We start from the raw sequence: 57125 nt of genomic DNA, 5'->3' as shown, positions 1-57125 counted from the left end.
GGCATCTCGAACAGGCGGGTGTCCGGATAGAACACGCGCGAATCCTCCAGGAAAGCTGCGACGTTCCAGACGTAGATCGATGCGTTCATGTCGAAGCAGCGCGGGCTGTCCTGGCGGCGCACGATCGGCGGATCGGCGATCTTCGACAAGCCGACCGTGCCGTCGCGGCGTTCCTCGACCAGGTTGAAATAGGGCGACCGACGGGCGGCGGCACCGGTGATGACGCTGCGTGCGCCGGACGAACGCAATAGCTCCACCGCTCCGACGATGTCGGAAGCCAGCCGCAGCGGCGAGGTGACGTCGAGATCGACGAAGATGTCGGGGGTCTGCCCGGTTCGCGCCATCGCCTGTTCGAGGCAGTGCCGGATCGCCGGGATTTTCGGCGCGGTGTCGCTCGCCATCTCGTCGGGGCGCTTGACCGCGAGGTCGGCGCCGGCATGCATCGCGGCGTCCAGGAGTGCGTCGGAATCGCTGCTGAAGGCGATTGTCGCGAACAGGCCGGTTTCGCGCGCCTGCGCAATGCTCCAGGCCAATAGCGGCTTGCCGAGAAGAACGCGGCCATTCTTGCCGGCGACGCCCTTCGAACCGCCACGCGCGCACATCGTGCAGAACAGGCTCATGCGAAAATCCAACTTTTCGAATGCAGGGCGCGCTCGCTCGCGTCGATCAAATCCATGACCGCAATGCCTTCGCCGAGCGAACAGACCGGGGCGCTGCCGCTCAGCGCGGCCTGATGCATCGCCCGATAACTCGCGTCGCGCTCGCTCGCGTAGGGCGTGGCGGTGCCATTGACGATCAGGGCGCCGCCGACGAGGTCGGCTTCGATCGTCTCGTCTGCGAGATTGATGCGGATCCGGCGAAGGCCGGCGCGGTCGAAATAGTCGAGATGAACCTGCACGACCTGCGCCCGCTCCATCTCCAACAGCAGCGCAAGGTGATCGTCGACCTCGATATCGCGCGCGCCGGACGCGCCGCCCAGCGCAGCCACGCGTTGCCACGGCCCGAACAGCCAGAGCAGATAATCGAGCTCATGGCTCAGGTCGCGCAGCACGCCGCCGCCGGCGGCAATCGTCGAGGAGGCGGTGTCGCGGTGGTCGCGGCCAGGCCGCCAATCCCTGATGTCCTGTCCGACATAGGCGGAGACCGTGATCGCGGAGCGTCCGTCGAGCCGACGGGCGAGCGCTGCCATCACCGGATGGAAGCGCAGATTGTAGGCGACGAACAGCTTTGTAAAGGGAAGGGCTGGCAGCGGCTCGGGCCTTGCGAGCAACGGCTTTTCGACCAGAACGGTCCCGCGAAAATCCGCCTCTGCAAGCTCGCGCAAGGCGTTGACGTGCCGTGCCGTCTCGGTGGCGATCACGACATAATCGACCTGGCCGCGCGAAAGTGCTTCGCCAATGCTGCGGTGATCGCCGCCGCCGCGGCGGCTGACCGTGGAGACCGCTAGGCCGAGTTCGGCGAGGATGCGCGCATGGCGTGTTCCGATCGAGCCCAGGCCTGCGACCACCGCGGTGCGTGCGCTCACTGGAAGACCTCGTGAAACTCGGCATGTGCCTGCTCGAAGTCCTCGACCCGGCCGATGTCGAGCCAGTACTCCCGGATCGGATACACCGCGACGCGGCCCTCGCTCGCGACCACACGTTCCAGGACCGTCGGCATGTCGATCTTGACGCCGCGGTCGACGAGCCGGAACACGGTGGGACCGATGACGTAGATTCCGGCGCTCACGAACCAGCTCTCGGTCGGCTTTTCGCGGATGACCTGGAGATATCCTTCGGCTGCAGTGACGACGCCATAGGGGACGTGAACCTTGTGCTCACGCACGGCCATCGTCGCATCGGCTGGCGTCGCATTGTGGAAGTCGACCAGCGCGCCGTAATTGATGGTCGTCAGGATATCGCCATTGGTCACGACGAGGGGCAGGTCGGGCGTCGAGGGCAACAATCCGAGCGCGCCTGCAGTGCCCAGGCGCTCGGCTTCATGGACGTAGCGGATCGCCGCGCCGAAGCTGGTGCCGTCGCCGAAATGGTTTTGGATCAGCTCGGCCTTGTAGTTCACCGAGATGAAGATGTTCCGGAATCCCTGCTGGACGAAGTTTCGTACGATGGTCTCGAGCAATGGCCGGCCACCGACATGAAGCATCGGCTTCGGCATTTCGCGCGTCAGTACGCCCAGGCGTTCACCGAGACCTCCCGCCATGATCAGCACGGGATTTTCGTATTGCGGCGCTTCGAGCAGCTCGTCGAAGGTCTCGACACCGATGACATGGCCGTTGGCATCGAGCAGCGGAAGCTGCTTGATCGATCTCTGCCGCATCAGGCGTAGGCGTGCGTCGCGGGGCAGCGCGACGGAAGCCGAGACCGGGTTGGCGTTCATCATGTCGGTTGCCCGGCCCGTCAGCGGGATACCGCGCAACAGTCCGCGCCTGATATCGCCGTCGGTGACGATCCCGGCGAGTTTGCCGTTGTCGAGGACCAGCGCGATCTGGATGCTGCCGCTCTCGATGGCGGCAATGGCCTCGCTCACCGTGGCTTCCGTTCCAACGATGGCTTTTTGCCAGGACTTCATGGTGATGGACCTCGCGGGCGGCTGCGCACTTGACGGCGCTCGCCCGATCAGAAAGCAGCTATATCGCGGCTGCGAAGGGGGACGTCAATCCCCGCGGCCGAGCCTGAGTTTCGTCTCCAGGGCCGCCAATTTCGCCTCGGCCTGCGCCAGCGCAGCCGTGAGGTTTCGGCCGAGGCGGCTGCCACGCGCGGCGGCCGGAACGAGTGCCGCGCCGAGGCTACCATCGGTTCCGACCGGCGCCCAGCGCGTGATCCGAATGAAGCTGTCGCCGGTCTTGACCAGGATGCCGCCACCGTCCCTGCCGATGACCTCGCCCGGTGCGCCGATATAGGATCGGGCCGCCGGGATCAGCTCGGCTGCGAGGATGGCATAGGACCCGTCCTTCCAGATCGTGCATGCGCCGGGGCCGGGCGGCACCAGGGCGCGAACGAAGCGCTCGAGCGCGGCACTGCTCCAGGTCCAGTCGATCTCCTCGTCGCCCTCCCTGCGGCGGCAGCAGTAAAGGCCGACGGGATCGATCGTCGACTGCGCGATGCGCTTGTCGCTGCCGTGATAGACGTCGGAGATCGCATCGATGAGCGTATCGGCACAAAGTCTCTCGGCCGTTTCGAGCAGCGTTGCATAGGTGTCGGTCGCGGAGATCGGCACCTTGATCTGGCGGACGATGTCGCCGGTATCGATGCCGAGATCGACCCAGTGCACCGTGATGCCGAACTCGGTTTCGCCATTGATCAGCGCCCAGGTCAGCGGATTCCGGCCGCGATAGAACGGCAGTGCGCCGGCGTGACAATTGAGCGTGCCGCGGGGCGGTAGCGCTAGAATGGTCTCGCGGAGAATCTGGTCATAGGACATCGAGACGTGAAGCTCGGCCGCAAATGCCGCAATCTCGGCAAGGCTCTCCGGTGCGTTGACCGCCGCAGGGCTCAGCACAGGAATACCCTTGGCCTCGGCGAGCGCGACAAGCTTCGTATCGGGCCGCGACGCACGCACGACGACGAAGGCGATGGTGTAGTGCGGGTCATCGATCAGTTGGGCGAAGGCGCGTTGTGCCCAGACTCCATCGCCGAAATAGCCGATCCTCATAGCGGGTCTTCCTCGTCATGAGGACGAGTGACCGTGGTGCCGATCAGCGACCAATATTCGATCGGCGGCCGGCCGGATCCCGGCCGCTTGCAGGTGAGATCCTCGGGCGCAAGCACGTCGCCGGGCTTTAGCGCACGCGCGGCTACGATGCTCTTGCGCGCGATGTCGATGTTCTTGATCTCGGAATTCCTTGGCGTCTTGATGCCGTCGCCACGCGCCTCCTCGATGCGGCGGATGGCGGAGACCATGCGCTTGAAATCGCCGGGCTCGAGAGATGCTGCGTGGTCTGGCCCCTCGGCATTGCGGTCGAGAGTGAGATGCTTCTCGATGATGGTGGCGCCCATCGCCACCGCGGCGAGCGAGATCTCGATGCCGTCGGTATGATCGGAATAGCCCACGGGAAGCTGGAAGGCGGTCCGCATCGTCAGCATCGCGGCGAGATTCACGTCCTCAGGCGGGCAGGGATATTCCGTCGTGCAGTGAAGCAGGCTGACCCGTTCACTTAATCGTCTGCGGGCTTCGCCGTCGCGCCATGCGGCGCGGAAGGCGGCAAGGCTCGGTGACGCGTTGTTGTGGCCATAGCCCTGCGCAAGCACGCCTAATGCCTCCTCGACCTCGACCAGCGTGGCCATGCCGGTCGACAGGATCAACGGCATGTCGGCGCGGGCAATCGCATGCAGCAGCGGCGCGTTGGTGAGGTCGCCCGAGCCGATCTTGATCCGCGGCAGACCCAACGTGAGCAGGAAGCTCAGCGACTGATGGTCAAACGGCGTCGACAGGAATTCGATGCCGCGCTCCCTGGCACGGGCGATCAGCGGCGGATGCGCCGAATGCGGCAATTCGAGCCGCTTCAGCATTGCGCGCTGACTCTCGGCCGCGTCCGTCGTGCGCTGCTGATAATCGGCCTTGCGCGCGCTCTTGCCCGCGAGCGAGTTGGCGTTGAAGGTCTGGAATTTGACGATGTCGGCGCCGGCATCGGCGGCCGCATCGACCAAGGCGAGGGCAGTCTCCAGACTTCCGGAATGATTGACGCCGGCTTCGGCGATGACGAGTGTGCGCGTCATGTCGCGGCCTCGCCGTCATAAAAGCCCTTCTTCAGCAGCGCGCCGAAGTCGGGGATCGAGGCGATCTTGTCGGCGACGCGGCGACTGGTCTCGCCGTCGCCGTAGGGGCTGACCGTCGGCTGCCGCCCACGCGCGAGCGCATCCGCGATCGCTTGCGAGATGGACGCGCGATCGGGCGCGGCGTGGAATACGGAAGCGGCGCGCTCGCGCCCCTTCTGACGGTCGCCGATGTCGACGGTCGGAACGTTGAGCGAGGGGGCTTCATAGATGCCGCTCGACGAATTGCCGACGACGACATCGGCCTGGTTCATCAGGCTGATGTAGCGAAGCTGGCCGAGCGAGGCGACCGCGATGGCGTTCGCCCGGCCGGCGACGAAGGTCTTGATCCGCTCGTTGAGTGCGCGGCCTTCCGCGTCGGCGTTCGCAAGCGTGAAGAACAGGTTGAACTCCGGATCGAGTGCGGCCAGCGATGCGAACAACTCATCCAGCGCGCCAACCGAGCGGTCCATCTCGACCGTGACAGGATGAAACGTGACCAGCACGTTGCGCTTGCCGAGCGTCATCCCGACCTCGCGGCCGATGGTCTCGCGATCCATAAGCTCGAGGCGCTTGATCGAATCGATGCCGGGCGAGCCGACGGTGAAGACGCGCGCCGGATCCTCGCCGAGCCGGGTCAGCCGCCGCGCCGAGTCGGCGTTGGTGGCAAAATGCAGATGCGACATCTTGGTGATGGCGTGGCGGATGGCTTCGTCGATCGCCCCTTCGGTCACGTCGCCGCCGAACAGATGCGCCATCGGCAGCCGCATGAACATCGCCGCCTGCGCCGCCGCAAACGTCTCATAACGGTCGCCGAGCACCACGACGAGATCCGGCTTCAGCCGCGCGAATGCGTCGGCAAATCCGATCACGCCCAACCCGACCGATTTTGCAACGCCGACGCCGGAATCGCTCGAGAGCAATGTCTCGACGCTCTCGTCGACGTCGAAACCTTCGGCGCGGATGTTGTCGATGGTGTAGCCGAACTCGGGCGACAGATGCATACCGGTGGCAATGAGCTGGAGACTCAAACCGGGCGTTTCGCGGATTGCCCGCATCGGCCAGATGATGAGGCCGAAATCGGCCCGGCTGCCCGTGACGAAGCAGATCTTGCGGCGTGGTTCACTCATCGCGGGCCCGGATGCTGGCGCTGGAAGGAAGGTTGATCAGGCGGCGCTCGATCGATTCGGCGGTAGCGAGATCGCCCCGCGGGCTTTGCGCGAACATCGGCAAACGGTGCATCAACGTCCAGGCCGGTCGCGCGCCGAAACCGGCGTCGTTCAGCGCGGTGAGCACCTCGTCGCGCCGGCCGGCATGGGCCTCGTCGAGCAAGATCGCGTTCAGCCAGTAGTTGCTCGTGGTGTCCTTCGGCTCCCGCGAGAAGCGCACCCCGGGAATGTGCGCGAAGGCGCGCTCATAGACGGCAGCGAGCTTGCGCTTGCTTGCCATGAACCCGTCGAGCTGCTCGAGCTGCGCGCAGCCGAGCGCCGCGTTCAAATTGGGCAGGCGGTAGTTGAAACCGATTTCGTCGTGGACGAAGGCCCATTTGTGCGGCAGCTTTGCCGTCGTCGTCAGATGCTTGGCGCGGCGGCCCAGCGCCTCGTCATTGGTGAGGATGGCGCCGCCGCCGCCTGTCGTGACGATCTTGTTGCCGTTGAAGCTGAGCGCGGCGAGGCGTGCCTGCGATCCGACCGCGTGGCCCTTGTAGGTCGATCCCAGTGATTCCGCGGCGTCTTCCACCAGCGCGATGTTCCATTCGTCCGCGAGGGCGGCGATCGCGTCGAGATCGACGGGATGCCCGAACGTGTGCATCGGAGCAATCGCCGCGATGCTGCGGCCGGTCTCGCGATTGATGGTGCCGGTCGCGGTCTTTTGCGCGACGGCCTCGAGGCGCACCGCGAGCGCACGGGCGTCCATGCCGAGCGTTTCGAACGAGCTGTCGACGAAGTGCGGCACAGCCCCGCAATAAGCGATCGCGTTGGTCGTCGCGATGAAGGTCAGCGCCGGCGAGATGACCTCGTCGCCGGGCTCGACGCCCGCGAGGCGGAAGCAGGCATGAAGTGCGGCCGTGCCATTGACGACGGCGACTGCGCGCTTCGCGCCGGTGACTTCTTCGAGCATGCGCTCGAACCGGTCGACGAACGGGCCGACGGAGGAGACGAAGGTGCTCTTGATGCACTCTTCGAGATAGGCGACCTCGTTGCCGGCAAACACCGGTTCGTGCAGTCCGAGCATTCCGTTCGGCGTTCCGACCGCACGGCGCACGGCATCGACGATCGCTTTTGGCTCGAAGTCCGATCTGGTCCCGGGACTGTTCACCACCACCTCAGACATTGTAGACGTCGGCCTTGTAGCGGCTGAGATTTACCGGATTGGTGAACCAGTTGACCGTCTTGACCATGCCGCGCCGCATGCCGTCGACGCCGCCGAATTCGGGGCTCCAGCCGAGCTGTTGGCGTGCTTTGGAATTGTCGGCCCAGAGCCGCTCGACCTCGCTGTTGGCGGGGCGCAGCCGCGCCTCGTCGGTCTCGATTTCGATCGACGTGCCCATGACATCGGCGATCATCTGCGCAGTTGCGCCGACCGAGATCTCAAAGCCGCTGCCGAGATTGATGGTCTGGCCGACGACTTGCTCCGCGGGCGCCGTGAGGCCCGCGATCAGGCCGCGCGCGGTATCGGTGACGAACGAGAAATCCCGCGTCGGGCTGACGGCGCCGAGGCGGATCCTCCGCTTGCCGGTCGCGATCTGGCTGATGATCGTCGGGATCACCGCGCGCGCCGATTGCCGCGGGCCGAAGGTGTTGAAGGGGCGGATCACCACGACAGGCATGTCGAACGAGGCCTGGAACGACAGTGCCATCTGGTCGGAGGCGATCTTCGAGGCCGAGTAGGGGGACTGTCCAACCAGTGGATGGCTCTCCCTGATCGGAACGGTTTGCGCCGTGCCGTAGACCTCGCTGGTGGAGGTCTGCACGAAGCGGCGCACGCCGGCCATGCGAGCGGCCTGAAGCACGTTCACGGTGCCGCGAACGTTGGTTTCGACATAGGAGTCCGGGGCCACATAGGAGAACGGGATCGCGATCAGCGCCGCCAGATGCAGCACGTCAGTGCAGCCGCTCGCAGCTTGGATCATGAAATGTGGATCGCGGATATCTCCGGCGACAACCTCGACCGACTTCATCACATCGGCCGAAACTGTGTCGAGCCAGCCCCAAGAGTTGAAGGAGTTGTAATAGACGACCGCCTTGACGCGGGCACCGGCCTTGACGAGTTCCTCGACGACATGCGAGCCGATGAAGCCATCGCTGCCGGTGACGAGGACGCGGGCGTCCTTCAGATCTTCCATATCGGACCCCAACGCGATTATCCCAGTCTTCGCAATAGGATGGCGCTATAGCACACTGGTCATCGGACGCAACTGAGCACCGTTCGGCATCAGCCAAATGCCCGGGGATGCAGCGCTTTTGGCCACTAGACGGCCTGGGTCGGTATCAGGCGTTGCTCCACGAATGCTTGCAGATTGCCGCCCGAAAACAGATGGCCGGCCACGCCGGCCGCCCGCGCCGCCTCCATGTCGCTACCCTTGTCGCCGATCACCATGCTGCGCGTCATGTCCACAGGAAAGCGCGTGACAAGATCGGTGATCATGCCGGGTGCCGGCTTGCGCCGGTCGCTCGTACGGCAATAGCGCGGGACGGTGCCATCGGGGTGATCGGGGCAGTATTCGAACGCATCGATATGGGCACCGATCAGCGCCATCTGATCCGCCATCCAGCGGTGCAGGGCGAGGACGTGATGCTCCTCGTAGTAGCCGCGCGCGACGCCGGACTGGTTGGTGATGACGAAGGCGAAGTAGCCGGCGTCGTTGACGGCCTTCACGGCCTCGCGGGCGCCTTCGATCCATTCGAGCTTGTGCGTCTCGAAGGTGTATCCTGAATCGTGGTTGAGCACGCCGTCGCGATCGAAGAATACGGCCGGCCGCCGCAGCTTGTCCCGCAATTCGCGATCAGCCCGGGCGAGATCGTCGGGGATGCCGATGTCGATGAAGTAACCGCGGTAGGCCGTGCCGCGCAGCGAACCGGATTTTGTAAGGCCGGGAAATACGTCCTGCTCGAGCGAAGCGGGGAGCTTAGCGATGTCGGCGACAATCGATTTATCGACGACGTAGATGCCGGCATTGACCGGTCCCGTAGCGCCCGCGCCCGGGGCGACGAAGTCGCGTACCATTTCGCCGTCGAGCACGACGCGGCCGTAGCGGTCCCCGACGACACCGTCGCGCAATGCCATGTGAACGCGCCCGCCTTGCGCCCGCGCGATCAGATCGAGCAGGTTGAAGTCGAACAGCGAGTCGCCGTTGAGGAGCAGGAAGCGGTCGTGCAGCAGGTCGCGGGCATGCACGAGCGCGCCGCCGGTGCCGAGCGGCTCGCGCTCGCGCGACACGACGATCTTTGCCCGTCCTCGGCAGGCCATGGCGTAGTGCGTCTCGACGATGTCCGCCTTGTGACCCGCGAGCAGGAGAATCTCGTCGAACACGCCGTAACGGACGAGTTCGTCGATCAGCGTGTCGAGAAAGGGACGCCCGCCGATGTCGAGCATTGGCTTGGGAACCAGCTTGGTGCGCTCACCGAGGCGCGTGCCAAGTCCCCCGACGAGGATGACCGCCTGTCTCAACATGAGTTGCAACTCGCTCGATTGTGGCCTTGGTAATCATGTTTGTCCGGATGATGCATGGTCCGGCTACCAAACGCTTCTTCCGCCATCCATCACCAGATTCTGCCCGGTCATGTAGCTCGAAGCGTCCGAGCAGAGGAATTGCACCGCCGCGCGGTATTCGTCGACCTCGGCCATGCGGCCCATCGGGATCAAACGCGTCAGCCGTTCGACGAAGGCGGGATCCTGGTTGTTGAAGACGCCGCCCGGCGAAATCGCGTTGACGCGCACGCCATGATCGGCCCAGTAGGTCGCCAGATATTTCGTCAATCCGATGAGACCGTGCTTGATCACGGAGTAGGTCACCGGCTTCACCGGCTGCTCTTCCTCCCGCGACACGTTTGGCTGCCGGTAGAGGCGCTGGTCCGGCGCGATCACACCGAGATCGGAGGCGATGTTCAGGATCACGCCGCGGCCTCGTTTGGCCATCTCGCCGCCGAACACTTGCGCGCACAGCATTGCGCCGGTCAAGCCGACGGCGATCTCGGTCTGCCATTGCGGCACGGGGAAAGCTTCGAAGCGCGACGAGTGCATCACGCCGGGCGCCGACGTCACCTTGGGATCGATTGCCGCATTGTTGACGAGGATGTCGACCGTGACGCCGCGGCCGGCAAGATGCTCTTGTGCCGTGCGGACCGAATCGAGTGAGGTGACGTTGATCTCGAGCGCCATCAGGTCGGATGAAAATTCGGCCTGTCTCAGCGATGCGACGGCGGTCTCGGCTTGCGCCAATCCCACATCGGTGACGACCACGCGCGCGCCTGCCTCGGCGAGCGCTGCCACATGCTGCCTGCCCAGAAGGCCGCCGGCGCCGGTCACGAGCGCGGTGCGTCCGGTCAGGTCGTAGCGGGAGAAGGGGTTCGCCATCGATAGCTCCTGTATCAGCTTCTGAGCTGGCCGCCGTCGGCCACCACGATGCTACCGGTGATGAAGGCGGCCCGCGGCGAAACCAGGAAGGCAACGACGTCGGCGATCTCCTCTGGCGTGCCGAGCCGGCGCAGCGCCACCTCGCGCTGGAGCATGTCGTCGACCGCGGCCTTGTTTTCGGCGATCTTGCGCGCCCAGGTGCCATCCGCGCTCAGGATGTTACCGGGGGCAACCGCGTTGATGCGGATGCTTTCAAGCGCCAGCGGGCGCGCCAATCCGCGCACGGTCGCGTTCACGGCCGCCTTTGCGCCGTAATAGGTCACGGGCGCGCCGAGAGCCGCCATGCCGGCGATCGAAGAGATGCAGACGATGGCGCGGTCGCCGCTGCCGCGCGCCATCAGCGGCCGGGCCGCGTCGATCATGTTGGTCGTGGCGAACAGATTGAGGTCGATCACCCGCGACCATTCCGCCGCGGTCTCCTTGCCCGGCGGCACCGAGGCGCCGCTGCCGACATTGCAGACCAGGATATCGAGCCGGCCCCACTGCCGTTCGACCTCGTGCACCAGCGCCGCAGCGGCGGCCGGATCGGTGACGTCGGCCACGTGCACCGACGCACTGCCGCCGACCGCGGCCCGCGCGGCGTTGAGCGCATCGGCACCGCGTGCGGCGAGCGCGATCTTTGCGCCCTCGGCGGCGAGCGTTGTCGCGATCGCAAGTCCGATCCCGCGGCTGGCGCCGGTGACGAGAGCGACGCGATCCTCGAGTTCGAGTTTCATCGGGCGGCGTCCTCGATCCAGCCGACCGTCATGTCGCGGTAGTTCGCCAGAGCGCCGGCGTGGTCACCGTCGGCGGCGCGCGCGGTCTGCAGGATGTATTGGCCCTTGTAGCCGGAGCGTTCGATCAGCCGGATCGTCTTGGCGAGATCGGCATTGCCGGTGCCGAGCGGCACGGTGGTGCCGCCACGGATGCGGTCCTTGATGTGGACGTTGAGAATACGCGCCGCGTAGGCGCCCATCTCCTCGTCGCTGTCGTAACCGAGCGAGGCGCTGTTGCCGCTGTCGTAGTTGATGCCGAAGATCTCGGCCGGAAACGACTCCATGAAACGGGCGAGCTCGCGCGGGGGCAGGTCGGATTCGAAGACGATCCTGACGTTTCGCCTGGCGAGCGTCTCCGAGCGCGCCAGCAGAACGCGCTTCAACGTGTCGCTCTCGCTTTCCCGCTCGATCTTGCCGTTGTCGACTAGCGGAACTACGATGAATTCGATGCCGATGCGGCTGCAGGCGGCGATCAGGAGGTCGAGATCGGCGACGAGCGCATCGCGCACGACGGCGTCGACCTTCCAGAACGGCGCCTGCATGAAGCAATCACCCGTCAGGCTCGGGATGCGCACGCCGTTCTCGCGCGACAGCGCCAGAATCTCCTGCTGTCCCTGTTCGGTCATGAGCGGATTCTCGCGCAGCCGTTCCTGGTCGATGGTCCATTCCATCCGTGTCAGGCCGAGATCCTTCGCGCGCGGGAACTCCTCCCGCCATGCCTCCCAAGGGAATGCCTGGATCTTGCCATCGACCAGGGCCGACAACCGCCCTTGCATGAACCCGATGCGTTGCAGCGTTGCGGTCACGATTTACTATCCGAGCTGATGGCGAGGCCCTTGGCGATCCAGCCGCCGTCGACGAAGATCTCCTGGCCGGTCACATAGGCGGATGCATCCGACGCCAGGAAAATCGCGGCTCCGACCATATCGCCGGGCTGTCCCCAGCGGCCGAGCATGGTATGGCGCCGTCGATCCTCGTGCATGACAGGATCGGCAAAACTCTTTGCGGTCATCTCGGTTGCGACATAGCCCGGCGCCAGCGCGTTGACGCGGATGCCATCGACCGCATAGTCGGCTGCGAGGGCGCGCGTCAGCCCGGCAAGGCCGGCCTTCGCCGCCACGTAGCCGGGATTGCCGGGAAAGCCGCGGACGGAATTGATGCTGGTGACGTTGACGATGGCAGCCGAGCCTGCGTTCTTGAGGAGCGGATGGGCTGCAAGGATCGCGGCATACGCGGCGGTGAGGTCGGTCGCGACCGTGGCACGGAAGCGTGTGAGCTCGCTTTCGGCACTCTGAGCCGGAAGACTGATGCCGGCGGCATTCACGAGCGCGTCGATGCGGCCGTCTTTTGCCGCGATGGTACGGAACGCGCTCTCGATCGCTGCATCGTCGGAGAGGTCGCAGGCAATGGCAGACGCGCCCTGCGGCGCGGTTCCGGAGCGGCTGAGGCCGAACACCGTCGCTCCCGCATCCAGCAATCCGGCCGCGATCGCAGCCCCAATGCCGCGCGAGGCGCCGGTGACGACGGCGATCTTGCCGGCGAGGGAGAAGATGCTGGGATCAGGCATAGCCGTAACTGCGCATGATGGCGGCACAAAGCTTGACGTCTTCGGGCCGGTCGATCTGGAACATCTTGTGGCGTTCCATCACGTGGAAGCCGATCTTGCCGCCGAGACGATTGTTCTGCTCGCGCAGGAGAGACGGGATCAGGACGTAGAACGAGCCGTTCTCGAGATAACGCTTTTCGATCTGCTGTCGCATGCGGCGATTGCGGAAGTCGTAATTGATCGGCTCCGGTCCGTTCGCGCCGATCCGCCAGTTGAAATAATCCTCGACTTCGCAAACCGAGAGCAGGCTGTCGAGTTGTTCGCGGTCGAAGGTCGCAAGCGCGTTCTCGATATCCGCGGGCTCGCGGATCGGCGAGGTCGCCTGGAGCGCGACGATGCGCTCGAACCGGCCCATCCGCTCGTCGATCGCGGCGAGCGCATGCAACCAGGCGGATTCCGAGGAGGCGAGGTCACCCGAAATTTCGTCCGGGCGCCGCACGCCAATCGCACCAGCGGCCTCGGCCGCGGCGAGGATGTCGTCGCTGTCGGAAGAGACCGCCACCACGTCGACCCCGCGCGCGGCACGCGCCTGCTCGACCGTCCAGGCGATGAGGGGCTTGCCGCAGAGATCGAGCAGGTTCTTGTGGGGAATGCCCTTCGAACCCCCGCGTGCGGCGATCACGGCCAGCGTCTTGTGCGCCATCAGACATGTCCCTCAAGACGCTCGAGTGCGGTCCAGAAGCCCTCGCCCATGTTCTTGTGGCCCTGCCATATCTCCGGAATGAACGAGGCCGTCGGCGCATGCTTGCGCAGCACCCGGCCGACCTCGCCGAAGTCGATCTCGCCCTCACCAATCTGGACGCCTTCGCCATCGAGCCCCCTGGCATCGCCGAAATGCAGATGCGCAGTGTGGGGGCCGAGCTGGGCGAGGCCTTGGTAGAAGTCGAAGCCGAAATGATTGGCAGCGAGTTTCGTGTGCGAGATGTCGACGCACATGCGCAAATCATGCTTGGCGCAGAAGGCGGCCGACTCCTCCGGGAAGATGAAGATGTTCTGGTGCCGCTGGCCGCCAAAATGCCAGGGGAACGGTGCCATGGTCTGCGGCGTCAGCTCGACGCCGTCCATGTCGAGCTCCTTCAGGCTCTGCGCGAAGATGCGGTAACGCTCGGCCTTCTCCTCCGCCGACAGCGGCGCATCCATGGTGAAGCCGCCGATATTGGCGACGATCGGCGGCCGCTTGGTCTTGGGGAAGAATTTCTTCAGCCTGCGCGTGATGTTGATCACCGTCTGCGTCTGCTCGAGCGAATAGCGCCGCAGCGTCTCGTCGGGGGTCGCGAGGTCCATCAGCTTGGAGCCGGCAAACAGCTCCGGCGCATGCACGACGAAACCGAGATCGTATGTGCCGGAGAGATATGCGGCCGGATCGCGCTCCATGTCGCTGTAGCTGAGATGGAATTCGATGATGTCGGGCTCGCAAATCTCCAGGAAGCGCTCGATGTCGTAATAGCGCACCGGCACGCCCCAGGGACGGTCAAAACGATAGCGCCGCGCCGCTGCGATGCCTTCGTCGAGGTCGCTCTGGAAGAAATAGTCGTCGGCCGCCATCGTCCGCTTCAGCTCCCGGCCGAGCAGTTCCGGCATCTTCAGCGGCGACAAGCCCTGTCCCGGGCTCTTCACCGCGATGTCGCTTTCGGAGATCACCGTCCCGGGCACAAGGTCGCGCGCAGCCACCAGGCTTTTCGCCAGGTTCTCGCGGTTGATCAATTCGCCTTGGCTCAACACGCGTTCGGCCAGCTTCTCGCCGCGCGCCGCTTCGATCTCGCGGATGCCCGAGACTAACGCCTTGAATTCCTCCGGCTCCAGGCTCGCGGCGTGGTCGGGACCTTCCATCGTGCGGTCGAGCGTGATGTGGCGCTCGATGACGATGGCGCCGAGCGCCACCGCGGCCATCGATACGGCAATGCCGCGCTCGTGACCGGAATAGCCGACCAGGGGATGAATCTCGCGCAGCGTTTCCATGAAGCGTAGATGGATATTGTGGAGCGCGGCCGGATAGGTGCTCTGGCAATGCAGGAGCACGTAATTCGCCTTGCGCTCGTCGAGGAAGCTCGCGGCGGTCTTGATCTCCTCGGTCGTGCTCATGCCGGTCGAGACGATCAATGTCTTGCCGGTCGTGACGAGTTTGGCGAGCAGGGGGAGGTTGGTGAGATCCGCGGACGCGACCTTGTAGGCGTTCGTGCCGAAACCTTCGAGCACCGCGACGCTCTTCACGTCCCAGGGCGTGCAGAGATACTCAATGCCCTTCGAGGCACAATAATCTGCAATCTTCTTGTGCTGCTCGGTCGTGAGCTCGAAACGGCGCAGCAAGTCGAGCGTATACTCGACCGCAAGGTCGTCGTCCTTCCCCGAGAGGGAGGAGGCGCGATAGACCTCCTCGAGCTTGCGCATCTGGAATTTGGCGCAATCTGCGCCGGCGACGATCGCCGCATCGACCAGCGCGATGGCGCGGTCGAAGTCGCCATTGTGGTTGTTGCCGACCTCGGCGATGACGTAGCAGGGCTTGCCGTCTCCCAGAAGGCGGTCGCCGATGCGAACTGGTACATCAGCCATTCGCTCTGGTCCTCTCAGCGTCTTTGCCCTGATCTACCGGTCTGGCCACGATCAATGAGCCAAGCGTAAACAAATCCCGTTCCGAAAACTGGCGGAATTGGGGTGCCAGGCGCGCCATGATCGCGGGCTCAGGCGACCTGCAATCCGGCCGGTCACTTAATATCTCAAAACCGGCGTCCTTGAAGAGCTGCAGGTACTCGCTGTGGCGCAGGCGGTTGACGTACTGGAAGCGCGATTGAAATGGGTACCATTCCTCGTCGGAGTACGTCAGGAAGTTGAATGAGCTGATGGCCGGATCGAATCCCTTGAAATGATCGCCGTAATCGATCTGCATCAGAGCCACGCCGTCCGGACGGAGGATGCGTCGCAGTTCCTTGAGGATGGCCGCAATGTCGGCCTTCGGAATGTGTTCGAGCGTTTCGACCGAGACCGCGCAGTCGATGGAGTTAGCTGGCAGGCCCGTTGCGCGGGCATCGGCGGGCGCGCGGTACTCGATATTCCAAAACCGGTCGAGATCGTCCCATGAGGCTATCCTGGGACGATCGGTGCCACTCGCTTTGGAAATGATGGCGGCGTTGGAGCGGATCAGGTCGAGCTTGGACAGCCGCTCGATGTCGACGGTGATGAAGCGTTTGACGCCATGGGCGCTGAAAGCGAGCGGAATGATCAGATCGCGGCCGGCGCCGAATTCGAAGAACGTCGATGCCTGCAGCGGCCGAATGCCGTATTCGGAGTATGTGCGGAGCAGCTGCTGGGCAAATGTGTGGATCGACCTGATTTGCTTTTCCGGACGTGGCAACCGACGCGTGACGTAGCGTTGCAAAGCGTAGTGCAGACCTTCCCCGAACGGAATGGCCGAGAGCACGGTGAACGCGCGCGCCTTTGCTTGCCAGTGCACGTCAATGGTCCTTTGGACGGGCGGCTTCGGCGGAGTTCTGTCTGGACGAAGAAGGAAGGCGCGACTTCCACGTCCGCAGCCCGCTCTCTTCAAACATGATGCGGGAACAGGTATGCCCCTGCTGCTCCAGCGCGGCGATGAGCTGATAGCGTTCGAAGGGGCGCACGAAGAAGATAAAATACCCGCCGCCGCCGGCGCCCAGCAGCTTGCCGCCGACTGCGCCATGCCGTTTGGCGAAATCGTAGAGCGCATCGAGCGCGTCCGAGGATATCTTCGAGCTCAGCTTCCGCTTGGCGTGCCAGGCCTCGTCGATCAGCCGGCCGCATTCCAGCAGCTGGCCGCGCAACAGATGCCGCCGGATGAGGCGCGTCACTTCCTTCTGCTTGGCGGCCGCGGCGACGGCGTCACTGGTTTCATGCTGTGCCTTCTGGTCGCGGTGGATGGCCCCGGAATCGCGGCCGGAGCCGGCGTAGCAGAGCACCAGGCTCTCCTCGAGCTCGGCGATGATGCTGGAGTCGAGGCGAAGCGGCACGATGGTGTTCTGGTCGGAGAAGAACTCCATGTGGTTGAAGCCGCCGAACACGGTGGCGTACTGGTCCTGCCAGCCGCCGGGGATGTTGAGCATCAGCCGTTCGGCCTGGAAAGCCATCTCCGCGATCTCGTGACGGTCCCACTGGTCGCTGCGGAATTCGTTGAAGCAGCCGATAATGGCCGACGAGACCACTGCCGAGCCGCCGAGCCCCGAGCCGACCGGAAAGTCGGCGGACACTTCGAGCTCGAATCCGTAAGTCGGCTTGATCAGGCGCACCACCGACTTGATCAGCGCGAGCTCTCCCCCCGTTCCGAGCTGGGCGAGATTGTCGGCCTCGACGGTGCAACGGAAATCATGCGAATAGATCCGGATGCTGGGGTCGCTCCGGCGCCGCAGCGTTGCATGGGCGTACATCTTGATCGTGGCACTGATCACCGCGCCGCCATCATTCGCAACGAAGTAATGCGTGAGGTCTGTGCCGCCGCCGGAGAAGCTGATGCGCACTGGCGAGCGGCCGCGTGCGAACACCTCGCTCTCTTCCGACAGGTTGAACAGCTCGCGGCTGAATACGTCGACCAGACGTCTCTCGGCATCGAGAATCGGCACCACATGCACACGCTGGTCGAGCAGCTTGAGGATCTGCTCGCGCGGTGCTCCGGCGGGCGCCCACACGAAGTTGCGATTGATGCAGGTGGCAACCCGATCGTGAATCGTGCTGCCGGCCAGCATGCACCTGCGGATGTCACCGTCCGTTACCGCGCCGACGATCCGTTCGTTCGCGTCCTGCGCGAACAGAATACCAAGCTTGTTCTCATTGAGGTGCCGGAAGGCTTCCTCAATGGTCTCGGTCTCGGCGATGGTGACGAGGGTTCGGTCGAGCACTATTCGGGATCCGGGAAAGGCCAATTCCAGGCCATCGTAAGCAAGGATTGGTAATACGGGAGCGGCCGGGACGATGCAAGGTTCCTGGCCCCGGGGATATCGCGGCCAAAAGGGCTGCCACGAAGCGCTACGGCCGGACCATAGCCGATTTACATTGGCCGCAGTTTCTATAGAAGGCTCCGCAAAGGGGTTTGCACCAAATGTATGTGGTCGGAATCAGTTCGGGGATCAAGCATGGGCACCACGACGGTGCGGCGGTGTTGCTGCGCGATGGCGAGTTGATCGCAGCCGCCGAGGAGGAGCGTTTCACCCTGGCGAAACATGCGCGCGGCGAGCTGCCGCGCGGCGCGATCGGGTTCTGCCTGAAGCAGGCCGGCATCACCATGCGCGAGGTTGACTGGATCTGCTCGCCGCTGAAGACCTACACGAACTACGCGCAGCGCCTCACCGAATATTTCAAATATCAGTTCGGCCACAGCCCGAAGATCGAGCTCTACGACCATCATCTCTGTCATGCCGCGAGCTCGTTCTACGGCTCCGGTTTTTCCGAGGCGACGGTGGCCTGCTTCGACTTCTCGGGGGATTCCAGCGCCGGCCTCGTCGCGCATGCGCGCGGCAACGATTTCCGCGTGCTGACGCGGTTCGCCCGCCACAACAGTCTCGGGCTCTATTACGGGATGCTGACCCAGTATCTCGGCTATCAGATGACCAACGACGAGTACAAGGTCATGGGCCTGTCGTCCTATGGCAGCCCGGAATATCTCGACAAGTTCGCGAAGCTGTTGCGCCCGAACGGCATCAACTACGAGCTCGATCCCGAGCTCGACAAGCGCCGGCGCGACGCGGGGATATTCACCAGCGATTTCTCGACACGGCAGGAACGCATCTTCACCGAGAAGATGGAGGAGATTTTGGGGCCGCGGCGGCTGCGCGGCCAGCCGCTCGACCAGCGCCTGACCAACATCGCCGCGAGCGGCCAGAAGCAGCTCGAGGTCGTCACCACCGAGGTGATCCGTTCGGCGATCGCCGAGACGGGCTGCGGCGACGTCTGCATCGCCGGCGGGGTCGGGCTGAACTGCAAGATGAACATGGAGATCGCGGCCGAGCCTTCTGTGAAGCGTCTCTATGTGCCGCCGGTCCCGCACGATGCCGGCGTAGCGCTCGGTGCGGCGATGATGAAATGCGCGGAGGCGGGCCACGCGATCGCGCCGCTGACCCACGCTTACTGGGGACCCGACTATTCCAACGACACGATCCGGGAGACGCTGGACAAGATCGGCGCCCGGTTCGAGCTGCTCGACGATCCCGTGTCGCGCTGCGTCACCGACTTGACGGAGCAGAAGACGGTCGGCTGGTTCCAGGGACGGATGGAGTACGGTCCGCGCGCGCTCGGCAACCGCTCGATCCTGGCCGATCCGCGCCATGCCGGCATGAAAGACCGCATCAATCTCACGATCAAATATCGCGAGGAGTTCCGCCCGTTCTGTCCGTCGGTGCTTTACGAGCGCCAGGCCGAGTATTTCGAGGACACGTTCGATGCGCCCTTCATGGTCGTGACTTTTCCAGTCAACGAGAAGGTCGCCGAGACCATGCCCGCGGTGGTCCATGTCGACAACACTGCGCGCATCCAGAGTGTTCATGCGGACAGCAATCCGCTCTACAGCCGCCTGATTGGCGAGTTCGCGAAGGCGACCTCGCTGCCGGTCCTCATCAACACCAGTCTCAACATCAATGAGCAGCCGACGGTGAACGCGCCGCTGGAGGCGTTGCACACCTATTTCTGCTCAGGTCTGGACGTGCTGTATCTCGGCAACTATCGGCTTTCGAAATCGAGCTGAGACTAAAGCGCGATGAGACGAAGATGGACCGTCATCGCGCTTTAGCTTGTTCTTTGAGCATGATCTCTTCGGAAAACCGCGCACACTTTCCCGGATCATGCTCTATCGCTCGTCCGCGATCACCTTTCCGTCGTTGGGCAGCACGCCGGGACTGACCAGCTCGACGGTGCCGCCGAGCTTCGTCACGGCACGCAAGGTGCCGGCGATCTCCTCGCGCAGTGCTTCGCTCGCGGCCGTCGTTTCCGCTCTCAACGTCATCGCGTCGGTCTCGCCTTGGCGCGTGACGACGAGGCGTAGCCTTCCGAGTGCGGAATGGCGCTTGCCGATCTCGGCGACCTGCTCGGGCCGGACGAACATGCCCTTCACCTTCGTGGTCTGGTCGGCACGGCCCATCCAGCCCTTGATGCGCATGTTGGTGCGCCCGCAGGGGCTTACTCCCGGCAGGGCGGCGGTGAGGTCGCCGAGCGCGAGCCGGATCAAGGGATGGTGCGGGTCGAGCGAGGTGACGACGATCTCGCCGACGTCGCCCGGCGCAACGGGATCGCCGGTGCCGGGCTTGACGATCTCCAGGATGAGGTCCTCGTTGACGACCATGCCCTCGCGGGACTCGGTCTCGAAGGCGAGGAGGCCGAGATCGGCGGTGCCGAAGGCCTGGTAGGCGTCGATGCCGCGCCCCTTGATCTCGGCCTGGAGCGAGGGCGGGAACGCCGCACCCGACACCAGCGCGCGCTTGATCGAGGAGACGTCGCGGCCCGAGCCGGCTGCGGCGTCGAGCAGGATCTTCAGGAAATCCGGCGTGCCGCTGTAGCCGACGGGGCGATAAGCTTCGATCAACTCGAACTGCTGTTCAAGATTACCGGGGCCCGCGGGAATCACGGCGCAGCCAAGCGCGCGTGCCGATGCATCGAAGATGAAGCCACCGGGGGTGAGGTGGTAGCTGAAGGTGTTGAGCACGATGTCGTCGGGGCGGAACCCGGCTGCGAACAGCGCCCGAGCGCCGCGCCAGGGATCGGCCTGGCGTCCTTCCGGCTCGAAAATGGGGCCAGGGGAGGTGAAGAGGCGGGCGAACGACCCCGGCGAGGCCGCCACGAAGCCGCCGAAGGGCGTTGAGGCTTTGTGCAGGGCCGGCAGTTCCGACTTGCGCAGCACCGGCAGGCCCGCCAGCGCCTCTCTGGACCTCACCGAGGCGGGGTCCACGCCCCTCAGCCGCTCGGCATAGGCTGGCGCGGCCATGGCGCCACGCAGCACCTCCGGAAGGCGGGAAAACAGCTCGGCCTCGCGCGCGCCGTGATCGCGCGTCTCGAGGGCATCGTAATGGGCGGTCATGGCTGGTCTTTCCGGGTTGGCATGGTCCGTTGCACGCCGCCGCCGGCATCGGTATCAGACGGCCATTGGCGAGGCCTAGAGAGGGCGCGATGGCGGACGAAGGAAGCATTACGGCGGATGCGGCGGACGTCGTCGCGCGCCTGAAGCGGCGCATCATCGACGAGGCGCTGCCGCTGTGGTCGACGGTCGGCTGGGATCACGCCACCGGCGGTTTCATCGACCGGCTGCACCGCGACGGCACGGCGGACGCCGCCGCGCCGCGGCGCGTGTTCGTGCAGGCGCGCCAGATCTGGTGCTACGCCAAGGCCGCGCAGATGGGCTGGTACCCCGAGGGTCGCGCCATCGCGCTCAAGGGGCTGGAGCATATGCTGGCGAGAGCGAAGGCGCCCGACGGCCGCCCTGGCTACGTGCACCGGCTGACGCCGGAAGGGGCCGTGCTGGACGGCCGGCGCGACGCCTACGACCACGCGTTCATCCTGTTTGCGCTCGCGAGCGTCTATGCGCTCGACCAGGATGCCCAGGTTCGCGCCGAGATCGACGCGCTGCTCGCCTTCCTCGACGGCCATCTGCGCTCGCCGCATGGTGGCGTCCATGAAGGCCTTCCGGTCTCGCTGCCGCGCCGGCAGAACCCGCACATGCATCTGTTCGAGGCGATGATCGCCTGCTTCGAGGCGACGCACGATCTGTCGTTCCAGAACCGCGCCGGAGAATTCTTCGCGCTGTTCCTCGCCAACCTCTATGACAAGCGGAAGTGCGTGCTCAGCGAGTATTTCGAGGAGGACTGGTCGAAGATCGAGCCGGTCAGCGTCGAACCCGGTCACCAAGCGGAATGGGTGTGGCTTCTGAAGGGGTTTGAACGCATCACGGGATGCCCGACCGGACAGCGGCGCGCCGAACTGCTGGCAACCTCCGTGCGCTACCGCGACGAGGCCACGGGCTGTCTGATCGACGAGGGCGATGACGCCGGCAACATTCGGCGCAGCACGCGCCGGCTGTGGCCGCAGACCGAGATCGCGAAGGCGTGGACCGCGCAGGCCGAGTCCGGCGAGGCGGGCGCGGCGGATGAGGCGCGTGCGGCGCTGACGAGACTGGAACGACATTATCTCAGCCATCCCGTGAAGGGCGGCTGGTACGATCAGTTCGACCGCGACGGCAAATCGCTGGTCGACACCATTCCTGCGTCGTCGTTCTATCATGTTCTCTGCGCGGTCACGGAAGCGGAGCAGGTGCTGGGCTAGGCTCAATGTGGATCACAGCCAGCGCTTGCGCCGCTTGAAGCTCTTGAGGTTCTTGAAGCTCTTGCGCTGGTCGCCGGCGCCGCCGAGATAGAATTCCTTGACGTCCTCGTTGTCGCGCAGTTCGTCGGCGGTGCCGTCGAGCACGACCTTGCCTTGCTCCATGATATAGCCGTGGCTCGCCACCGAGAGCGCGGCGCGTGCGTTCTGCTCGACCAGCAAAATGGTGACACCGAGATCGCGATTGATCTTCTGGATGATCGAGAACACCTCTTTCACCAGCAGCGGCGACAGACCCATGGAGGGCTCGTCCATCAGGATCATCTTCGGGCGCGCCATGAGCGCGCGGCCGATCGCTAGCATCTGCTGCTCGCCGCCCGAGAGATAACCGGCAAGGCCGGTGCGCTCCTTCAGGCGCGGGAAGTAGTTGAAGACCATGTCGAGATCGGCATCGACCTCGCGGTCCCGGCGGGTGAAGGCGCCGAGCCTGAGGTTCTCCAGCGAGGTCATGTCGGCGACGATGCGTCGGCCCTCCATCACCTGGAAGATGCCGCGGCGCACGATCTTGTCGGGGTCGATGCCGTTGATGCGGTCGCCATCGAACAGGATCTCGCCGCGCGTAACCTCGCCGTCCTCGGTCTTGAGCAGCCCCGAGATCGCCTTCAGCGTCGTCGATTTGCCGGCGCCGTTGGCCCCGAGCAGCGCCACGATAGCGCCCTTGGGCACGTCGAGGCTGAGGCCGCGCAGCACAAGGATGACGTCGTCATAGACGACCTCGATGTTGCGCACGCTGAGGAGGGGCGGCGCGGGGACGACGGCCGGCTTGGCGTGGGTTGCTTCGAAGGTGTCGGTCATGTCGTCTTCCATTCAATCCGTCATTCCGGGGCGGTCCGCAGGACCGAACCCGGAATCTCGAGGTTCCGGGTTCGATGCATTCGCATCGCCCCGGAACGACGAAGTGATCAGCTCACCAGCCCAGCAATTCGGGCTTGCGCGGCAACTCGACGGTCTTGACCTTCTCGAGCTTGATCGTGCCCTTGGACATGAGGTCGTTGAGGTCGCCGTCGGTCGCGCCCGAGACCTTGGTGCGATAGAGATCGACCTTCAGCGTGCCGCGATGATCCTTCTCGGTCCAGGTCGAGGCATTGCAGACGCCTTCCATCCCGGCCGGCACCCAGTCCTTCTTCTGGTGGAAGCCCTTGGCAACGTTCTCGCCGGTGGCGCCACCGTTCTTGGCGGCCCACTCGATCGCCTCTTTCATGTAGAGCGACGAGCAGACGGCGGCGATGTAGTGTACCGGGCGATAGACCTTGCCGGTGGGGTCGGACATCTTCGAGATTTCCATCACCGTCTTCATGCCGGGTGCATCGCCGCCCCAGCTCACCGCGGTGCGCAGCGGGAAGATCACACCGTTGGCGGCATCTCCAGCCGTCTTGGCGGCGTTCTCGTCCATGCCCCAGACATTGCCGAGGAACTGGACCTCGACCCCGGCAGTCTTGCAGGCCTTCATCACTGAAATGTTGGAGGCCGCGGTGTTGCCGAGATAGGCGTAATTGGCACCGGAGGATTTCAGGCTCAGGCACTGCGCGCTGTAGTCACCCGGCGCGAGCGCGAACACCAGCGGTGGCAGCACTTCGAAACCGAGCTCCTGTGCCATGGCTTCGCCGGCGGCCTTCGGCGCGTTCGGGTAAGGATGGTTGGCGCCCATGTGCACGAATTTCGGCTTGCCGGACTTGCCCTTGGCCTTCCAGTCCTCGGCCGCCCACATCAGCATCGCGCGCAGCGAATCCGAATAGCTCGGGCCGTAGAAGAAATTGTAGGGTGCGGGCTTGGCCTTGCCGCTGACGCCTTCGGGATCGGTGAGGGCGGCGGCGTAGGAGCCGGACATGTCCGGAATCTTGTCCTGGGCGAGGAAGCCGGTCAGCGCCTCGGTGTCCGCGGTGCCCCAGCCCATGATCGCGGCGACCTTGCCGTCCGGCGCCGACCACTTCTTGTACAGCGCGATGGCGCGCGGCACCTGATAGCCGTAATCGTTGGTATCGACGTTGAGCTGCTTGCCGCCGACGCCGCCGTTCTTGTTGACCCAGGCGAAGGTGTCGGCGACGGCCTGCCCATAGGGCGTGCCGACGTCGGAGGTGCCGCCGGAATAGTCGGCGAGATGTCCGATCGCGATCTGCGCCTGCGCGCCGGCCGAAAATGCGGCGATCGCGAACGCGAGCGACGCGGTGCTCAAAAGGGACTTCATCGTCATGGGTCGGCTCCTCCTGTTTATTGTTTAAGTGAAGTTTCCGCGCTCAATGCGAGAACGGGTAGAGTTTCCAATAGGCTTTGATTTGTCGCCAGCGATGCGCGAGGCCATCGGGCTCGAACATCAGGAACGCGATGATGATCACCCCGATCGCGATTTCGCGCAGGAAGGTGATGTTGTTGTTGAGCGACAGCGCCTTGTCGATCGCACCGCCCTTGAGATAATGGCTGACGAACTCCATCGCCTCAGGCAGCAACACCACGAAGGCGGTACCCATCAGCGTGCCCATGATCGAGCCGGTGCCGCCGATGATGATCATGGCCAGGAACAGGATCGAGCGCTCGATGCCGAAACCTTCCTGCGAGACCACGAGCTGATAATGCGCATAGAGCGCGCCGGCGATGCCGGCAAAGAAGGCGGCAAGCCCGAACGACAGCGTGCGGTATTTGGTGAGGTTGATGCCCATGATCTCCGCTGACAGATAATGGTCGCGGATCGCCACCAGCGCGCGGCCGTCGCGCGTGCGCATCAGATTGGTGACGAGGATGTAGCTCGCCAGCACATAGGCCAGCACGACGTAGAAATATTGTTTGTCGCCGCGCAGCGTGAAGCCGAAGATCGAGAACGGATTGGCGCTGGCCGGCACCGAGCCGCCTGTGAACCACTCCGCACGGGAGAAGAAGTCGAGCAGGATGTATTGCGCCGCCAGTGTCGCGATGACGAGATAGAGCCCCTTCAGCCGCGCCGCCGGAATGCCGAAGATCAGCCCGACGAGCGCCGTGACGATGCCGGCGAGCGGGATCGCGAAGAACACCGGGATAGGAGCGTTGTTGGAGATATAGGCCGAGGTGAAGGCGCCGAGCAGGAAGAACGCGGCGTGCCCGATCGAGATCTGGCCGGTGAAGCCGACCAGAATGTTCAGCCCGAGCGCCGCGATCGAGAAGATGCCGATCTGGATCAGGATGCTCAGCCAGTACCCGCTGAAGAATTGTGGCGCGAGGCACAGCAGCAGCACGCCGGCGATCGCAAAATTGCGGCTGGTGGTGGTCGGGAAGATCGTGGTGTCCGCGGCGTACGTGGTGCGGAAATCACCAGCGGGGATGAGGGCAGGGCCGGCCATGGATCAAATCCGCTCGATGTCGTGGGTGCCGAATAGCCCGTAGGGCTTGATCATCAGCACGATGATGAGGACGTAGAACGGCGCGATCTCGTAGAGATTGCCCCAGTGCAGATACTCGCTGTCGACATATTGCGCGACGTTCTCGAGCAGCCCGATGATGATGCCACCCAGCACGGCGCCGCCGACGGAGTCGAGCCCGCCGAGAATCGCCGCCGGAAACACCTTGATGCCGTAGGCGGCAAGGCCCGAAGAGACACCGTTCACGACCGCAACGACGACGCCGGCGACGGCCGAGACCGTGGCCGAGATGGCCCAGGCCATCGCGAACACGCTTTTCACGGAAATGCCGAGCGACTGCGCGACCTGCTGGTTGAACGCCGTAGCGCGCATCGCAAGGCCATATTTGGAAGCGCGGAAGAACCAGGCCATGCCCACCATCATCGCAACCGACACCACGAGGCTCATGACATAGACGGTCTGGATCTGGAGGCCGAACAGGTCGACCGACTGGCTCTCGAACACGCGGGGGAACGGCTGCGGGTTGACGCCGAACATCCATTTCAGCGTCGCCTGGAGCACGGTGGAGAGGCCGATCGTCACCATGATCACCGAGATGATGGGTTCGCCGATCATCGGCCGCAGGATCAGGACCTGGACGGCGATGCCGAACACGAACATGAACACCAGCGTGATCGGCATGCCGATCCAGAACGGTACCTGGTATTTCGCGAGCAAGGCCCAGCACACCCAGGCGCCGACCAGCAGCAATTCACCTTGCGCGAAATTGACGACCTGCGTCGCCTTGTAGATCAGCACGAAAGACATCGCGACCACGCCATAGAGCGTGCCGACCACGAGGCCGTTGACCAGGAGCTGGAAGAGGAAGGCGGTGTTCATGACGATCGACCCGGCTCGTCATTGCCGGGCTTGACCCGGCAATCCATCGATGTGGAAAGACGCTTCTTCAGAAGGGGATGGATGTGCGGGTTAAGCCCGCGCATGACGATCAACTGTGTCACTCGGCCGCCTCCGCCATGTGCCCGTGCCCGCCCAGATCCACGACACGCAACGTGGTGCGGACACGCTGCGTGGTGCCGTCCTGGAAGCGGATCACGGTGTCGACGGGGATGTCGGCATCGCCGCGGTAGATCGCGTCGATGATCCCGGCGTATTTCTCGTTGATGACGCTGCGGCGCACTTTGCGGGTGCGGGTGAGCTCGCCGTCGTCGGCATCGAGCTCCTTGTAGAGCAGCAGGAAGCGCGAGATGCGCTGCGCCGGCGGCAGCGTGGCGTTGACGGTCTCGACCTCCTTCCGGAGCAGCGCATAGACCTCGGGCCGCGAGGCGAGGTCGCTGTAGGTGGTGAAGGAGAGGCGGTTCTTCTCCGCCCATTTCGAGATGATGGAATAGCGGATGCAGATCATGGCCGCGAGCGCGTCGCGGCCGGCGCCCAGTACTACGGCCTCGGCGATGTAGGGCGAGAATTTCAGCTTGTTCTCGATGAATTGTGGCGAGAAGCGCTCTCCGCGCGAGGTCTCGGCGAGGTCCTTGATGCGGTCGATGACGACGAGCTGGCGGTTCTCGTTGAAATAGCCGGCATCGCCCGACAACATCCAGCCGTCCTTGATGTCGGCGACGCTGGCCTCGGGGTTCTTGTAGTAGCCGAGGAACATGTTGGGATGCCGCACCACGATCTCGCCGACGCCGTGAACATCGGCATTGTCGATCCGGATCTCGACGCTGTCGGCCATCGGCACGCCTGTCGTATCGGGATCGACCTTGCCCTCGGGATGCAGCGTGTAGGCCCCCAGCAGCTCGGTCTGGCCGTAGAGCGTGCGGAGCGGCACCCCCATCGCCTGGAAGAACTTGAAGGTCTCAGGCCCGAGCGCCGCGCCGCCGGTTGCAGCCGAGCGCAGGCGGGTGAAACCGAGGCGGTCGCGCAGCGCGCGGAACAGGATGGCGTCGGCAAAGCCGGAGCGCTTGCCTTCCGCGAGCGCTGCCAGACCCGATTTCATGCCGATGTCGAACAGGCGTTGCTTGAAGGGCGTCGCGTCCATGACCTTGGCGCGGACATCGGCGGCAATCGATTCCCAGACCCGTGGAGCAAAGAGCACGAAGGTCGGCGCGATCTCGCGCAGATCGTTCATCATGGTGTCCGGCTCTTCGACGAAGTTGATCTTCATCCGGCACAACAGGCCTTTGCCGAGCACGTAGACCTGCTCCATGATCCAGGGCAGCGGCAGCACCGAGACATATTCGTCGTTAGGTCTCTTCGGGTCGAAGGCGAGATAGGTCGCGCAATGGCCGAGCACGCGGCCGGCCGCGAGCATCGCCAGCTTGGGATGAGACGTCGTGCCTGACGTCGTGCAAAGGATCGCGACATCCTCGCCCTTGGTCGCGTCCACGAGGCGATCGTAAAGCTCCGGCTCCCGCGTGGCCCGCGCGCGGCCGAGCTCGGCGAATTTCTCCGCCGACATCAGCCTGGGATCGTCGTATTTCCGCATGCCGCGCGGATCGGAATAGATGATGTGCTTCAGCTTCGGCACGCGCTCGGCAAGCGCGAGCAGCTTGTCGACCTGCTCCTCGTCCTCGGCGAAGACGAGCCGTGCCTCCCCATATGTCAGGAGATAGGAGGCTTCTTCATCCAGTACGTCGCGATAGAGACCAAGGCTGAGGCCGCCGATCGCATGTGTCGCGACTTCCGCCGCGACCCAGTCCGGCCGGTTGTCGCCGATGATGCCGATGACATCGCCGCGGCCAAGACCGAGCTCGACGAGCCCGAGTGCGAAATCGCGTACCCGCCTCTGATAGTCGTTCCAGGTGAAGATACGCCAGAGCCCGAGATCTTTCTCGCGCAGCGCGATCTCGCTGCCATGCTCCCGGGCGTTGAGCCGGAGCATCTTGGGATAGGTGTCGGCCTGCGCGACGCGTCCTGCATAATCCATCATGCCGCGCTCTCCTGCGCGGGCGAGGCATCGTCCGGATCGACCAGTACCTCGTCTTCCTCACCAAGATAGGCGCGCTTTACGTGGGGATCGGCGAGGACGGCGGCGGGATCGCCCTCGGCGATCTTCTTGCCGAAATCCAGCACCATGACGCGATGGGAAATGTCCATCACCACGCCCATGTCGTGCTCGATCATCACCACCGTCATCCCAAATTCCTCGTTGAGGTCGACGATGTAGCGGGCCATGTCCTCCTTCTCCTCGAAGTTCATGCCGGCCATCGGCTCGTCGAGGAGGATGAGGCGCGGCTCCAGGGCCATGGCGCGGGCGAGCTCCACGCGCTTGCGCAGGCCGTAAGAGAGGGTGCCCGCGGTGGCTTTTCGCACCGACTGCAGATCGAGGAAATCGATGATCTCCTCGACCTTGCGGCGGTGCTCGAGTTCCTCCTTGCGGGCTCCGGTGAGCCAGTACAGCGAGCCCGTGAGAAAATTGTTCTTCAGGAGGTGATGGCGGCCGACCATAATGTTGTCGAGCACGCTCATGTGGTGGAACAACGCCAGGTTCTGGAAGGTGCGGCCGATGCCCAGCGAGGCACGGGCATTCGGCGTCAAGCCAGTGATGTCGCGGCCCTGGTAGAACAGCTGGCCTTCGGTCGGCTTGTAGCGACCGGAAATACAGTTCACGATCGAGGTCTTGCCGGCGCCGTTGGGGCCGATGATCGAGAACAGCTCGCCTTCCCTGATGGCGAAGCCGACATCGGTCAGCGCACGGACGCCACCGAATCGCAAGGACACGCCGCGCACTTCGAGACTGGTAGCCACCAAACAAATCCCTCCCGGTGATGGCGCATTGATCGGCGCTCTTCATCCGTTGTTTTCGGACGATCCTAGTACGGTCGTGCCAGTGAGGCCATGCAGCCATTGGTCTCGACCGGACCCCGCGCCGCCTTCGATCCCGTCAGGGCTCAAACGCCGCATCGCCCAAGGTGGCTCTCAATACGGGAAAGCGCTATTTTGAAATGTCTTCGGCCTGACAATTCTGCGACAAAGTTTTTCGGGCGGGCGCGGCGTCCATCTTTCGTCGGATGGACCGCTGAGAAGAGATGTTGCAGTGCAACAGAAGGGTGGAGTGACGAAACGGTGCGGCTGGCTTCGGGATCATGATTTCAGAGGATCATCTGAAGCGCGTCGCCGCCTGGTCGCGCGAGCTCACGCAGGCCGAGATCGAGGTCGCACGCGGCGGAATCACCGAGCGGTCCTACGGCACCGGCGAGACCGTGTTCATGCGTGGCGATACCTTCGACTATTGGGCCGGCATGGTGAGCGGCCTCGCCCGGATGGGTGGGGTGTCGCGCGACGGCAAGGAGACGAGTCTGGCCGGGTTGACGGCGGGAGCCTGGTTCGGCGAGGGCAGCGTGCTCAAGAAGGAGCCGCGGCGCTATGACGTCGTCGCGTTGCGCGACAGCCGGGTGGCGCTAATGGAACGCAGTGCCTTCATGTGGCTGTTCGAGAATAGCGTCGGCTTCAATCGCTTTCTGGTCCGCCAGCTCAACGAGCGGCTCGGCCAGTTCATCGGCATGCTCGAGGTCAACCGCACGCTGGATGCCACCGCGCGTCTTGCCCGCAGCATTGCTTCGCTGTTCAACCCGGTCCTCTATCCCGAATCGACCGCGCATCTGGAGATCACCCAGGAGGAGATCGGCGCGCTCTCCGGCATGTCCCGCCAGAACGCCAATCGCGCGCTGAACCGGCTGGAGAAAGAAGGTCTGCTCCGGCTGGAATATGGAGGTGTCACCATCCTCGATATCGAGCGGCTGCGCGGGTACGGGGATTAGGCCCCGTCACCGCGCGTTTGCGGGGGCGTGCTCCGGCCAGAGGTCGGCGCGCCAGCGGATCGCGATCGCCAGCATCGCGATGATCCCTAAGGCGGCATAGAGCGAGCCGGTCGCGGAATAGCCGATGATGTCGATCAGGCTGCCGGCCGCGAGCAGTCCCAGCGGCAGGCCATAGATTACCATCATGCGCACGCCCATGACGCGGCCGCGCAGATGCGCACTCGCCGTCCGCATCAGGATCACGGCTGCCGAGATCATCGACATGCTCTGCGCAATGCCGGCAAGGACGAGGCAGGCCATACCCACCGGCATGGTTCTGACTTCGACGAAGACAAGCAGCATGGCGTACCACGCCAGCGTCGCGCCGATCAGAAGCCGGGCAATGCGCAGTCCGCTGACGAGACTGAGCGTGATCGAGCCGATCAGCGAGCCGACGGCGAAGCTCGCCGACAGATAGCCGAGGCCGGTCTGGTCGGTCAGAAAGATGTCGCGCGCGATATAAGGCAGCAAGCCGCCGGTAAACGGAAACGCGGTGAGATTGGCCAGAAAGGCGACACAGAGCGCTGCGCGCATGCCCGGACCGTTCCAGGCGTAGACGATCCCTTCCTTGAGGTCGCCGAACAGCCGCGAAACGGCGTGGCTGTTCGCCGGAAGATCGGTCGTGGTGACGGTCCTTTTTGGCCGCGTCAGACAGAGCATGAGGACCGCGGCCACGAAGTACAGGCACGCGATCGCGACATAGACGAGACCGATGCCGAGAACGGCGAACAGCCCGGCCCCTGTCAATGCCCCGGCGATACGGGCACTGTCCTGCGTGGTGCGCCCGACACTGATGGCTCCGACCAGTTGTTCGGGCGGCATGATCTCGGCCAGCAACGCGCCGCGCACACCGAGATCCGAAGGACGGATGAGGCCCATGATCGCGACGATGATCATGACGCTCAGCGGCGACAAATGCCCGGTCAGCGCCAGCACCATGATGGTCGACGACAGCACCGTGTAGGCGAGCCGCATCACGACCAGGAGGTCGCGATGACCGATGCGATCGCCGATCATGCCGAAGACGGGCGCCACCAGCGTTCCGACGAACTGGAGCGATGCAAGCACGGTGAGCAGCAGCACCGAGCCGGTCTCGACCAGGATGTACCAGCCGAGCACCAGCGTTTCGACCTCGAACGCCCAGGAGGTGAGCAGGTCGGACGGCCACTGGAAGCGATAGTTGCGGATGCGGAATGGCGCGAGCGCCGACGACCGCGCCACTCCACTCACGTCGCGTTGACGCGTGTCACGGCGATTCCTTCTTTTGTTTCTTCTTCTGCGCGAACCTAGCGCCGGCGGTGCCTGTGTCAATCGAAGCTGCCGCATGCCGCCATGCACGGCGGATACCGCATGTTGGACTGGCGCAGGTGCGGCAGGGCTCGCCATGACGCTCGCGCCCCGACGCATGATGCGGTCACATAGTTTTCATCTTGCTGTGGCCGGTAAGCGCGTCAGGGTCGGGGAGCGGAGCGATAAAGCATGTGGGTAGGTTGGCTGAGGTTTGCCGCGCGGCTTCTGGGTTCCCTGATACTCGTGAGTGTCCTCAGCTCGCAGGTCGGGGCTGGGCCACAGGACATGCTGACGTTGATGCAGCGCATCACGTCGCTCGCGAAGGAGGGCCGCTACGGCGAGGCCATCGGGCTTGCACGAAAGCTCGTCGCCGAGTCCGAGAAGAGCTCGGGCCGGCAGTCGCCGCTGACGGCAACAACGCTGGTCGTGCTTGGACAGGCGCTCCAGGCGCAGGGCGAGACGACCGAGGCCGAAGCCGTGCTGAGGCGGTCCCTTGCGATCCGCGAGAAAAGCCTCGGGCTCAATCATCCCGATGTCGCCGCCGTGCTCGGCACGCTCGGCCAGATCGAGCTCGGCCTGAACCGGTTGAGCGAGGCCGAGCGGGACATGTCGCGCGCCATCGCCATCGACGAGCGCGTGCTCGGCCCCGACCATCTCACGACGGCGCTGGCGCGCATGCAGCTCGGCAACCTCCGTCACCGCCAGATGAGGCAGACCGAGGCGCTCGACCTGTTCAGCCGCGCCCTCGCGGTCTTCAGGAAGTCGCCGGGACAGGCCGACATCTTGATCCCTGTGACGCTGAACAACATCGCGGAGGTCAATCGCGCGCAGGGCCGGTTGGCCGAGGCCGAAGCGAGCTTCGCCGAAGCGCTCGCGCTTCAGGAGAAGCAGCACGGCCCAGACAGCCTCTATCTGACCGCGACGCTGAACAATCTCGGCGAGCTCCGGCGCGCACAGGGGCGACTGCAGGATGCCGAGCAGCTGGCGCGCCGGGCCCTCGCCATCAGGGAAAAGTCACTCGGGCCGGATCATCCCGACGTGGCCGCGAGCCTGAACAATCTCGCCTTGGTGTTTTCGCGCGAGGGCCGTGATGCCGAGGCCGAGGGGCTGCTGACACGCGCCCTCGCAATTCAGGAAAAGACTTATGGAGCTGCGCATCCGAACGTGGCGACTGCGCTGAACAATCTCGCGGAGGCCCGGACCCATCTCAATCGCAAGCAGGAGGCCGAGCAGCTCTTGCGCAAATCGCTGGCCACTCGCGAGAAGGCGCTCGGTCCTGACCATCTCGATGTTGCGATCGCGCTCGACAATCTGGTGACGCTGATGGGCGATGGCGATCGCTACGCCGAGGCTGAACCGTTCGCGCGACGGTCGCTCGCCATCCGCGAAGCCGCGCTCGGCCAATCTCATCCGCTGGTCGCCAACAGCCTCAACAATCTGGCTGTCGTTCTCGACAGCACCGGCCGGGCGCAGGAGGCCGAGCCGCGCCTGAAACGTGCGCTGGATATTCGCCTGCGTGCCCTCGGCGAGCAGCATCCTGATGTCGCCAACAGCTTTGCCAATCTCGGCGCCCATTTTCTCGACGCGAAGGATTGGCAGCAGGCGCGCGACGTGTTCGCGCGCGCGGTGGCGATCCAGAACGGCCGTCGTGCCGCGGAATTCGGCGAGGAGGGCGGTAGCGACCTCGGGGCCCGTGAGGACACCAATCCGTATCCGGGATTGATCAATGCCGCCTACCATCTCGCGAGCGCTGCCCATGGCGGTCAGGCAGGCGCCCTACGGTCACAGGCGTTCGAAGCGGCGCAGTGGATCGGTGACGAGCAGGCCGCCCGCGCCATCGCCGGAATGTCGGCGCGCGTCGCCGATGGCCGCGGAGAACTCGCAGCCCGCGTCCGCGAGCGGCAGGACCTCGGCGCACAGGCGGTGGCGACCGACAAGGCGCTGGTGGCGGCGATCTCGCAAGCCAACGCTGCGCGCAATCCGGAGGCAGAGCAGGCGCTTCGTGCCCGGGCCTTGGCGATTGCAAGCCAGATCCGGGAATTGGATCGCATGATCGCCACCCAGTTTCCGGATTATGCGGCGCTGATGACCAAGACGCCGATCGAGATTGCGGACGCCCAGAAGCAGCTTCGTCCCAATGAGGCGATGCTGCTGTTCACGACGACGTCGCGGGCCACCTTCGTCTGGACGGTGACGCGCGCGGATGTGCGCTGGCATGCGGCCGATCTCGGCGAGAAGCAGCTCAACGACGCCATCGGCGCGCTCCGCTGCGGTCTCGACGCGGAGGCATGGCTGGATAAGGCATCCAGCTGTCCCCAGAAGCTTGGCCGCAAGACTCCGCTGGGCGCAGACGAGCCGCTGCCGTTCGATCAGGAGCGCGCCTTTGCGCTTTACCAGGCCTTGCTCGGGCCGGTCGTGCGCGACATCGATGGCAAGGAGCTGATCCTGGTGCCGTCAGGCCCACTGGCGACGCTGCCCTTCCAGGTCCTGTTGACGGACAAGCCCGTGGCGGACGGAGACCTTGCGAAGGCGCCATGGTTGGCCAAGCGTTTTGCGACGACGGTCTTGCCTTCCGTCTCCAGCCTCAAGGCCCTGCGTCAGGTTGCGCGCAGGAGCGCTGCGTCGAAACCGTTCCTTGGCGTCGGCAATCCCACGCTCGACGGCGACGGCCGCAGCGATCTTTCGATCACGCGCGCCAAGCTGGCTCGCCAGATCCAGACCTGCGCCGCCATTCCGACGCAGGCGACCCAGGTCGCGCAAAGGAGCTTGCGCGCGGTCGACGCGCTGTCGGGCGGCACGGCAGACATTGTGCAGCTCAGGCGCCAGATGCCGCTGCCGGAAACCGCGCTCGAACTATGTGCGGTGGCCAACAGCTTCGCACCCGTCAAAGGCGATGTCGTTCTCGCCAATGATGCATCCGAGACGAGGATGAAGACGCTCAGCCAAAACGGCGATCTCGCAAAATATCGCATTCTGCATTTCGCGACGCATGGCGCGCTCGCGGGTCAGGTGCGTGGCTCGATCGAGCCCGGGCTGATCCTGAGCCCGCCGGCAGCGCCGACACCCGCCGACGACGGCTATCTCTCATCGTCCGAAATATCCGGTCTCAGGCTCGATGCCGACTGGGTGATCCTGTCGGCCTGCAACACGGCCGGCGGTCAGGCGGCCAATTCGGAAGCCTTCTCCGGCCTTGCGCGGGCGTTCTTCTATGCGGGCACCCGCGCACTCCTGGTGTCGCACTGGGCGGTCAACTCCGATGCCGCCGTCGTCATCACCACTGGTGCGATCGATGCCCTCAAGGCACATGCCGATGTCGGCCGCGCCGAGGCGCTGCGCCGCTCGGTCTCGGCCCTGATTGCGAAGGGCGGCACGAATGCGCAGCCCGGCATTTGGGCCCCGTTCGTGCTCGTGGGTGATGCCGCGATGTAGCGGCAGCGGCCCCCTTGGGGATCAGCGCGTCGCCGGCTTCCGCTCGGCCAGCGCTGCGGCCATCGCCGAGATCAGCGGGCGCATGAAATAGGCGTCCTCCGGCGGCGAGATGTCTGTGCGCAGGCCATGCGCGGCGAGCTCGCCCGAGACTGCCGGGCCGACCGAGGCGATCAGCGTCCGCTCCAGCCCGGCGCGAAGACGTGCTTCGACGCCATGCGCCTTTGCGGCTTCGATCAGGCGGCGAACCTGGCCGAGATTGGTCAGTGCGATGGAATCGATCCGCCCCTCCGCCATGTCGTCGATCGCGGCAACGATGTTGGCATCCGCCGCCTTGGAATCGTAAGAATAGGGCAGCACGGTATCGACCGCGGCGCCTTGCGCGGTAAGCGCGCCGGTCAGCGCGCTGTGGTCCTTGTCCGGATAGAGCTGGAGGCCTAGGCGTCGGCCCTTCAGGTCGAGCCTGCCCAACATCTCGATCACGCCCTCGGTGGTCGGCTTCTCCGTGGTCTGCTGCGCCTCGAGGCCAACCTCCCGTAGCGCCTTGCCGGGCTTCGGGCCCCGGGTGAATTTTCGCGATTTGGCAAGCGCGGCCACGAGAGCCTTATCGAGCTCACGCGCGCGGGCGAGCTTGATGATCCGCCGCAGACCTTCGCCGGTCATCAGCACGAGATCGTCGAACGGCCGCTCGATGGCGCGGCGGATCCAGGCCTCGACCGGGGCCGGGTCCGACGCATCCTCGATGGTGAACATCGGGCACTGCACGACCTCGGCGCCTTGCTCGGCGAGGAGTTTCGAGAACTGCGCCTCCTCGCGCGTTTCCAGGATCAGGATGCGGGTGCCGTTCAAGCGGTCGGCCATGGGGGACTCCCGTGTAAAGTCGCAATGCTACGTTCATCCTGACTCTGCGCGTGGGATTGGCGCAAGGCCAGGGTCGGTGCTACAGCAGGGCCCAAATCGCGGGGTGTTCCGCGCCTGTTGCACAAACCTTCATCAAAGAGCCAAGCCTGTTCATCGCCATGCCCGATCATCAATATGTCCTGACCCTGTCCTGTCCGGATCGCCCGGGCATCGTTTCGGCGGTATCGACGTTCCTGGCCCACAACGGACAGAACATTCTCGACGCCCAGCAGTTCGACGACGTCGAGACCAAGAAGTTCTTCATGCGGGTGGTGTTCACCGCGGCCGACCTCGCCGTGGAGCTGTCGGCGCTCCAGACCGGCTTTGCTGCAATCGCCGAGCGTTTCGGCATGGAATGGCAGATGCGCGACCGCGCCGCGCATCGCAAGGTGATGTTGCTGGTATCGAAGTCCGACCATTGCCTGGTCGATATCCTCTATCGCTGGCGCACCGGCGAATTGCCGATGATCCCGACCGCGATCGTGTCCAACCATCCGCGCGAGGTCTATGCCGGGCTCGATTTCGGCGGCATCCCGTTCCACCATCTGCCTGTGACCAAGGACACCAAGCGCGAGCAGGAGGGCCAGATCATGGACCTCGTCGGCAACACGAAGACCGATCTCGTGGTGCTCGCCCGCTACATGCAGATCCTGTCCGATGATCTCTCGGCGAAACTGTCGGGCCGCTGCATCAATATCCACCACTCGTTCCTGCCGGGCTTCAAGGGCGCAAAACCCTATCACCAGGCCCATGAGCGCGGCGTCAAGCTGATCGGAGCGACCGCGCATTACGTTACGCGCGACCTCGACGAGGGCCCGATCATCGACCAGGACGTCGAGCGCATCAGCCACCGCGACACGCCGGAAGATCTGGTCCGCAAGGGCCGCGACATCGAGCGCCGCGTGCTCGCCCGCGCGATCCGCTACCATCTCGACGACCGCGTCATCCTCAACGGCCGCAAGACCGTGGTGTTCGTGGATTAGCGAATGGGGAGTGGCGAGTAGCGAGTGGAAGACAGGAGCCCAATTCGCTACTCCCTATTCGCCACGCATCGTCTAGCGCACCGCGCTGCCTGACGAAGATCCCGTCGCACCCTTCTGCGCTTGCTCTTCCTTTTCGCGATCCGCCGCTGGCATCAACCGCTTGCGCTCGCGTTCCTTCATGTAGGCGTCGTATTGCGGCGTGCCCGGGCGCGGCGGGGCGTCAGCCGGCAGGCCGCCTGCCCATTGCGGAACGTAGTCGCCCACGCCGGATGAGAGTCTTTCGTTGACGGTGCCGCAGCCGGCAAGGTTCGAGGCCACGAGCGCGACGAGGGCAACGATCGAAAGTGAGCGGACACGCATGAGCATCTTCTTAGGTCGTGCCTTATCGGGCGGAGGGACCGGACGCCGAAAGCGCGTCCAACCGGACTGTAGTCCTCAATAAGTAAAATTGGCCTATTCGAAGACTTATTTTTATGTATACATAAAGGTATTTTCGTAGGGAGAATTTGACCTTGAGAGGCCCTGTCCCGCTGATATGGTATACACGACGTATTCATCAACAGCGTGTGCTCGGCTCCACTTGAAGGGCCCAAGGGGGAGGCAGCTGAAGGATGTTCGGATTCTGCAAATAAGAGGCGGAATGCTCCATCCACACTGGCATCGCGCCTCTTAGGGTGTGGCGACCGGTTGCGACATGGGATTGGGCCGCCCAAGGGCTTTTTCGTTGACAAGACCATTTTATTTGTACAATCGTACAAATCTATCCCCGTCGGATTCCAGGACCGCGCTTGCGCGCAATGGTCGCCCAAGGTCCGATTGACAACGGGGTTGCAGAGGACGCCATGTGGCCGCACGGCATGGCTTGTCCGCAAGTTGAAGCGCGGCAAGGACCGGGAACGCGGTTCAGGGCACAAAGTCAGGAATGAAGGGGAGGGACATCTGATGTTCGTACGTATGCAATTGTCTTGGGCTGCGGCGGTGGCCGCCATCTCGAGCCTCGCTGCCGTCGCGCCTGCGAAGGCGCAGGACGCCGTCAAGATCGGCCTGATCCTGCCGATGACCGGCGGCCAGGCCTCGACGGGCAAGCAGATCGAGAACGCGATCAAGCTCTACATGCAGCAGAAGGGCGATACTGTCGCCGGCAAGAAGGTCGAGATCATCCTCAAGGACGACGCCGCGATCCCGGACAAGACCAAGACGGCTGCGCAGGAGTTGATCGTCAACGACAAGGTCAATTTCATCGCCGGCTTCGGCGTGACGCCCGCAGCGCTCGCGGCCGCGCCGCTCGCAACGCAGGCCAAGATTCCGGAAGTCGTGATGGCGGCCGGCACCTCCATCATCACCGAGCGCTCGCCCTACATCGTGCGCACCAGCTTCACGCTGGCGCAGTCCTCGACCATCATCGGTGACTGGGCAGTGAAGAACGGCATCAAGAAGGTGGCGACACTGACCTCCGACTACGCGCCGGGCAATGACGCGCTTAACTTCTTCAAGCAGCACTTCACCGCCGGCGGCGGCGAGGTGGTCGAAGAGGTGAAGACGCCGCTCGCCAACCCCGACTTCGCGCCGTTCCTGCAGCGCATGAAGGACGCCAAGCCCGATGCGATCTTCGTGTTCGTGCCGGCCGGCCAGGGCGGCAATTTCATGAAGCAATATGCCGAGCGCGGCCTCGACAAGGCCGGCATCAAGGTGATCGGACCCGGCGACGTCACCGATGACGACCTGCTCAACAACATGGGCGACGCCGTGCTCGGCACCGTCACCGCGCATCTCTACTCCGCGGCGCATCCCTCGCAGATGAACAAGGATTTCGTCGCCGCCTACAAGAAGGCGTTCGGCAACCGTCCGGGCTTCATGGCCGTGGGCGGCTATGACGGCATCCACCTGATTTATGAAGCGCTGAAGAAGACGGGTGGCGACACCAACGGCGACAAGCTGATCGAAGCCATGAAGGGGCAGAAGTGGGAAAGCCCGCGCGGCCCGATCTCGATCGATCCCGAGACCCGCGACATCGTGCAGAACATCTACATTCGCAAGGTCGAGAAGGTCGACGGCGAGCTCTACAATGTCGAGTTCGCAACCTTCGAAGCCGTCAAGGATCTCGGCAAGACCAAGAAGTGACGCGCGAAAGCGCGTCATCCCCGAGCGCGCTTAGCACGCATCCGGGATCTCATGCCCCTTGCTCCGTCATGCCCGGGCTTGACTCGGGCATCCAAGCGGAAGCCAAGAAACGAATGTCAGACAAGAACGTGGATGGCCGGGACTAGCCCGGCCATGACGAACAACCCAAGCTGAGACGATGACCGCGATCCTCACCAATTTGTTCGATGGCGTTGCCTACGGCATGCTGCTGTTCGTGCTCGCCTGCGGGCTCGCGGTCACGCTCGGCCTGATGAACTTCGTCAATCTCGCCCACGGCGCCTTCGCCATGGCCGGCGGATATATCTGCATGGTGCTGGTCAACCGGATGGGCTGGCCATTCTTCGCCGCCCTGCCGCTCGCCTTCGTCTCCGCGGCCGCGATCGGCATCGTGCTCGAACGCACGCTCTATCGCCATCTCTATGCGCGCAGCCATCTCGACCAGGTGCTGTTCACGATCGGCCTGACCTTCATGTCCGTCGCGGCCGTCGACTACATCCAGGGCTCCTCGCGTGTCTTCATCGATCTGCCGGCTGCGCTCCAGGGTCAGTTCGACGTGTTCGGCGTCGGCATCGGCCGCTACCGGTTGATGATCATCGTGATCTGCGGCCTGCTCACCATCGGCCTCCAATTGGTGCTGGCCAAGACGCGCTTCGGCAGCCGCCTGCGCGCCGCAGTCGATGATCCTCGCGCCGCAAGCGGCCTCGGCATCAACGTGCCGCAGGTGTTCGCCTTCACCTTCGCCTTTGGCTGCGGACTCGCCGGGCTCGGCGGCGCGCTGAGCGCCGAGATCCTCGGTCTCGACCCGTACTTCCCGCTGAAGTTCATGATCTACTTCCTGATCGTGGTCACCGTCGGCGGCTCCTCCTCAATTACCGGGCCGTTCCTGGCCTCGCTCCTGCTCGGCATCGGCGACGTCGCCGGAAAATATTACGTGCCGAAGATGGGACCCTTCGTGATCTACACCATGATGATCGTGATCCTGATCTGGCGCCCGAACGGCCTGTTTGGCCGTACGGCTGCGCGGTGAGTTCGCCGATGAGCGCTGCTTCCGACGTCGGCTATCATGCCCAGCGCCAGGCGCGCTGGCACTGGGGCGAAATCGCCTTCTGGCTGGTCGTGCTGGCCTGCGGTTTCCTGTTTCCCTCCCGCTATCTGATCATGACCGACATCCTGCGGCTGGCGCTGTTCACGATGTCGCTCGATCTCATCCTCGGTTATGCCGGCATCGTCTCGCTCGGCCATGCCGCGTTCTTCGGCGTTGGTGCCTATGCTGCGGGCCTTCTTGCCTTGCACGGCATCATCAAGGAGCCCGTGCTGGCGCTGATCGTCGCCGGCCTTGCCGCGATGGTGCTCGGCTTTGCCACCAGCTTCCTGGTGATCCGCGGCGTCGATCTCACCCGGCTGATGGTGACGCTCGGCATCGCGCTGCTGCTGGAAGCGCTCGCCGAACGCTTCTCCAACATCACCGGCGGCACCGACGGCCTGCAGGGCATCGAGATGCAGCCGATCTTCGGCGAGATCCCGTTCGACATGTTCGGCAAGGCCGGGTTCTTCTACTCGCTGGCTGTGCTGTTTCTGCTCTTCCTGTTCGCCCGCCGCGTCGTGCATTCCCCGTTCGGCCTGTCGCTGCGCGCGATCAAGAACAATCCGCTGCGCGCCGCCGCGATTGGCATTCCCGTCAACCGCCGCCTGATCGCGATCTACACGCTTGCGGCGTTCTATGCCGGCATCGCCGGCGCGCTGTTCACCCAGACCACCGCGATCGCCTCGCTCGACGTGTTCGCCTTCGAACGCTCCGCCGACCTGATGCTGGTGCTGGTCATCGGCGGCACCGGCTATCTCTATGGCGGGCTGGTGGGCGCGGTGGTGTTCCGCATGCTCCAGGAATTGTTCTCCACCATCACGCCGCAATATTGGCAGTTCTGGATCGGCCTCGTGCTGGTGCTGATCGTGCTGATCGGCCGTCAGCGCCTGCACCGCTGGGTGCTCTATCTCCCGAACCTGATCATCAGGCAGGTTGCCGGGCGCAAGGCCGTCGTCGCCGTGTCGGAGAGCGAGGCATGACCATCGCGCTCGAAACCCAAAATCTCGAAAAGCAGTTCGGCGGCCTGCGCGTCACCCGTGATCTGTCCTTGAAGGTCGAGCAGGGCGCCCGCCACGCGCTGATCGGCCCGAACGGCGCCGGCAAGACCACAGTCATCAACCAGCTCACCGGCGTGCTCAAGCCGAACTCGGGTCGCATCCTGCTGGAAGGACAGGACATCACCGATCTGCCTGTGCACAAGCGCGTGCTGCGCGGCCTGTCGCGCACCTTCCAGATCAACCAGCTTTATCCCGACCTGACCCCGCTCGAGACCATCGGCTTGGCCGTGTCCGAGCGCCTCGGCCATGGCGGCGACTGGTGGCGGCGGATGGGCACGCGCGGCGACGTCAACGGCGAGATCGCCGATCTGCTCACGCACTTTCACCTGCTCGACGTCATGAACGAGCAGACCGTGACGCTGCCTTACGGCAAGCAACGCCTGCTGGAAATCGCCGTTGCGATCGCGGCCAAGCCGCGCGTGCTGCTGCTGGACGAGCCTGCGGCCGGCGTGCCCGAGAGCGAGCGCCATGACATTCTGGCCGTGGTCGGTGCGCTGCCGCGCGACGTCACCGTGCTCTTGATCGAGCACGACATGGACCTCGTCTTCTCCTTTGCCGACCGCATCTCGGTGCTGGTCTCGGGCGCGCTGCTCACCGAAGGCCGGCCCGAAGAGGTCGCGCGCGATCCGCAGGTGAAGGCCGTCTATCTTGGCGAGGAGGCGGTCAATGTCTGACCTGCTCGCGATCGATTCGCTTCGCGCCGGTTATGGCGAAGCGGTCGTCTTGCCCAACATGTCGCTGCGCCTCGCCGAAGGGCAGGTGCTGGCGCTGCTCGGCCGCAATGGCACCGGCAAGACCACGCTGATCAACTCCATCGTCGGCGTCACCCGCCGCTTCTCGGGCTCGGTCGCGCTCGCCGGCACGGATGTCACCGCGCTACGGCCCGATCAGCGCGCACGCGCCGGCATCGGCTGGGTGCCGCAGGAGCGCAACATCTTCCGCTCGCTCACGGTGGAAGAGAACATGACTGCCGTGGCACAGCCCGGTCCCTGGACCGTCGAGAAAGTCTACGAGATGTTCCCGCGGCTGAAGGAGCGGCGGAGCAATTTCGGCAACCAGCTTTCCGGCGGCGAGCAGCAGATGCTGGCGATCGGCCGCGCGCTGACCCTCAATCCGAAAGTGCTGCTGCTGGACGAGCCGACCGAGGGCCTTGCTCCCATCATCGTCGAGGAACTGCTCAAGGCCATCGGCACCATCACGCGGGCGGGCGGCATCTGCTCGATCATCGTGGAGCAGAATGCCCAAAAGATTCTGGGGCTCGCCGACCGTGTCGTGATATTGGAGCGCGGAACGATCGTCCACGACGCCCCCAGCGTCGCGCTCAAGGCCGACCCCTCGGTCCTGGAACGCCATCTCGGCGTCGCCGGGGCGGCGGCCCACTAAACCAAATGTCCAGGGAGTAAGACATGCAGCGAACCAAAGCCCCCTTCCGCGCCGACGAGGTCGGCAGTCTCCTGCGTCCGACTAAGATCAAGGAAGCCCGCAGCCGTCTCGAGAAGGGCGAGATCTCCGCTGACGATCTGCGCAAGATCGAGGACATGGAGATCGAGAAGGTCGTGCATAAGCAGGCTTCGGTCGGCCTCAAGCTCGCGACCGACGGCGAATTCCGTCGCTCCTGGTGGCATTTCGATTTCCTGGCCAAGCTCACCGGCTGCGAGCTGTTCCACCCCGATACCGGCATCCAGTTCACGGGCGTGCAGACCCGGCACGATGCGGTGCGCGTGATCGGCAAGCTCGACTTCCCCGACGACCACCCGATGCTCGACCACTTCCGTTTCCTGAAGAAGTCCGCCGACCAGGCCCACGTCACCGCCAAGATGACGATCCCGTCGCCTGCCGTGCTGCACTTCCGCGGCGGCCGCAAGTCGATCTCCAAGGACGTCTATCCCGATCTCGACGCCTTCTACGAGGATCTCGGCAAGACCTATCGCAAGGCGGTGAAGGCGTTCTACGACGCCGGTTGTCGTTATCTCCAGTTCGACGACACCGTGTGGGCCTATCTCTGCTCGCAGGACGAACTGCAGAAGGCGCGCGAGCGCGGCGACAATCCGGACGGCCTTCAGCAGATCTATGCCCGCATCATCAACTACGCACTGGCCGAGAAGCCCGCCGACATGGTGGTGACGACGCATGTCTGCCGCGGCAATTTCCGCTCGACCTGGATCTCCTCGGGCGGCTACGAGCCGGTCGCCGAGACCATGCTCGCCGGCACCAATTACGACGGCTACTTCCTCGAATACGACAGCGATCGTGCCGGCGGCTTCGAGCCGCTGCGCTTCCTGCCCAAGGGCAACAAGGTCGTCGTGGTCGGCGTCATCACCTCGAAGTTCGGCGAGCTCGAGAAGAAGGACGACATCAAGCGCCGCCTGGAGGAAGCCGCCAAGTTCGCGCCGCTCGAGCAGCTCGCGCTCTCGCCGCAATGCGGCTTTGCCTCGACGGAAGAGGGCAACATCCTCTCCGAAGAGGAGCAATGGGCCAAGCTCAGCCTCGCGGTGGAGATCGCGAAGGAAGTGTGGGGTAACTGAGCTCGTTGCGTGCGTAGCGACGAGGCCTCACCACACACTCACTGTCATTCCCCGCGAAAGCGGGGAATCCAGTACGCCGCGGCTCCTCCGTACCTTCTCGTTGTCTCTGGAATACTGGACGCCCGGCCGAGCCGGGTGACAACAGCCAAGTACGTGGCGCAGCGGAAGCCCGCATGAGCGGAGCGACCTGCGGGCTGCATCGTTCCGCAAACCCGCCGTCACCTCTCCGACAGATAGACCTCGCCCGGCAGCGCTTCGACCGCGGCGGCTGTTTCTACCGAGACCATCCCTAGAAGCTCCACGTCAGCGCTGCCGACGCGGCCGCGTCGGCAAAGGCGCAGGGGGACGGTGCCTCGATCCGCTATTCCCTGAGTGGGCAGAATTTGCTAGGACGTGGGACCCAATCCTTCTGCCCACCGCTTTCCCACCGATGAAAAACGACGAAATCCTGAGCCAGATCACCGAGTTCTGCCGCAAGGCGGACATGGCGGAATCGACCTTCGGCCGCCGGGCGGTGAACGATGGGAAGCTGGTGCATCGTCTGCGCGAGGGAAAGCGCATCACCGTCGATACGCTGGAGCGGATCCAGGCCTATATTGCTGCATCGACGACCGGCGGCCTGCCGCCGCCGCGCGGGCTTCAGGTGCCGCCGGAAAAGCGCGACCCGCGCGGCAATTTCCGCTTCTTCGAGAACCGCCAGAAGTACCTGCTGTTCGTCCACACCTGCAGCGAGAAGCGCGTCATCGCGGACCGGGTTGCGCTGGAGCTTTCCTCCATCCATCCGCGCCCGCCGGCGCTGCGTCTGTTCGACGCGGGGGTCGGTGACGGCACGGTGCTGGCGCGGGTGCTGCGCGCAACGCACCAGCGCTATCCGCACATGCCGTTCTATGTCGCCGGCAAGGAGCTCAGCCTCGAGGACCTGCGCCTGACGCTGGAGAAGGTGCCGGACCGCATTTTCGAGCATCCGGCGTCGGTGTTCGTCTTCACCAACATGTTCTACGCGGAGGCGCCCTGGCTCACCCCGGCATCGCCTGCGGCGGCGGCTGCGACCGTCTGGCACGAGGTGCCGCTCCGCGGTGCGTCATCGGGCGAGTTCGAGCAGCAGATCGCAGAGCTGAGGCCGTTTCTGGAGCAGAACTGGCGCGCGGCGATCAGCCCGCGCACGGCCATGCCGCTCTACGAGCGCCCGGTCGTCCTCGTGCTCTATCGCGAGGACCACAGGTTCCTGCTCGACTCGACCATCCCTCGGCCGGGTCAGACCGAGGCCAATTTCGACCTCGTCATCGCATCCCAGCCCTACCGGGCCCTGTCCTCGGTCAATTTCCGCGCCAAGCGGATCATCGCACCGCTGGCGCGGGCGCTTCGGCCCGGCGGCAGGCTGATTGGAATCCACTCCCATGGGCAGGATCCGGGCATGGAAATGATCCAGGCGATCTGGCCGGGAGAAAATCCTTTCTCGGTCAGCCGCCATGAGCTACTGCGTGCAGTTAAGTATGAACTTGGATCGGTGGGACGCGACTTAAATTTTAATGCCTACGCGGATAACCGTTCGATCTTCAGGTATGATATGGAAGCGCTGCCCAACGAGGTCACCGGCACCATCGGAACCTCGACGGCCTTTGCAGCGTGGAATGCGGCGGTGTATGTCGCTCAGATTGAGGACGACCGATTGGCGGAAATGACTCAAAACGGCCGCACCCTGGATGCCGCCAGGGACGTGCTGCGAAAGTACAATGGGCTCTGGTTTCTCGACGAATCCTACGTCATCTCGCGCCGGCGTGATTGACATCATCAAAAGTGAACATCGCAAACGCCCGCCGGCTAGCGGCGGAACAAGGGGTTACTGATGCGCGCGTCCTATCTCTTCACCAGCGAGTCCGTGTCCGAAGGCCATCCAGACAAGGTCTGTGACCGGATCTCCGACGAGATCGTCGACCTGTTCTATCGCGAAGGGCCGAAGGCCGGCATCGACCCCTGGCAGATCCGTGCCGCCTGCGAGACGCTGGCGACCACCAACAAGGTGGTGATCGCTGGCGAGACCCGCGGTCCGAAGTCGGTGACCAACGAGCAGATCGAGAGCGTCGTCCGCGGCGCGATCAAGGACATCGGCTACGAGCAGGAAGGCTTCCACTGGAAGACCGCCGACATCGAGATCCTGCTGCATCCGCAGTCGGCCGACATCGCCCAGGGCGTCGATGCGCTGCAGCCTGGCGAGGTCAAGGAAGAGGGCGCGGGCGATCAGGGCATCATGTTCGGCTACGCCACCAACGAGACGCCCGATTTGATGCCGGCGCCGATCTTCTACGCCCACAAGATCCTCCGCCTCATCTCCGAAGCCCGTCACTCCGGCAGGGAGAAGGTGCTCGGCCCCGACTCCAAGAGCCAGGTCACCGTCCAGTACGAGAACGGCAAGCCGGTCGGCGTGCGTGAGATCGTGGTCTCGCACCAGCACCTGGTCGAGGACATCTCGTCCAAGCAGATCCGCGACATCGTCGAGCCCTATGTGCGCGAGGCGCTGCCGAAGGACTGGATCACGCCGAAGACGATCTGGCACATCAACCCGACCGGCAAGTTCTACATCGGCGGCCCCGACGGCGATTCCGGCCTGACCGGCCGCAAGATCATCGTCGACACCTATGGCGGCGCGGCCCCGCATGGCGGCGGCGCATTCTCCGGCAAGGATCCGACCAAGGTCGACCGTTCTGCGGCCTACGCCGCGCGCTACGTCGCTAAGAACATCGTTGCCGCTGGTCTCGCCGATCGCTGCACGCTGCAGCTCGCTTACGCCATCGGCGTGGCGCGTCCGCTGTCGATCTACATCGACACCCACGGCACCGGTAAGGTGTCGGAGGACCAGCTCGAGAAGGCCGCGGCCAAGGCGATGGACCTCACCCCGCGCGGCATCCGCACCCATCTCGATCTCAACCGGCCGATCTACGCGCGCACCTCGGCCTATGGCCATTTCGGCCGCACGCCCGACAACGAGGGCGGCTTCTCCTGGGAGAAGACCGATCTCGTCGAGCCGCTCAAGCGCGCGCTCTAGTTCTCTTGCGTCATTCCGGGGCGCCCCGACGGCGGCGAACCCGGAATCTCGAACCTCAGGATTCAGGGTTTCGCTCGTCTCGCGAGCGCCCGGAATGACGAGCCAAACAAATAGGAACCTCCCATGAACGCGAAGCCCGGCTTCACCGATTACATCGTCAAGGACATTTCGCTGGCCGATTTCGGCCGCAAGGAACTCTCGCTGGCCGAGACCGAGATGCCCGGCCTGATGGCCACCCGCGAGGAGTACGGCCCGAAGCAGCCGCTGAAGGGCGCGCGCATCGCCGGCTCGCTGCACATGACGATTCAGACCGGCGTGCTGATCGAGACGCTGGCAGCGCTCGGCGCCGACATCCGCTGGGTCTCCTGCAACATCTACTCGACGCAGGATCACGCCGCCGCCGCGATCGCGGCCGCCGGCATTCCCGTCTTCGCCGTCAAGGGCGAGACGCTGACCGAGTACTGGGACTACACCGCAAAGCTGTTCGACTGGCACGGCGGCGGTCACCCGAACATGATCCTCGATGACGGCGGCGACGCCACCATGTACGTCCATCTCGGTCTGCGCGCCGAGAACGGCGACACCGCCTTCCTCGACAAGCCCGGCTCCGAGGAAGAGGAAGTCTTCTTCGCGCTTCTGAAGAAGCAGCTCAAGGAGAAGCCGAAGGGCTACTTCGCCGCGATCGCCGAGAGCATCAAGGGCGTCTCCGAAGAGACCACCACGGGCGTGCATCGTCTCTACGACATGCAGAAGGCCGGCAAGCTGCTGTGGCCGGCCATCAACGTCAACGACAGCGTCACCAAGTCGAAGTTCGACAACCTCTACGGCTGCCGTGAATCGCTGGTCGACGGCATCCGCCGCGGCACCGACGTGATGCTGTCGGGCAAGGTCGCGATGGTCGCCGGCTTCGGCGACGTCGGCAAGGGCTCGGCCGCTTCGCTGCGCCAGGCCGGCTGCCGCGTCATGGTCTCCGAAGTCGATCCGATCTGCGCGCTGCAGGCCGCGATGGAAGGCTACGAGGTCGTGACCATGGAAGACGCCGCGCCCCGCGCCGACATCTTCGTCACCGCCACCGGCAACAAGGACATCATCACCATCGAGCACATGCGTGCGATGAAGGATCGCGCCATCGTCTGCAACATCGGCCACTTCGACAACGAGATCCAGATCGCGGCTCTCCGCAATCTGAAGTGGACCAACATCAAGCCGCAGGTCGACGAGATCGAGTTTCCCGACAAGCACCGCATCATCATGCTGTCGGAGGGCCGCCTCGTGAACCTCGGCAACGCGATGGGCCATCCGTCCTTCGTGATGTCGGCGTCCTTCACCAACCAGACGCTGGCGCAGATCGAGCTGTTCGCCAACAACAAGGACGGCAAGTACAAGAAGGAAGTGTACGTGCTGCCGAAGACGCTCGACGAGAAGGTCGCCCGCCTGCACCTCGCCAAGATCGGCGTCAAGCTCACCGAGCTGCGCAAGGATCAGGCCGACTACATCGGCGTGAAGCAGGAAGGTCCGTACAAGAGCGATCACTACCGCTACTGATCAATTCGATCGATCTAGCCTCAATGCAACGCCCCGGAGTGATCCGGGGCTTTGTTGTTTGGGTGCATGGCATTCAACTCGCTCTACAGTTGCTGCAGGCTGATTGCCAATTGACGACCGGCCGCGACGGGCGGACAATCCTCGGTGGCGGAGGAAACCATGCAACAAGAACAATTTGACGTCCTCATCATCGGTGCCGGCTTGTCCGGCATCGGCGCGGGCTATCATTTGCAGACGAAGTGCCCGGCCAAGAGCTACGTCATCCTCGAGGGCCGCGACTGCATCGGCGGGACCTGGGACCTGTTTCGCTATCCCGGCATCCGCTCTGACAGCGACATGTTCACGCTCGGCTATTCCTTCAAGCCGTGGACGGATCCGAAGGCAATCGCTGACGGGCCGCAGATCCTGAATTATGTGCGCGAGACCGCGAGCGATAACGGCATCGACAGGCACATCCGTTTCCGCCATCGGGTCAAGCGGGCGGCATGGTGGACGAGCGAGGCGCGCTGGACCGTCGAGGCCGAACGCACGACAGGCGAGGGCGCAACTGAACTGGTGCGCTTCACCTGCAATTTTCTGTTCATGTGCTCGGGCTATTACAAATACGAGGCGGGCTACACGCCGGAGTTCAAGGGCACGGCCGACTACGCCGGCCACATCGTGCATCCGCAGAAATGGACCGAGGACATCGACTATGCGGGCAAACGCGTCGTCGTGATCGGCTCGGGCGCGACCGCGGTGACGCTGGTGCCGGAGCTCGCCAAGAAGGCGGCGCAGGTCACCATGCTCCAGCGCTCGCCGACCTATGTCGTGTCGCGCCCCGCTCAGGATCCCCTGGCCAACAAGCTGCGCCGCAATCTGCCGGCGCGACTCGCTTATCACCTGATCCGCTGGCGCAACGTGATGTGGGGGATGTTCTTCTTCCAGCTCAGCCGGCGCAGGCCCGCGAAGGTGAAGGACCTCATCCTCAAGGGCGTGCAGATGGCGCTCGGCCCCGACTACGACGTCGCAACCCATTTCACGCCGCGCTACAATCCCTGGGACCAGCGGCTGTGCCTCGTGCCCGACGGCGACTTGTTCAAGGCGATCCGCGAGCAGCGCGCCGCCGTCGTCACCAACGAGATCGATACCTTCACGCGTGACGGCATTCGCCTCATGGACGGCCGCGAGCTTGCGGCAGACATCGTCGTCACCGCGACGGGGCTGGTGCTCCAGGTCGTCGGCGGTCTCGAGGTGAGCGTCGACGGCCGCGCCGTCGATTTTGCCAACACGCTGACCTACAAGGGCATGATGTATGCCGACGTGCCGAACATGGCCTCCGCCTTCGGCTACACCAACGCGTCCTGGACGTTGAAGTGCGATCTCACCTGCGAATATGTCTGCCGACTCATCAACTACATGGACCGGCACAATTTCCGTCAGTGCATGCCGCACAACGTCGACCCTGATATCACCGCGCAGCCGTCGCTGGATTTCACCTCGGGCTATGTGCAGCGCTCGATCGCAAAAATGCCGAAGCAGGGCTCGAAACGGCCATGGCGGCTGTATCAGAACTACGCCGTCGACATCGTCTCCTTGCGCTTCGGCCGGATCGATGACGGCGTGATGCGATATTCCTGATCACGCCGCCGTGTGCGGTCAGGCTTTGCGCGTGGTCAGCGCGAGCCCAAGATCGATCGCCAGTGCCAGGACGACGGCGCCGCCGCCGAGCGAAAACAGAACGAGATAGTCGCCGCCGGTCTGCGCATAGATCCAGGAGAAGCCATAGGCCGCGGCTGCCTGAAACAGCGCAAAGCTGGTGGTGGCGTGGCTCCACGTCGCACGCTGCTGCTCGGCAGAATGGGGAACCAGCTCATGGATGCGCCCGAGCACCAATGGTACGATGCCCGGCGTGAAGCCGCCGATTACCACGCTCGACACGATCAGCGAGACAGGGGCCGTGCTGACGGTCGGGAGCAGCACCGCGGCCGCCTCGATCAGGAAGGCTGCTCGCAGCGCCGGACCGAAGCCGGAGCGGTCACCGAGATGGCCGGCGACGAGCGGCCCCACGATCGCGCCGAGGCCGTACAGCACCCAATAGCGCGATCCCGCGGCAATGCCCTGACCAAGGCCGCGTGCGACGAAGTCGACGATGAACACCATATGCGGCACCAGCGCCACCGCGTTGAGGCCGTACTGGATCAGCAGCGCACGTTCGGCTGACGAGGCGCGATGGTGCTTCGGATGATGCGAGGGGGCCGCATCAGCCTTGACGTCGGCCGGCCAGTTCCACCAGCTCGCCAGCGTCAGCACGGCCGAGAGTATGCCAAGGCCATACCAGCTCTGCTGCAGGCCCTGGTGCAGCAACAGCGGCACCAACGTGCCTGACGCGGCGACGCCGAGGCCGACGCCCGCAAAGATCACGCCGCCGACGAGGCCGCGTCGGGTGACCAGGGTGTGCGGCAAAATGACGGACGCTGCGAGCACCATGATGATGCCCCCGGTGAGGCCGGACAGAAAACGCCACGTGAAGAACCAGGTGAACGAGACCGGGGCCGAGCTGGCGAAGAAGGAGAGGGTGGCGAGCAGCATCATTGCCCGCAGAGCGCGGACCGCGCCGATGCGGGTTGCGACCGCTCGTGCCGCGAGCGCGCCGGCGAGATAGCCGGCGAGGTTGGCCGCGCCGAGATAGACGATATCGGACGCGCTGAACCACTTTGCCGCAATCAGCGCCGGGATCAGTGGTGTGTAGGAGAAGCGGGCGAGGCCAAGCCCGACCAGCGATGCAGACAGTCCTGCCACCGCATATCGCCAAGTTCGTTGCGATTCTGATCCCGGCTGCGGATGCAGCCGGGCGTCCATGCGTTGCTTCGTATGTGTATTGGTCATATCTTCTTGCTCCACGCAGGATGGCGTGTGGATCACCCTTTCTGGGCAGCGCGCCGCCGCCGGAATTCCTGCACGGGCAGGCCACCCCAACCCCAATTGTCGGTGTCGACTTCTTCGATGACGACGAAGGTTGCCTCAAGCGGCTTGCCAAGCACGTCACGCAGGAGCTCACTGGATCCCTTGATCAGCGCGGCTTTTTCCTCCGCTGAGAGCGACGCCGCGCCCGGCGTCGTTCCTTCGCGAGTCACTTGGATGGTGACGATGGGCATCTCGGGTCTCCTCTCAATGGCCGGCGCTCTGGCCGCCGTCGACGTGCAGGATCTCGCCGGTGACGAAGGAGGCACCCTCGAGATAGAGCACGGCATCGACGATGTCGGACATCTCGCCCATATGGCCAACCGGGTGCAGCGCGCTGAGCTGGGCATGCGTCGCGACTGGGTGCATCGGCGATTTGATGATCCCCGGCGAGACTGCGTTCACGCGGATGCCGCGCCTGGCATATTCGATCGCGAGCGACCTGGTCGCGGCATTGAGGCCGCCCTTGCTCAGAGAGGCCAGCACCGACGGTACGTTCGAGTTGGCATGGTCGACCAGCGTGGTCGTGATCTGGACGACGTGGCCAGATCCCTGCTTCTCCATCTCGGCGATCGCGAGCTGCGTGATGTGGAAGAAGCCTGCCACGTTGGTGCCCATCACCGCCGCATAGTCCTCGGCCGTGTACTGCGTGAACGGCTTGGCAACGAAGATGCCGGCATTGTTGACCAGCGTGTCGACGCGACCAAAACGGTCGACCGCCTGCGAGACCACACGTTCCGCCGTGCTTCGGTCGGCGATGTCGCCGGGAATGGCGAGGACGTCATCATTGCCCGACGGCTTGATGGATCGCGCCGTGGCGACGACGCGGTAATTGCGATCGCGAAAACCCTGGACCAGGGCGGCGCCGATGCCCTGCGAGGCTCCGGTGACGATGGCGACCTTCTGCTCGATACCCATGATGGGCTCCTGTTGTCGGCTTTGAGAATGCGCCAGCACCGCTGGCCTGCCCGCTGAGATACGCCGGGCTGCCGCGGTTGCGAATACGCGCTGTCCGGTAGACATTCTTTCGCGCGGCGAACGAATGGCCGCTCGGCATCCCAGCCGGTTGTCGCGGTAGCAGCGAGGTCTTAGCCTGCAGGCGGAACTTGAGGGGCGGCAGGGAGCGTATGGATCGTCTGGATGCGATGAAGGTGTTCGTCCTCGTGGTGGACGAGGGCAGCCTGGCTGCTGCCGGCCGTAAGCTCGGACGCTCGCCGGCTGCCGTGAGCCGCGCCATCGCCTTCCTGGAGCAGCGCGTCGGCACCGAGCTGCTGCACAGGACCACGCGCTCGATCAAGCTGAGCGAGGAGGGCGAGCGTTATGTTGCGATCTGCCGCCGTGTGCTCGCCGAATTGGAGGAGGCCGACGACATCGCGGCCGGACCACGGGCCGCTCCGCGTGGCCTGCTCACGATCACTGCTCCCGTGGTGTCGGGCGAGATGGTGCTGAGACCGATCCTCGACGCGTTCCTGGACGCTTATCCGACAGTATCGGCCAAGCTGCTGCTGTTCGATCGCGCGGTCAACTTGGTCGAGGAGGGCGTCGACGTTGCTCTTCGCATCGGACCACTTGCGGATTCGGCGATGATCGCAATGCGGGTCGGCGAGATCAGCCGCGTCGTTGTTGCAGCCCCGCGCTATCTGAAACAGCATCCGCGCATTACCGAGCCCGGCGATCTCGCCAAGCATCAGGTCGTCGCGATGGCCCATCTGCCCCATTCCTGGACCTTTGCGCCGCTACCTGGTTCATCGGCTGCCCGTACGGTCCAGTTCACCCCGCGGCTCATCGTCAACAGCACCTACGCGGCGGTGGCTTCCGCGGTCGCCGGGCGCGGCGTGGCGCGGATGTACTCCTATCAGGTGGCCGAGCAGGTCGCGCGCGGCGAGCTCGAGATCGTGCTGGCGGGTGATGCCGATCCGGAAATGCCAGCGCACCTGATCTGCCCGCAGGGCCGGCTCTCGGTGCCAAAGGTGCGAGCCTTCACCGACTTTGCCGTCCCCCGGCTGAAGAAGCACTTTGCGCAGCTAAGCAGGAGCATTAGGGCGTTCTGAGCAGCCGGCGGGCCACGCAATGCGTTGTTTCGCGTATACGGCCGCGGCAATGAATCGGCCATGCTTGCTGGACAGTTAACGCCGGATTTACGGATCAGTCCTAGCCTGTCTCGGCCGGGGTACTCGCAAGGCCGAGGTAAGCCCAATGGAAGCCCAGAGAATCGCGGTCGACGCCGTCGTCGCGCTGACCGATTGCGACCGCGACGCCGTTACCGCCTTCATCCGCCGACTCTACGTTGCCGGGGTCACGGATCCCAAGCGCTTGACCTTCAAGGGTCTCCAGGCACTGTCCCGGGCCTGATCGGCCGGTTTCGGTCCTTCAGACCCAAGTTCCGCCTGTACGCTCCCCGCAGCGTGATTTGCAACCCCCCGGTGATATCTTGCCGCTCCGCCCGGGCGGGGGTAGATGACGTCCCGGGCTGGGTTCACTGGGGAGCTGGGGACATGCTGAAACAGCTTTTTGCGCCGCAACTTGTCATTCTCTATGTGCTGGCGGCCTCGACGATTTACGTTCACTTCCGCGGCAAGCAGCGGCTGCGGTTCGCGCGCCAGCTCGGCGATCACTCGACCTATCTCGCACCCTACAATGTGCTGATGTATGCGGGCTCGGCCGTGCCGAACAAGCCGGTGATCCCGGTCGAGCAGTTTCCGGAGCTTAAGCCGCTCAGCGAGAATTGGGAGACCATCCGCGACGAGGCAGTGCGCCTGTTCGACGAAGGCTTCATTCGCGCCGCCGCCAAGAACAACGACTGGGGCTTCTATTCCTTCTTCAAGAGCGGCTGGAAGCGATTTTACCTGAAATGGTACGACGACTTCCTGCCCTCGGCGCGCACGCTGTGCCCCAAGACGGTGGAGCTGCTCAATTCGATTCCGTCGGTGCACGGTGCGATGTTCGCGATGTTGCCGCCGGGCGGCAAGCTGGGGGCTCATCGCGATCCGTTCGCGGGCTCGCTGCGCTATCACCTCGGCTTGGTCACACCGAACTCGAACAAGTGCCGGATCCTCGTCGACGGCGTCGAATGCGTCTGGCGCGACGGCGAGGCCTTCATGTTCGACGAGACCTTCATCCACAGCGCGGAGAATGCGACCGACGTCAACCGCATCATCCTGTTCTGCGACGTCGAGCGCCCGATGAAGTTCGGCTTCATGACCGCGATCAACCGCTGGGTCAGCCACCACATCGTCAAAGCGTCGGCGACCCAGAACGTCGATGGCGAGAGTGTCGGCGTGCTGAACAAGGTGTTCGGCAAGCTCTACGAGATCCATCTCGCCAGCCGCAAGGTGAAGGCATGGAATCGCAACGTCTACTACACGTTGAAGTACTCGCTGACGGCGCTGGTCCTCGGCTTGATCGTGTGGTCGGCAGTTCGGTGATCGGGGCCGCGATGAGTCCGTTGCCGATCGCCAATACCAAGATCGTGCAATTCTTCCGGCAATGGCTGGAAACCTTCGCGGGCTATGTCCGCGAGGTCGACTATGCCTCGGCGCGGCCGCTCTTCCATCCGGACGTGCTCGCCTTCGGCACGCACAACGACGTCATTCCCGGCCTCGATCAATGGGTCTCGACGCAATGGGATAACGTTTGGCCGAAGACGAGCGACTTCCGTTTCGTGCTCGATCAGGCCTCGATCCTAGCATCCGCCGACGGCGCGATGGTGACCGTGATCGCGCCATGGACGAGCACGGGCTACCATCCCGATGGCAGCCCGTTTCCACGGCCCGGCCGGGCGACGATGGTGTTCTCGCGAAACGCCGATGGTTGGCTGTGCGTGCATTCCCACATGTCGCTCAATCGGGGTGTCCCGCAGGCAAGTCATGCCAATCGGCCGGTGAAGGGCTGGTAGATGCGACCGGAATAGAAAAGGCCCCGGACAGGTCCGGGGCCTTTCGGTTTGAAATCGTCGGACGGTTTATTCGGGCTGGCCGATGCTCACCTTCAGCGTGCCGACGCCGTCGACGCCGCATTCGAGCTTGTCGCCGGGCTGGAGCTGCGACACGCCGGCGGGCGTACCCGTCATGATGATGTCGCCGGCGGCGAGCTTCACTTGCTGCGAGAGCTGCCAGATGATCTCAGGCACGTTCCAGATCAATTCGGTGAGGTCGCCCTTCTGCGTTTCCTTGCCGTTGACGGTGAGCCAGATTTTGCCCTTGGCGGGATGGCCGATCTTCGCAGCAGGCTGAATCGCGGAGCAGGGGGCGGAGCCGTCGAACGACTTGCCGATCTCCCACGGGCGCTCCTTCTTGCGCGAGGCGATCTGGAGATCGCGGCGGGTCAGGTCGATGCCGACGGCATAGCCGTAGACGTGGTCGAGCGCCTTGTCGGCGGGAATGTTGAGGCCGCCGCTTTTCATCGCGACGATCAGCTCGACCTCGTGATGCAGATCCTTGGTCAGCGGCGGATAGGGGATGGTGGCGCCATCAGGCACCAGCATGTCGGCATGCTTGGCGAAGAAGAACGGCGGGGCGCGCTCGTCATTGCCCATCTCGCGGATGTGCTCGAGATAGTTGCGGCCGACGCACCAGATGCGGCGCACGGGATAGCTGCCGCTCTCGCCGACGACGGGGAGCGAAGCCTGGGGCGGAAGCGGGATGACGTAGGAGGCGGCGTTCATGCGGGTCTCGCTGCTCTTGAGGTGGAACGAACTCTATGCGGTTGCGCTGATCGGCGCCAGAGCGCCGGAATCGCGGTGTTGCAGGCGGAAGAACGAGGCGTAGCGGCCGCCGCGGCGGAGCAGCTCGTCGTGCCGGCCCTGCTCGACGATTTCGCCGCCCTCGACCACCAGAATGCTGTCGGCGTGCATGATGGTGTGCAGGCGATGCGCGATCACGAGGGTGGTGCGGTTCTGGCACAGATGCTCGATCGCCTCCTGCACCTGCCGCTCGGATTCGGAATCGAGCGCGGCGGTGGCTTCGTCCAGAAGGATGATCGACGCATTCTTGATCAGCGCGCGCGCCACGGCGATGCGTTGGCGCTGACCGCCCGAGAGCTGCGTGCCGTGCTCGCCGACCGGCGTGTCGTAACCGAGCGGGAAGCCCATGATGAAATCATGCGCGCAAGCCGCCTTCGCGGCCTCGATGATTTCGCCCTCGCTCGCGCCGGGTCGGCCGAAGGCGATGTTGTTGCGGATGGTGTCACGGAACAGATAGACGTCCTGGCCGACATAGGCGGTCTGCGCACGCAGCGATTTGCGCGATACTGATGAGATCGACTGGCCGTCGATCACGATGTCGCCTTGCGTCACCTCGTAGAAGCGCAACAGCAGCGCCAGCACGGTCGACTTGCCGCCGCCGGATGGGCCGACCAGCGCGGTGACCTTGCCGGGCTCGGCCACGAAGCTCATGCGGTTGAGCACGGTTTCGCCGCTACGATAGGAGAAGCTGACGTCGCGCAGCTCGATCCGGGCATCGGACAATTTCAGTGCCGGCTTATCGTCGTCGGAATACTCGCTCGCCGGGCTGTCAATGATCTCGAGCAGCATGCGCGCGCCGACGAGCTGGCTGTTGAGGTCGATGTTGAGGCGGGCCAGCCGCTTGGCCGGCTCGGTCGCCATCAGGAACGCCGTCATGAACGAGAAGAACGCGCCGGGCGTGGCGTTGAGCGCGACGACGGCATAGCCGCCATACATCAGGCAGCCGGCCACCGCGAAGCCGCCGAGCATCTCCATCAGCGGATTGGAGCGGTTGGCGACCCGCGCCATCTTGTTGGCGTTACGCTCGACGATCGCGATGTTCTCGTCGATGCGCTTCTGCATGGTGTCTTCGAGCGTGAACGCCTTCACCGTGCGGATGCCTTGCAGCGATTCCTGCATCGTCTCCAGGATGTCGGCGGTGCCGGTGAACTGGTTGTAGGCAAGGCCCTTGATGCGCTTGACCAGCTTGCGCAGCACCAGCATCGCCGGCGGCACCGCCACGAGGCCGATGAACGACATCAGCGGGTCCT

51 protein-coding genes (2 of these 51 running past the window's edge) are annotated in these 57125 nt (G+C 64.4%); 19 read left to right on the top strand and 32 right to left on the bottom strand.

Features of this window, described 5'->3' with window-relative positions:
- From BCCGELA001_RS25575 to BCCGELA001_RS25495, 17 genes are all read right to left on the bottom strand, one after another.
- Positions 1–620, bottom strand: the 5' portion of a protein-coding gene (locus BCCGELA001_RS25575; protein WP_008555257.1) for an acylneuraminate cytidylyltransferase family protein. It extends 97 nt beyond the left edge of the window; the window shows 620 of its 717 coding nt (coding positions 1–620); the start codon lies at positions 618–620; its stop codon lies beyond the left edge, outside the window.
- Complete coding sequence (locus tag BCCGELA001_RS25570; protein WP_008555255.1) at positions 617–1525, bottom strand: Gfo/Idh/MocA family protein; 909 nt, start codon at positions 1523–1525, stop codon at positions 617–619. Before BCCGELA001_RS25570 ends, BCCGELA001_RS25575 begins: the two co-directional genes overlap by 4 nt.
- Complete coding sequence (locus BCCGELA001_RS25565; protein WP_060736611.1) at positions 1522–2568, bottom strand: nucleotidyltransferase family protein; 1047 nt, start codon at positions 2566–2568, stop codon at positions 1522–1524. Before BCCGELA001_RS25565 ends, BCCGELA001_RS25570 begins: the two co-directional genes overlap by 4 nt.
- 84 nt (positions 2569–2652) lie before the next feature.
- Positions 2653–3651, bottom strand: a complete 999-nt coding sequence (locus BCCGELA001_RS25560; RefSeq protein WP_008555240.1) for a methionyl-tRNA formyltransferase — start codon at positions 3649–3651, stop codon at positions 2653–2655.
- Entirely contained in the window at positions 3648–4715 is a 1068-nt protein-coding gene (gene neuB, locus BCCGELA001_RS25555) for an N-acetylneuraminate synthase (RefSeq protein WP_060736610.1), read from the bottom strand. The genes BCCGELA001_RS25560 and neuB overlap by 4 nt, the downstream gene beginning before the upstream one ends.
- Positions 4712–5881, bottom strand: coding sequence for a UDP-N-acetylglucosamine 2-epimerase (neuC, locus tag BCCGELA001_RS25550; protein WP_008555236.1), 1170 nt, complete (start codon positions 5879–5881; stop codon positions 4712–4714). Before neuC ends, neuB begins: the two co-directional genes overlap by 4 nt.
- Positions 5874–7085 (bottom strand): LegC family aminotransferase, encoded by a 1212-nt coding sequence (locus tag BCCGELA001_RS25545; protein WP_008555235.1) that lies wholly within the window; start codon positions 7083–7085, stop codon positions 5874–5876. The genes neuC and BCCGELA001_RS25545 overlap by 8 nt, the downstream gene beginning before the upstream one ends.
- Complete coding sequence (locus BCCGELA001_RS25540) at positions 7078–8097, bottom strand: NAD-dependent 4,6-dehydratase LegB (RefSeq protein ID WP_008555233.1); 1020 nt, start codon at positions 8095–8097, stop codon at positions 7078–7080. The genes BCCGELA001_RS25545 and BCCGELA001_RS25540 overlap by 8 nt, the downstream gene beginning before the upstream one ends.
- Positions 8098–8222: 125 nt before the next feature.
- On the bottom strand, positions 8223–9425 hold the full coding sequence (locus BCCGELA001_RS25535; RefSeq protein WP_008555230.1) for an HAD-IIIA family hydrolase: 1203 nt from the start codon (positions 9423–9425) through the stop codon (positions 8223–8225).
- A gap of 63 nt (positions 9426–9488) precedes the next feature.
- Positions 9489–10328, bottom strand: coding sequence for an SDR family oxidoreductase (locus tag BCCGELA001_RS25530; RefSeq protein WP_060736609.1), 840 nt, complete (start codon positions 10326–10328; stop codon positions 9489–9491).
- Between the two features lie 14 nt (positions 10329–10342).
- On the bottom strand, positions 10343–11104 hold the full coding sequence (locus tag BCCGELA001_RS25525) for an SDR family NAD(P)-dependent oxidoreductase (RefSeq protein ID WP_060736608.1): 762 nt from the start codon (positions 11102–11104) through the stop codon (positions 10343–10345).
- Positions 11101–11949, bottom strand: coding sequence for a sugar phosphate isomerase/epimerase family protein (locus tag BCCGELA001_RS25520; RefSeq protein WP_060736607.1), 849 nt, complete (start codon positions 11947–11949; stop codon positions 11101–11103). The genes BCCGELA001_RS25525 and BCCGELA001_RS25520 overlap by 4 nt, the downstream gene beginning before the upstream one ends.
- Positions 11946–12710, bottom strand: a complete 765-nt coding sequence (locus tag BCCGELA001_RS25515) for an SDR family oxidoreductase (protein WP_008555217.1) — start codon at positions 12708–12710, stop codon at positions 11946–11948. Before BCCGELA001_RS25515 ends, BCCGELA001_RS25520 begins: the two co-directional genes overlap by 4 nt.
- Complete coding sequence (locus tag BCCGELA001_RS25510; RefSeq protein WP_008555213.1) at positions 12703–13392, bottom strand: acylneuraminate cytidylyltransferase family protein; 690 nt, start codon at positions 13390–13392, stop codon at positions 12703–12705. The genes BCCGELA001_RS25515 and BCCGELA001_RS25510 overlap by 8 nt, the downstream gene beginning before the upstream one ends.
- Positions 13392–15299, bottom strand: a complete 1908-nt coding sequence (locus BCCGELA001_RS25505; RefSeq protein ID WP_008555211.1) for an N-acetylneuraminate synthase family protein — start codon at positions 15297–15299, stop codon at positions 13392–13394. The genes BCCGELA001_RS25510 and BCCGELA001_RS25505 overlap by 1 nt, the downstream gene beginning before the upstream one ends.
- Positions 15292–16197 (bottom strand): class I SAM-dependent methyltransferase, encoded by a 906-nt coding sequence (locus tag BCCGELA001_RS37990; protein WP_008555210.1) that lies wholly within the window; start codon positions 16195–16197, stop codon positions 15292–15294. Before BCCGELA001_RS37990 ends, BCCGELA001_RS25505 begins: the two co-directional genes overlap by 8 nt.
- A gap of 1 nt (position 16198) precedes the next feature.
- Complete coding sequence (locus BCCGELA001_RS25495; RefSeq protein ID WP_008555208.1) at positions 16199–17611, bottom strand: GHMP family kinase ATP-binding protein; 1413 nt, start codon at positions 17609–17611, stop codon at positions 16199–16201.
- A 200-nt stretch (positions 17612–17811) separates the two neighbouring features.
- On the opposite strand from BCCGELA001_RS25495, the gene BCCGELA001_RS25490 reads away from it, so the two are divergent.
- Positions 17812–19449 carry a carbamoyltransferase family protein gene (locus BCCGELA001_RS25490; RefSeq protein ID WP_008555206.1) on the top strand — a complete coding sequence of 546 codons (1638 nt, stop codon included), beginning with the start codon at positions 17812–17814 and terminating at the stop codon, positions 19447–19449.
- A gap of 102 nt (positions 19450–19551) precedes the next feature.
- Here the strand turns inward: BCCGELA001_RS25490 and BCCGELA001_RS25485 are convergent, their stop codons facing one another.
- On the bottom strand, positions 19552–20775 hold the full coding sequence (locus tag BCCGELA001_RS25485) for a phenylacetate--CoA ligase family protein (protein ID WP_060736606.1): 1224 nt from the start codon (positions 20773–20775) through the stop codon (positions 19552–19554).
- Between the two features lie 89 nt (positions 20776–20864).
- Here BCCGELA001_RS25485 and BCCGELA001_RS25480 point away from each other — a divergent pair, with 89 nt between their 5' ends.
- The gene (locus BCCGELA001_RS25480) at positions 20865–22013 is read left to right on the top strand and encodes an AGE family epimerase/isomerase (protein ID WP_008555192.1); all 1149 of its coding nucleotides are present in this window, start codon (positions 20865–20867) and stop codon (positions 22011–22013) included.
- 12 nt (positions 22014–22025) lie between these two features.
- Here BCCGELA001_RS25480 and BCCGELA001_RS25475 read toward each other — a convergent pair whose 3' ends face one another.
- The 6 genes from BCCGELA001_RS25475 to BCCGELA001_RS25450 form a co-directional block, all read right to left on the bottom strand.
- A complete protein-coding gene (locus BCCGELA001_RS25475; RefSeq protein WP_060737828.1) occupies positions 22026–22865 on the bottom strand; it encodes an ABC transporter ATP-binding protein in 840 nt (279 codons plus the stop codon).
- A gap of 112 nt (positions 22866–22977) precedes the next feature.
- Positions 22978–24261, bottom strand: coding sequence for an ABC transporter substrate-binding protein (locus tag BCCGELA001_RS25470; RefSeq protein ID WP_008555177.1), 1284 nt, complete (start codon positions 24259–24261; stop codon positions 22978–22980).
- 43 nt (positions 24262–24304) lie between these two features.
- Positions 24305–25378 (bottom strand): branched-chain amino acid ABC transporter permease, encoded by a 1074-nt coding sequence (locus BCCGELA001_RS25465; protein WP_008555175.1) that lies wholly within the window; start codon positions 25376–25378, stop codon positions 24305–24307.
- Positions 25379–25381: 3 nt separating this feature from the next.
- Positions 25382–26275, bottom strand: a complete 894-nt coding sequence (locus tag BCCGELA001_RS25460; RefSeq protein ID WP_008555173.1) for a branched-chain amino acid ABC transporter permease — start codon at positions 26273–26275, stop codon at positions 25382–25384.
- A 118-nt stretch (positions 26276–26393) separates the two neighbouring features.
- Positions 26394–28325, bottom strand: a complete 1932-nt coding sequence (locus tag BCCGELA001_RS25455) for a long-chain fatty acid--CoA ligase (RefSeq protein ID WP_060736605.1) — start codon at positions 28323–28325, stop codon at positions 26394–26396.
- Positions 28322–29143 (bottom strand): ABC transporter ATP-binding protein, encoded by an 822-nt coding sequence (locus BCCGELA001_RS25450; RefSeq protein ID WP_008555160.1) that lies wholly within the window; start codon positions 29141–29143, stop codon positions 28322–28324. Before BCCGELA001_RS25450 ends, BCCGELA001_RS25455 begins: the two co-directional genes overlap by 4 nt.
- Before the next feature lie 338 nt (positions 29144–29481).
- On the opposite strand from BCCGELA001_RS25450, the gene BCCGELA001_RS25445 reads away from it, so the two are divergent.
- Positions 29482–30156 (top strand): Crp/Fnr family transcriptional regulator, encoded by a 675-nt coding sequence (locus BCCGELA001_RS25445; protein WP_008555151.1) that lies wholly within the window; start codon positions 29482–29484, stop codon positions 30154–30156.
- A gap of 6 nt (positions 30157–30162) precedes the next feature.
- On the opposite strand, the gene BCCGELA001_RS25440 is transcribed toward BCCGELA001_RS25445, so the two are convergent.
- Positions 30163–31425: an MFS transporter gene (locus BCCGELA001_RS25440; protein ID WP_060736604.1), complete on the bottom strand. Its 1263-nt coding sequence runs from the start codon at positions 31423–31425 to the stop codon at positions 30163–30165.
- Between the two features lie 345 nt (positions 31426–31770).
- On the opposite strand from BCCGELA001_RS25440, the gene BCCGELA001_RS25435 reads away from it, so the two are divergent.
- A complete protein-coding gene (locus tag BCCGELA001_RS25435) occupies positions 31771–34914 on the top strand; it encodes a CHAT domain-containing tetratricopeptide repeat protein (protein ID WP_158511634.1) in 3144 nt (1047 codons plus the stop codon).
- Positions 34915–34935: 21 nt separating this feature from the next.
- Here BCCGELA001_RS25435 and BCCGELA001_RS25430 read toward each other — a convergent pair whose 3' ends face one another.
- A complete protein-coding gene (locus BCCGELA001_RS25430; RefSeq protein ID WP_060736602.1) occupies positions 34936–35772 on the bottom strand; it encodes a uroporphyrinogen-III synthase in 837 nt (278 codons plus the stop codon).
- A gap of 158 nt (positions 35773–35930) precedes the next feature.
- Here BCCGELA001_RS25430 and purU point away from each other — a divergent pair, with 158 nt between their 5' ends.
- Positions 35931–36794: a formyltetrahydrofolate deformylase gene (gene purU / locus BCCGELA001_RS25425; protein ID WP_008555135.1), complete on the top strand. Its 864-nt coding sequence runs from the start codon at positions 35931–35933 to the stop codon at positions 36792–36794.
- A gap of 72 nt (positions 36795–36866) precedes the next feature.
- On the opposite strand, the gene BCCGELA001_RS25420 is transcribed toward purU, so the two are convergent.
- On the bottom strand, positions 36867–37160 hold the full coding sequence (locus BCCGELA001_RS25420; protein ID WP_008555134.1) for a hypothetical protein: 294 nt from the start codon (positions 37158–37160) through the stop codon (positions 36867–36869).
- Positions 37161–37736: 576 nt separating this feature from the next.
- Here BCCGELA001_RS25420 and BCCGELA001_RS25415 point away from each other — a divergent pair.
- The 10 genes from BCCGELA001_RS25415 (at position 37737) to BCCGELA001_RS25370 (ending at position 49811) form a co-directional block, all read left to right on the top strand.
- Positions 37737–38915, top strand: a complete 1179-nt coding sequence (locus tag BCCGELA001_RS25415; RefSeq protein ID WP_060736600.1) for an ABC transporter substrate-binding protein — start codon at positions 37737–37739, stop codon at positions 38913–38915.
- A gap of 178 nt (positions 38916–39093) precedes the next feature.
- Complete coding sequence (locus tag BCCGELA001_RS25410; protein WP_008555132.1) at positions 39094–39963, top strand: branched-chain amino acid ABC transporter permease; 870 nt, start codon at positions 39094–39096, stop codon at positions 39961–39963.
- A gap of 8 nt (positions 39964–39971) precedes the next feature.
- The gene (locus BCCGELA001_RS25405) at positions 39972–41000 is read left to right on the top strand and encodes a branched-chain amino acid ABC transporter permease (protein ID WP_008555131.1); all 1029 of its coding nucleotides are present in this window, start codon (positions 39972–39974) and stop codon (positions 40998–41000) included.
- Positions 40997–41752, top strand: coding sequence for an ABC transporter ATP-binding protein (locus tag BCCGELA001_RS25400; RefSeq protein ID WP_060736599.1), 756 nt, complete (start codon positions 40997–40999; stop codon positions 41750–41752). Before BCCGELA001_RS25405 ends, BCCGELA001_RS25400 begins: the two co-directional genes overlap by 4 nt.
- Positions 41745–42461: an ABC transporter ATP-binding protein gene (locus BCCGELA001_RS25395; RefSeq protein WP_008555128.1), complete on the top strand. Its 717-nt coding sequence runs from the start codon at positions 41745–41747 to the stop codon at positions 42459–42461. Before BCCGELA001_RS25400 ends, BCCGELA001_RS25395 begins: the two co-directional genes overlap by 8 nt.
- Positions 42462–42484: 23 nt before the next feature.
- A complete protein-coding gene (locus tag BCCGELA001_RS25390) occupies positions 42485–43603 on the top strand; it encodes a cobalamin-independent methionine synthase II family protein (RefSeq protein WP_060736598.1) in 1119 nt (372 codons plus the stop codon).
- Between the two features lie 430 nt (positions 43604–44033).
- Positions 44034–45389 carry a hypothetical protein gene (locus tag BCCGELA001_RS25385; protein ID WP_060736597.1) on the top strand — a complete coding sequence of 452 codons (1356 nt, stop codon included), beginning with the start codon at positions 44034–44036 and terminating at the stop codon, positions 45387–45389.
- Positions 45390–45449: 60 nt separating this feature from the next.
- The gene (gene metK, locus BCCGELA001_RS25380) at positions 45450–46646 is read left to right on the top strand and encodes a methionine adenosyltransferase (protein ID WP_008555120.1); all 1197 of its coding nucleotides are present in this window, start codon (positions 45450–45452) and stop codon (positions 46644–46646) included.
- Between the two features lie 123 nt (positions 46647–46769).
- Positions 46770–48191, top strand: coding sequence for an adenosylhomocysteinase (gene ahcY / locus BCCGELA001_RS25375; protein ID WP_008555119.1), 1422 nt, complete (start codon positions 46770–46772; stop codon positions 48189–48191).
- A gap of 159 nt (positions 48192–48350) precedes the next feature.
- A complete protein-coding gene (locus BCCGELA001_RS25370) occupies positions 48351–49811 on the top strand; it encodes a flavin-containing monooxygenase (protein WP_060736596.1) in 1461 nt (486 codons plus the stop codon).
- Positions 49812–49829: 18 nt separating this feature from the next.
- On the opposite strand, the gene BCCGELA001_RS25365 is transcribed toward BCCGELA001_RS25370, so the two are convergent.
- Genes BCCGELA001_RS25365 through BCCGELA001_RS25355 form a run of 3 tightly spaced genes read right to left on the bottom strand, consistent with a single transcriptional unit; the run spans position 49830 to position 52052 of the window.
- Entirely contained in the window at positions 49830–51059 is a 1230-nt protein-coding gene (locus tag BCCGELA001_RS25365; protein ID WP_060736595.1) for an MFS transporter, read from the bottom strand.
- A 32-nt stretch (positions 51060–51091) separates the two neighbouring features.
- A complete protein-coding gene (locus tag BCCGELA001_RS25360) occupies positions 51092–51328 on the bottom strand; it encodes a tautomerase family protein (RefSeq protein WP_008555108.1) in 237 nt (78 codons plus the stop codon).
- A gap of 13 nt (positions 51329–51341) precedes the next feature.
- Entirely contained in the window at positions 51342–52052 is a 711-nt protein-coding gene (locus tag BCCGELA001_RS25355) for an SDR family NAD(P)-dependent oxidoreductase (protein WP_008555105.1), read from the bottom strand.
- Positions 52053–52261: 209 nt separating this feature from the next.
- Here BCCGELA001_RS25355 and BCCGELA001_RS25350 point away from each other — a divergent pair, with 209 nt between their 5' ends.
- From BCCGELA001_RS25350 to BCCGELA001_RS25340, 4 genes are all read left to right on the top strand, one after another.
- Positions 52262–53185 (top strand): LysR family transcriptional regulator, encoded by a 924-nt coding sequence (locus tag BCCGELA001_RS25350; protein ID WP_008555103.1) that lies wholly within the window; start codon positions 52262–52264, stop codon positions 53183–53185.
- Between the two features lie 145 nt (positions 53186–53330).
- On the top strand, positions 53331–53486 hold the full coding sequence (locus BCCGELA001_RS38490; RefSeq protein ID WP_008555101.1) for a hypothetical protein: 156 nt from the start codon (positions 53331–53333) through the stop codon (positions 53484–53486).
- A gap of 143 nt (positions 53487–53629) precedes the next feature.
- On the top strand, positions 53630–54559 hold the full coding sequence (locus tag BCCGELA001_RS25345) for an aspartyl/asparaginyl beta-hydroxylase domain-containing protein (RefSeq protein ID WP_008555100.1): 930 nt from the start codon (positions 53630–53632) through the stop codon (positions 54557–54559).
- Between the two features lie 11 nt (positions 54560–54570).
- Entirely contained in the window at positions 54571–55029 is a 459-nt protein-coding gene (locus BCCGELA001_RS25340) for a YybH family protein (RefSeq protein WP_060737827.1), read from the top strand.
- A gap of 66 nt (positions 55030–55095) precedes the next feature.
- Here BCCGELA001_RS25340 and BCCGELA001_RS25335 read toward each other — a convergent pair whose 3' ends face one another.
- Positions 55096–55797 (bottom strand): fumarylacetoacetate hydrolase family protein, encoded by a 702-nt coding sequence (locus BCCGELA001_RS25335; protein ID WP_008555096.1) that lies wholly within the window; start codon positions 55795–55797, stop codon positions 55096–55098.
- A 33-nt stretch (positions 55798–55830) separates the two neighbouring features.
- Positions 55831–57125 carry the 3' portion of an ABC transporter ATP-binding protein gene (locus BCCGELA001_RS25330; RefSeq protein WP_008555094.1) on the bottom strand. It continues 508 nt past the right edge of the window, so 1295 of the gene's 1803 nt are visible here — the last part of the coding sequence; the start codon falls outside the window, past its right edge; its stop codon occupies positions 55831–55833.

Source organism: Bradyrhizobium sp. CCGE-LA001, from assembly GCF_000296215.2.
Classification (GTDB): Bacteria; Pseudomonadota; Alphaproteobacteria; order Rhizobiales; family Xanthobacteraceae; genus Bradyrhizobium.
Note: the sequence above shows the minus strand (reverse complement) of the source record. Positions and strands in the feature narration are given on the sequence as shown.

Coding starts and splice junctions, on each gene's coding strand:
- neuB (WP_060736610.1), bottom strand. CDS start 4,715: ATGACGCGCACACTCGTCATCGCCGAAGCCGGCGTCAATCATTCCGGA.
- BCCGELA001_RS25420 (WP_008555134.1), bottom strand. CDS start 37,160: ATGCTCATGCGTGTCCGCTCACTTTCGATCGTTGCCCTCGTCGCGCTC.
- BCCGELA001_RS25515 (WP_008555217.1), bottom strand. CDS start 12,710: ATGCCTGATCCCAGCATCTTCTCCCTCGCCGGCAAGATCGCCGTCGTC.
- BCCGELA001_RS25355 (WP_008555105.1), bottom strand. CDS start 52,052: ATGGGTATCGAGCAGAAGGTCGCCATCGTCACCGGAGCCTCGCAGGGC.
- BCCGELA001_RS25340 (WP_060737827.1), top strand. CDS start 54,571: ATGAGTCCGTTGCCGATCGCCAATACCAAGATCGTGCAATTCTTCCGG.
- BCCGELA001_RS25400 (WP_060736599.1), top strand. CDS start 40,997: ATGACCATCGCGCTCGAAACCCAAAATCTCGAAAAGCAGTTCGGCGGC.
- BCCGELA001_RS25350 (WP_008555103.1), top strand. CDS start 52,262: ATGGATCGTCTGGATGCGATGAAGGTGTTCGTCCTCGTGGTGGACGAG.
- BCCGELA001_RS25545 (WP_008555235.1), bottom strand. CDS start 7,085: ATGTCTGAGGTGGTGGTGAACAGTCCCGGGACCAGATCGGACTTCGAG.
- BCCGELA001_RS25415 (WP_060736600.1), top strand. CDS start 37,737: ATGTTCGTACGTATGCAATTGTCTTGGGCTGCGGCGGTGGCCGCCATC.
- BCCGELA001_RS25505 (WP_008555211.1), bottom strand. CDS start 15,299: ATGGCTGATGTACCAGTTCGCATCGGCGACCGCCTTCTGGGAGACGGC.
- BCCGELA001_RS25455 (WP_060736605.1), bottom strand. CDS start 28,325: ATGATGGATTATGCAGGACGCGTCGCGCAGGCCGACACCTATCCCAAG.
- BCCGELA001_RS25475 (WP_060737828.1), bottom strand. CDS start 22,865: ATGACCGACACCTTCGAAGCAACCCACGCCAAGCCGGCCGTCGTCCCC.
- BCCGELA001_RS25395 (WP_008555128.1), top strand. CDS start 41,745: ATGTCTGACCTGCTCGCGATCGATTCGCTTCGCGCCGGTTATGGCGAA.
- metK (WP_008555120.1), top strand. CDS start 45,450: ATGCGCGCGTCCTATCTCTTCACCAGCGAGTCCGTGTCCGAAGGCCAT.
- BCCGELA001_RS25485 (WP_060736606.1), bottom strand. CDS start 20,775: ATGACCGCCCATTACGATGCCCTCGAGACGCGCGATCACGGCGCGCGC.
- BCCGELA001_RS25365 (WP_060736595.1), bottom strand. CDS start 51,059: ATGACCAATACACATACGAAGCAACGCATGGACGCCCGGCTGCATCCG.
- BCCGELA001_RS25390 (WP_060736598.1), top strand. CDS start 42,485: ATGCAGCGAACCAAAGCCCCCTTCCGCGCCGACGAGGTCGGCAGTCTC.
- BCCGELA001_RS25490 (WP_008555206.1), top strand. CDS start 17,812: ATGTATGTGGTCGGAATCAGTTCGGGGATCAAGCATGGGCACCACGAC.
- BCCGELA001_RS38490 (WP_008555101.1), top strand. CDS start 53,331: ATGGAAGCCCAGAGAATCGCGGTCGACGCCGTCGTCGCGCTGACCGAT.
- BCCGELA001_RS25535 (WP_008555230.1), bottom strand. CDS start 9,425: ATGTTGAGACAGGCGGTCATCCTCGTCGGGGGACTTGGCACGCGCCTC.
- BCCGELA001_RS25435 (WP_158511634.1), top strand. CDS start 31,771: ATGCTGACGTTGATGCAGCGCATCACGTCGCTCGCGAAGGAGGGCCGC.
- purU (WP_008555135.1), top strand. CDS start 35,931: ATGCCCGATCATCAATATGTCCTGACCCTGTCCTGTCCGGATCGCCCG.
- BCCGELA001_RS25360 (WP_008555108.1), bottom strand. CDS start 51,328: ATGCCCATCGTCACCATCCAAGTGACTCGCGAAGGAACGACGCCGGGC.
- BCCGELA001_RS25430 (WP_060736602.1), bottom strand. CDS start 35,772: ATGGCCGACCGCTTGAACGGCACCCGCATCCTGATCCTGGAAACGCGC.
- BCCGELA001_RS25530 (WP_060736609.1), bottom strand. CDS start 10,328: ATGGCGAACCCCTTCTCCCGCTACGACCTGACCGGACGCACCGCGCTC.
- ahcY (WP_008555119.1), top strand. CDS start 46,770: ATGAACGCGAAGCCCGGCTTCACCGATTACATCGTCAAGGACATTTCG.
- BCCGELA001_RS25370 (WP_060736596.1), top strand. CDS start 48,351: ATGCAACAAGAACAATTTGACGTCCTCATCATCGGTGCCGGCTTGTCC.
- BCCGELA001_RS25525 (WP_060736608.1), bottom strand. CDS start 11,104: ATGAAACTCGAACTCGAGGATCGCGTCGCTCTCGTCACCGGCGCCAGC.
- BCCGELA001_RS25470 (WP_008555177.1), bottom strand. CDS start 24,261: ATGACGATGAAGTCCCTTTTGAGCACCGCGTCGCTCGCGTTCGCGATC.
- BCCGELA001_RS25560 (WP_008555240.1), bottom strand. CDS start 3,651: ATGAGGATCGGCTATTTCGGCGATGGAGTCTGGGCACAACGCGCCTTC.
- BCCGELA001_RS25540 (WP_008555233.1), bottom strand. CDS start 8,097: ATGGAAGATCTGAAGGACGCCCGCGTCCTCGTCACCGGCAGCGATGGC.
- BCCGELA001_RS25565 (WP_060736611.1), bottom strand. CDS start 2,568: ATGAAGTCCTGGCAAAAAGCCATCGTTGGAACGGAAGCCACGGTGAGC.
- BCCGELA001_RS25335 (WP_008555096.1), bottom strand. CDS start 55,797: ATGAACGCCGCCTCCTACGTCATCCCGCTTCCGCCCCAGGCTTCGCTC.
- neuC (WP_008555236.1), bottom strand. CDS start 5,881: ATGAGTGAACCACGCCGCAAGATCTGCTTCGTCACGGGCAGCCGGGCC.
- BCCGELA001_RS25480 (WP_008555192.1), top strand. CDS start 20,865: ATGGCGGACGAAGGAAGCATTACGGCGGATGCGGCGGACGTCGTCGCG.
- BCCGELA001_RS25465 (WP_008555175.1), bottom strand. CDS start 25,378: ATGGCCGGCCCTGCCCTCATCCCCGCTGGTGATTTCCGCACCACGTAC.
- BCCGELA001_RS25385 (WP_060736597.1), top strand. CDS start 44,034: ATGAAAAACGACGAAATCCTGAGCCAGATCACCGAGTTCTGCCGCAAG.
- BCCGELA001_RS25345 (WP_008555100.1), top strand. CDS start 53,630: ATGCTGAAACAGCTTTTTGCGCCGCAACTTGTCATTCTCTATGTGCTG.
- BCCGELA001_RS25405 (WP_008555131.1), top strand. CDS start 39,972: ATGAGCGCTGCTTCCGACGTCGGCTATCATGCCCAGCGCCAGGCGCGC.
- BCCGELA001_RS25410 (WP_008555132.1), top strand. CDS start 39,094: ATGACCGCGATCCTCACCAATTTGTTCGATGGCGTTGCCTACGGCATG.
- BCCGELA001_RS25460 (WP_008555173.1), bottom strand. CDS start 26,275: ATGAACACCGCCTTCCTCTTCCAGCTCCTGGTCAACGGCCTCGTGGTC.
- BCCGELA001_RS25510 (WP_008555213.1), bottom strand. CDS start 13,392: ATGGCGCACAAGACGCTGGCCGTGATCGCCGCACGCGGGGGTTCGAAG.
- BCCGELA001_RS25445 (WP_008555151.1), top strand. CDS start 29,482: ATGATTTCAGAGGATCATCTGAAGCGCGTCGCCGCCTGGTCGCGCGAG.